The sequence below is a fragment of the Nocardia vulneris genome (genome assembly GCF_001613425.1).
Taxonomy (GTDB): domain Bacteria; phylum Actinomycetota; class Actinomycetes; order Mycobacteriales; family Mycobacteriaceae; genus Nocardia; species Nocardia vulneris.
Genome location: NZ_BDCI01000035.1, coordinates 226,800 through 283,714, shown reverse-complemented (window position 1 = coordinate 283,714; position 56,915 = coordinate 226,800). Strand labels below are relative to the sequence as shown.

At 68.6% G+C, this 56,915-nt stretch carries 51 protein-coding genes (2 of these 51 cut by a window edge); 19 read left to right on the top strand and 32 right to left on the bottom strand.

From position 1 onward, the window contains the following. Window positions 1–300 carry the start of a TIGR01777 family oxidoreductase gene (locus NVU01S_RS31060; protein WP_043676170.1) on the bottom strand. It extends 609 nt beyond the left edge of the window, so 300 of the gene's 909 nt are visible here — the first part of the coding sequence; its start codon is at window positions 298–300; its stop codon lies off the left edge, out of view. 33 nt (window positions 301–333) lie between these two features. Next, complete coding sequence (gene sucB / locus NVU01S_RS31055; protein ID WP_043676168.1) at window positions 334–2,100, bottom strand: 2-oxoglutarate dehydrogenase, E2 component, dihydrolipoamide succinyltransferase; 1,767 nt, start codon at window positions 2,098–2,100, stop codon at window positions 334–336. A 260-nt stretch (window positions 2,101–2,360) separates the two neighbouring features. On the opposite strand from sucB, the gene NVU01S_RS31050 reads away from it, so the two are divergent. Next, window positions 2,361–2,723 (top strand): hypothetical protein, encoded by a 363-nt coding sequence (locus NVU01S_RS31050; protein WP_014983079.1) that lies wholly within the window; start codon window positions 2,361–2,363, stop codon window positions 2,721–2,723. 478 nt (window positions 2,724–3,201) lie between these two features. Here NVU01S_RS31050 and NVU01S_RS31045 read toward each other — a convergent pair whose 3' ends face one another. Further along, complete coding sequence (locus NVU01S_RS31045) at window positions 3,202–4,713, bottom strand: leucyl aminopeptidase (RefSeq protein ID WP_043676166.1); 1,512 nt, start codon at window positions 4,711–4,713, stop codon at window positions 3,202–3,204. Then, entirely contained in the window at window positions 4,710–5,507 is a 798-nt protein-coding gene (locus NVU01S_RS31040) for a TetR/AcrR family transcriptional regulator (protein ID WP_043676164.1), read from the bottom strand. Before NVU01S_RS31040 ends, NVU01S_RS31045 begins: the two co-directional genes overlap by 4 nt. A 111-nt stretch (window positions 5,508–5,618) precedes the next feature. On the opposite strand from NVU01S_RS31040, the gene NVU01S_RS31035 reads away from it, so the two are divergent. From NVU01S_RS31035 to NVU01S_RS31025, 3 genes are all read left to right on the top strand, one after another. Next, a complete protein-coding gene (locus NVU01S_RS31035) occupies window positions 5,619–6,224 on the top strand; it encodes a GNAT family N-acetyltransferase (RefSeq protein ID WP_043676161.1) in 606 nt (201 codons plus the stop codon). Between the two features lie 686 nt (window positions 6,225–6,910). Then, window positions 6,911–8,011: a glycine cleavage system aminomethyltransferase GcvT gene (gcvT, locus tag NVU01S_RS31030; RefSeq protein ID WP_043676157.1), complete on the top strand. Its 1,101-nt coding sequence runs from the start codon at window positions 6,911–6,913 to the stop codon at window positions 8,009–8,011. A gap of 767 nt (window positions 8,012–8,778) precedes the next feature. Further along, complete coding sequence (locus NVU01S_RS31025) at window positions 8,779–9,876, top strand: branched-chain amino acid aminotransferase (protein ID WP_043676154.1); 1,098 nt, start codon at window positions 8,779–8,781, stop codon at window positions 9,874–9,876. 44 nt (window positions 9,877–9,920) lie between these two features. On the opposite strand, the gene NVU01S_RS31020 is transcribed toward NVU01S_RS31025, so the two are convergent. From NVU01S_RS31020 to NVU01S_RS31000, 5 genes are all read right to left on the bottom strand, one after another. Then, complete coding sequence (locus tag NVU01S_RS31020) at window positions 9,921–10,634, bottom strand: MBL fold metallo-hydrolase (protein WP_043676151.1); 714 nt, start codon at window positions 10,632–10,634, stop codon at window positions 9,921–9,923. Between the two features lie 929 nt (window positions 10,635–11,563). Further along, window positions 11,564–12,313, bottom strand: a complete 750-nt coding sequence (locus NVU01S_RS31015) for an adenosylcobinamide-GDP ribazoletransferase (protein WP_043676148.1) — start codon at window positions 12,311–12,313, stop codon at window positions 11,564–11,566. A 67-nt stretch (window positions 12,314–12,380) separates the two neighbouring features. Next, entirely contained in the window at window positions 12,381–13,484 is a 1,104-nt protein-coding gene (gene cobT / locus NVU01S_RS31010) for a nicotinate-nucleotide--dimethylbenzimidazole phosphoribosyltransferase (RefSeq protein WP_043676145.1), read from the bottom strand. Between the two features lie 250 nt (window positions 13,485–13,734). Further along, the gene (locus NVU01S_RS31005; protein ID WP_052280961.1) at window positions 13,735–14,262 is read right to left on the bottom strand and encodes a bifunctional adenosylcobinamide kinase/adenosylcobinamide-phosphate guanylyltransferase; all 528 of its coding nucleotides are present in this window, start codon (window positions 14,260–14,262) and stop codon (window positions 13,735–13,737) included. Window positions 14,263–14,543: 281 nt separating this feature from the next. Further along, on the bottom strand, window positions 14,544–15,521 hold the full coding sequence (locus tag NVU01S_RS31000) for a helix-turn-helix domain-containing protein (RefSeq protein ID WP_043676139.1): 978 nt from the start codon (window positions 15,519–15,521) through the stop codon (window positions 14,544–14,546). A gap of 85 nt (window positions 15,522–15,606) precedes the next feature. On the opposite strand from NVU01S_RS31000, the gene NVU01S_RS43670 reads away from it, so the two are divergent. Continuing rightward, the gene (locus NVU01S_RS43670) at window positions 15,607–15,765 is read left to right on the top strand and encodes a hypothetical protein (protein WP_156161754.1); all 159 of its coding nucleotides are present in this window, start codon (window positions 15,607–15,609) and stop codon (window positions 15,763–15,765) included. A gap of 75 nt (window positions 15,766–15,840) precedes the next feature. Here NVU01S_RS43670 and NVU01S_RS30995 read toward each other — a convergent pair whose 3' ends face one another. Further along, window positions 15,841–16,512 carry a DUF3043 domain-containing protein gene (locus NVU01S_RS30995; RefSeq protein ID WP_043676136.1) on the bottom strand — a complete coding sequence of 224 codons (672 nt, stop codon included), beginning with the start codon at window positions 16,510–16,512 and terminating at the stop codon, window positions 15,841–15,843. A 195-nt stretch (window positions 16,513–16,707) separates the two neighbouring features. On the opposite strand from NVU01S_RS30995, the gene NVU01S_RS30990 reads away from it, so the two are divergent. Both NVU01S_RS30990 and NVU01S_RS30985 read left to right on the top strand, forming a co-directional pair. After that, window positions 16,708–17,064, top strand: a complete 357-nt coding sequence (locus NVU01S_RS30990; protein WP_014983091.1) for a HesB/IscA family protein — start codon at window positions 16,708–16,710, stop codon at window positions 17,062–17,064. 255 nt (window positions 17,065–17,319) lie between these two features. Next, the gene (locus NVU01S_RS30985) at window positions 17,320–18,288 is read left to right on the top strand and encodes a carbohydrate kinase family protein (protein WP_043676135.1); all 969 of its coding nucleotides are present in this window, start codon (window positions 17,320–17,322) and stop codon (window positions 18,286–18,288) included. Between the two features lie 367 nt (window positions 18,289–18,655). Here NVU01S_RS30985 and asnB read toward each other — a convergent pair whose 3' ends face one another. Next, the gene (gene asnB / locus NVU01S_RS30980) at window positions 18,656–20,599 is read right to left on the bottom strand and encodes an asparagine synthase (glutamine-hydrolyzing) (protein ID WP_043676133.1); all 1,944 of its coding nucleotides are present in this window, start codon (window positions 20,597–20,599) and stop codon (window positions 18,656–18,658) included. A 468-nt stretch (window positions 20,600–21,067) separates the two neighbouring features. Between asnB and ctaC the strand changes: the two genes are divergently transcribed. The 3 genes from ctaC (at window position 21,068) to NVU01S_RS30965 (ending at window position 23,175) form a co-directional block, all read left to right on the top strand. Further along, the gene (gene ctaC / locus NVU01S_RS30975) at window positions 21,068–22,144 is read left to right on the top strand and encodes an aa3-type cytochrome oxidase subunit II (RefSeq protein WP_052280965.1); all 1,077 of its coding nucleotides are present in this window, start codon (window positions 21,068–21,070) and stop codon (window positions 22,142–22,144) included. A gap of 14 nt (window positions 22,145–22,158) precedes the next feature. Then, window positions 22,159–22,575, top strand: coding sequence for a cytochrome c oxidase subunit 4 (locus NVU01S_RS30970; RefSeq protein WP_014983095.1), 417 nt, complete (start codon window positions 22,159–22,161; stop codon window positions 22,573–22,575). A gap of 75 nt (window positions 22,576–22,650) precedes the next feature. Next, window positions 22,651–23,175: a hypothetical protein gene (locus NVU01S_RS30965; protein ID WP_043676131.1), complete on the top strand. Its 525-nt coding sequence runs from the start codon at window positions 22,651–22,653 to the stop codon at window positions 23,173–23,175. A gap of 459 nt (window positions 23,176–23,634) precedes the next feature. Here NVU01S_RS30965 and NVU01S_RS43665 read toward each other — a convergent pair whose 3' ends face one another. The 14 genes from NVU01S_RS43665 to NVU01S_RS30900 form a co-directional block, all read right to left on the bottom strand. Beyond that, the gene (locus NVU01S_RS43665) at window positions 23,635–23,772 is read right to left on the bottom strand and encodes a hypothetical protein (protein ID WP_156161753.1); all 138 of its coding nucleotides are present in this window, start codon (window positions 23,770–23,772) and stop codon (window positions 23,635–23,637) included. A gap of 376 nt (window positions 23,773–24,148) precedes the next feature. Beyond that, window positions 24,149–24,934 (bottom strand): SDR family NAD(P)-dependent oxidoreductase, encoded by a 786-nt coding sequence (locus NVU01S_RS30960; RefSeq protein ID WP_052280960.1) that lies wholly within the window; start codon window positions 24,932–24,934, stop codon window positions 24,149–24,151. 1,595 nt (window positions 24,935–26,529) lie between these two features. Then, window positions 26,530–27,807 (bottom strand): FAD-binding oxidoreductase, encoded by a 1,278-nt coding sequence (locus NVU01S_RS30955; RefSeq protein WP_042255738.1) that lies wholly within the window; start codon window positions 27,805–27,807, stop codon window positions 26,530–26,532. Window positions 27,808–27,858: 51 nt separating this feature from the next. Beyond that, window positions 27,859–29,424, bottom strand: a complete 1,566-nt coding sequence (locus NVU01S_RS30950) for an alkaline phosphatase D family protein (protein WP_043683408.1) — start codon at window positions 29,422–29,424, stop codon at window positions 27,859–27,861. A 772-nt stretch (window positions 29,425–30,196) separates the two neighbouring features. Then, on the bottom strand, window positions 30,197–30,922 hold the full coding sequence (locus NVU01S_RS30945) for a lysophospholipid acyltransferase family protein (RefSeq protein ID WP_029893699.1): 726 nt from the start codon (window positions 30,920–30,922) through the stop codon (window positions 30,197–30,199). 334 nt (window positions 30,923–31,256) lie between these two features. Next, window positions 31,257–32,264, bottom strand: coding sequence for an ROK family glucokinase (locus NVU01S_RS30940; RefSeq protein WP_029893697.1), 1,008 nt, complete (start codon window positions 32,262–32,264; stop codon window positions 31,257–31,259). Next, window positions 32,261–33,229 carry a hypothetical protein gene (locus NVU01S_RS45045; RefSeq protein WP_244467194.1) on the bottom strand — a complete coding sequence of 323 codons (969 nt, stop codon included), beginning with the start codon at window positions 33,227–33,229 and terminating at the stop codon, window positions 32,261–32,263. The genes NVU01S_RS30940 and NVU01S_RS45045 overlap by 4 nt, the downstream gene beginning before the upstream one ends. Continuing rightward, entirely contained in the window at window positions 33,219–34,472 is a 1,254-nt protein-coding gene (locus tag NVU01S_RS30930) for an ArsA family ATPase (protein WP_043668064.1), read from the bottom strand. Before NVU01S_RS30930 ends, NVU01S_RS45045 begins: the two co-directional genes overlap by 11 nt. Window positions 34,473–34,495: 23 nt before the next feature. Next, on the bottom strand, window positions 34,496–34,933 hold the full coding sequence (locus NVU01S_RS30925) for an SRPBCC family protein (RefSeq protein WP_043668060.1): 438 nt from the start codon (window positions 34,931–34,933) through the stop codon (window positions 34,496–34,498). A 41-nt stretch (window positions 34,934–34,974) separates the two neighbouring features. Then, window positions 34,975–35,358, bottom strand: a complete 384-nt coding sequence (locus NVU01S_RS30920; protein ID WP_029893690.1) for a hypothetical protein — start codon at window positions 35,356–35,358, stop codon at window positions 34,975–34,977. Window positions 35,359–35,493: 135 nt separating this feature from the next. Next, window positions 35,494–36,621: a glycosyltransferase family 4 protein gene (locus NVU01S_RS30915; RefSeq protein WP_043668057.1), complete on the bottom strand. Its 1,128-nt coding sequence runs from the start codon at window positions 36,619–36,621 to the stop codon at window positions 35,494–35,496. A gap of 127 nt (window positions 36,622–36,748) precedes the next feature. Further along, window positions 36,749–37,744 carry a hypothetical protein gene (locus NVU01S_RS30910; RefSeq protein WP_043668054.1) on the bottom strand — a complete coding sequence of 332 codons (996 nt, stop codon included), beginning with the start codon at window positions 37,742–37,744 and terminating at the stop codon, window positions 36,749–36,751. Between the two features lie 687 nt (window positions 37,745–38,431). Further along, a complete protein-coding gene (locus NVU01S_RS30905) occupies window positions 38,432–39,460 on the bottom strand; it encodes an NlpC/P60 family protein (RefSeq protein WP_043668051.1) in 1,029 nt (342 codons plus the stop codon). Window positions 39,461–39,718: 258 nt separating this feature from the next. After that, window positions 39,719–40,288, bottom strand: coding sequence for a C40 family peptidase (locus NVU01S_RS30900; protein ID WP_042255732.1), 570 nt, complete (start codon window positions 40,286–40,288; stop codon window positions 39,719–39,721). Between the two features lie 620 nt (window positions 40,289–40,908). On the opposite strand from NVU01S_RS30900, the gene NVU01S_RS30895 reads away from it, so the two are divergent. After that, window positions 40,909–42,762, top strand: coding sequence for a DEDD exonuclease domain-containing protein (locus NVU01S_RS30895; RefSeq protein ID WP_052280427.1), 1,854 nt, complete (start codon window positions 40,909–40,911; stop codon window positions 42,760–42,762). Between the two features lie 105 nt (window positions 42,763–42,867). Continuing rightward, window positions 42,868–43,143, top strand: coding sequence for an Lrp/AsnC family transcriptional regulator (locus tag NVU01S_RS30890; RefSeq protein WP_014983111.1), 276 nt, complete (start codon window positions 42,868–42,870; stop codon window positions 43,141–43,143). Window positions 43,144–43,147: 4 nt separating this feature from the next. On the opposite strand, the gene NVU01S_RS30885 is transcribed toward NVU01S_RS30890, so the two are convergent. The 3 genes from NVU01S_RS30885 to NVU01S_RS30875 form a co-directional block, all read right to left on the bottom strand. Beyond that, on the bottom strand, window positions 43,148–43,438 hold the full coding sequence (locus NVU01S_RS30885) for a hypothetical protein (protein ID WP_043668048.1): 291 nt from the start codon (window positions 43,436–43,438) through the stop codon (window positions 43,148–43,150). Window positions 43,439–43,691: 253 nt separating this feature from the next. Beyond that, window positions 43,692–44,747, bottom strand: coding sequence for an anthranilate phosphoribosyltransferase (gene trpD / locus NVU01S_RS30880; protein WP_043668044.1), 1,056 nt, complete (start codon window positions 44,745–44,747; stop codon window positions 43,692–43,694). A gap of 84 nt (window positions 44,748–44,831) precedes the next feature. Continuing rightward, window positions 44,832–45,248, bottom strand: coding sequence for a hypothetical protein (locus tag NVU01S_RS30875; RefSeq protein WP_043668042.1), 417 nt, complete (start codon window positions 45,246–45,248; stop codon window positions 44,832–44,834). A gap of 215 nt (window positions 45,249–45,463) precedes the next feature. Between NVU01S_RS30875 and ctaE the strand changes: the two genes are divergently transcribed. From ctaE to qcrB, 4 genes are all read left to right on the top strand, one after another. After that, window positions 45,464–46,075 (top strand): aa3-type cytochrome oxidase subunit III, encoded by a 612-nt coding sequence (ctaE, locus tag NVU01S_RS30870; RefSeq protein WP_043668039.1) that lies wholly within the window; start codon window positions 45,464–45,466, stop codon window positions 46,073–46,075. Window positions 46,076–46,134: 59 nt separating this feature from the next. Next, window positions 46,135–46,998, top strand: coding sequence for a cytochrome bc1 complex diheme cytochrome c subunit (qcrC, locus tag NVU01S_RS30865; protein ID WP_167829360.1), 864 nt, complete (start codon window positions 46,135–46,137; stop codon window positions 46,996–46,998). 82 nt (window positions 46,999–47,080) lie between these two features. Continuing rightward, on the top strand, window positions 47,081–48,289 hold the full coding sequence (gene qcrA / locus NVU01S_RS30860) for a cytochrome bc1 complex Rieske iron-sulfur subunit (RefSeq protein ID WP_014983117.1): 1,209 nt from the start codon (window positions 47,081–47,083) through the stop codon (window positions 48,287–48,289). Then, entirely contained in the window at window positions 48,286–49,908 is a 1,623-nt protein-coding gene (gene qcrB / locus NVU01S_RS30855) for a cytochrome bc1 complex cytochrome b subunit (protein ID WP_042255726.1), read from the top strand. Before qcrA ends, qcrB begins: the two co-directional genes overlap by 4 nt. Before the next feature lie 57 nt (window positions 49,909–49,965). On the opposite strand, the gene NVU01S_RS30850 is transcribed toward qcrB, so the two are convergent. Beyond that, entirely contained in the window at window positions 49,966–50,460 is a 495-nt protein-coding gene (locus tag NVU01S_RS30850; protein WP_042255759.1) for a polyadenylate-specific 3'-exoribonuclease AS, read from the bottom strand. A gap of 156 nt (window positions 50,461–50,616) precedes the next feature. Between NVU01S_RS30850 and NVU01S_RS30845 the strand changes: the two genes are divergently transcribed. Beyond that, entirely contained in the window at window positions 50,617–52,002 is a 1,386-nt protein-coding gene (locus NVU01S_RS30845) for a class II 3-deoxy-7-phosphoheptulonate synthase (RefSeq protein WP_014983120.1), read from the top strand. Between the two features lie 48 nt (window positions 52,003–52,050). Here the strand turns inward: NVU01S_RS30845 and NVU01S_RS30840 are convergent, their stop codons facing one another. Beyond that, a complete protein-coding gene (locus tag NVU01S_RS30840; RefSeq protein WP_043668035.1) occupies window positions 52,051–52,518 on the bottom strand; it encodes a MarR family winged helix-turn-helix transcriptional regulator in 468 nt (155 codons plus the stop codon). 183 nt (window positions 52,519–52,701) lie between these two features. On the opposite strand from NVU01S_RS30840, the gene NVU01S_RS30835 reads away from it, so the two are divergent. Next, window positions 52,702–53,634, top strand: coding sequence for an undecaprenyl-diphosphate phosphatase (locus NVU01S_RS30835; protein WP_043668168.1), 933 nt, complete (start codon window positions 52,702–52,704; stop codon window positions 53,632–53,634). A gap of 56 nt (window positions 53,635–53,690) precedes the next feature. On the opposite strand, the gene pknB is transcribed toward NVU01S_RS30835, so the two are convergent. Further along, complete coding sequence (gene pknB, locus NVU01S_RS30830; protein ID WP_052280426.1) at window positions 53,691–55,631, bottom strand: Stk1 family PASTA domain-containing Ser/Thr kinase; 1,941 nt, start codon at window positions 55,629–55,631, stop codon at window positions 53,691–53,693. Window positions 55,632–55,792: 161 nt separating this feature from the next. On the opposite strand from pknB, the gene NVU01S_RS30825 reads away from it, so the two are divergent. Beyond that, window positions 55,793–56,161, top strand: a complete 369-nt coding sequence (locus tag NVU01S_RS30825; protein WP_029893656.1) for an Rv2175c family DNA-binding protein — start codon at window positions 55,793–55,795, stop codon at window positions 56,159–56,161. Window positions 56,162–56,196: 35 nt separating this feature from the next. Here the strand turns inward: NVU01S_RS30825 and NVU01S_RS30820 are convergent, their stop codons facing one another. Then, a protein-coding gene (locus NVU01S_RS30820) for a phytoene/squalene synthase family protein (RefSeq protein ID WP_043668032.1) crosses the window boundary here: on the bottom strand, window positions 56,197–56,915 show its 3' portion. The gene runs 304 nt beyond the window's last position; 719 of the gene's 1,023 nt are visible here — the last part of the coding sequence; its start codon lies beyond the right edge, outside the window — the gene reads right to left on this strand; its stop codon occupies window positions 56,197–56,199.

The following is a 56,915-nucleotide window of genomic DNA, read 5'->3' as shown; positions in this document are numbered from 1 at the left end:
GGCGGCGACGACCGCCGCGGCGAGCACGTCGGTGGGGGTGATCCGGCTGTCGCGCAGCTCCTGTTTGAAGCTGCCGTTCCAGCGGCGACGGCCGATGCTCGCACCGCACAGATTCACCACCGCGTCCGCGCCGCGCAGGGCTCGGTCGTCCACTTCGGCGCGGACCGGATCCCAGGTGAACTCGTCCGGTCCCGCCGCCCGCCTGCGTACCAGGCGGGCGACGTCGTGCCCGTCGCGGCGCAGGGCCGCGACGAGCGCTGTCCCGATCAGCCCGGACGAGCCGGCGATCACGACCTTCATGCGCGCACGATGACCTTCCTGTGGCGACCCGTCTTACAGACCGAGGTCGGCCTCGAACGCCGCCTCCTCGAGCCGGTGCCGGATCGTGGTCAGGAAGCGACCCGCGTCGGCACCGTCGATCAGGCGGTGGTCGTAGGTGAGCGGCAGATAGCACATCGAACGGACGCCGATGGACTCGCTGCCCGTGTCGTCCTTCACCACGACCGGGCGCTTGACGATCGCGCCGGTGCCGAGCATGGCCGCCTGCGGCGGAACCAGGATCGGGGTGTCGAACAGCGCGCCCTGGCTGCCGATATTGGTGATGGTGAAGGTGCCGCCCGAGAGCTCGTCCGGCTTCAGGCCGCCGTTGCGCGCGCGGTTGGCGATATCGGCGATGGCGCGGGCCAGGCCGGCCAGCGACAGGTCGCTCGCGTTGTGGATCACCGGGGAGAGCAGGCCCTGCTCGGTGTCCACGGCGATGCCGAGATGCACGGCCGCGTGGTAGGTGAGCTCTTTGGTGCTGTCGTTGTAGCTGGCGTTGACGTTCGGGTGCACGCCGAGCGCCTCGACGACGGCCTTGGCGAAGAACGGCAGGAACGTCAGGTTGACGCCCTCACGCTCTTTGAACGCGGCCTTGGCCTGCGCCCGCAGCTGCGCGATCTTGGTGACGTCGGCCTCGTGCACCTGGGTCAGCTGCGCGGTGGTGCGCAGCGATTCCAGGGTCTTGGTCGCGGTGATCTGCCGGATCCGGTTCGCCTTCTGCACGGTGCCGCGCAGGTGCGCCAGCTGTGCGCTCGGCGCGGGCGCGGCCTTGGCGGCCGGGGCCTTCGCGGCGGGTGCGGCGGCGGCCGGCGCGGGCGCCTTCTTGGCTTCCGCGGCCGCGAGCACGTCCTGCTTGCGGATGCGGCCGCCGACACCGGAACCGGTGAGCGCGGACAGGTCGACGCCGTTCTCGTCGGCCAGCTTGCGCACCAGCGGGGTGACGTACGGGGTGGCGCCGTTACCGGAGGAATCCGACTCGGTCGCGGTGGCGGCCGGTGCCTTGGCCGGGGCCGGTGCCGGTGCCTTGGGCGCGGGTGCCGGGGCGGCGGCCGCGGGCTTGGGCTCGGGCTTCGGTTCCGGCTTGGGCTCGGGCTTGGGTTCCGGCTTCGGCTCGGGGGCCGGGGCCGGGGGCGCGGCGGCCGCGGGGGCGCCGCTGCCGATCACGCCGAGCTGTCCACCCACAGCGACGACATCGTCTTCCTGCGCGGTGATCTCGAGCAGCGTGCCCGCGACCGGCGAGGGGATCTCGGTGTCGACCTTGTCGGTGGAGACCTCGAGCAGCGGTTCGTCCACGGCGACCTCGTCGCCGACGGCCTTCAGCCACCGGGTGACGGTGCCTTCGGTGACCGACTCGCCCAGCTCGGGCATCTTGACCGGGGTGCCGTCACCGGCGGACGCGCTCGCGGCGGGCGCGGCTTCCCGAGCGGGGGCTTCCTGCGCGGGCTCCGGCTCGGCGGCGACGGCTTCCTCGGCGGGCGCTTCCTGCGCGGGCGCGGCAGCGGCCTCGGGTTCGGGGGCCGAGCTCGGGGCGGGCGCCTCACCGGCCTCGCTGATCACGCCGAGCTCACCGCCGACCTCGACCACATCATCTTCTTGGGCGACGATCTTCGACAGCACGCCCGCCGTGGGGGACGGGATTTCGGTGTCGACCTTGTCGGTGGAGACCTCGAGCAGCGGCTCGTCGACCTCGACCGTGTCTCCTTCCTGCTTCAGCCACCGGGTGACCGTTCCCTCGGTGACGCTCTCACCAAGAGCTGGCATCTGGACGGAGAAGGCCATGTCCTCTGACTCCTCTGACTGCTCGACGGGTTTCTACAACAGTTGATCTCGCTGCGGACCCCCGTCGCGGGTTGCGGCGCGAGTCCGAACGCCACTGATCATTGTGCGTGGCACCGGAGATCCTTGTGGTTCTTGTACCGCGAACCATCCTTGCACTTGGCGGTGCGGCGTGTAGCACAGGGCAGCGAACTCGCTCGAGCTGGCAAGATGGAAACACCGGTGGGCGAGATGCTCCGGGGTGTGAAAGGAGGTGCGCGTCGTTGGGTTTGCTGGATCGTTTCCGAGGCGGCGCGACCAGGGGTGGTGGCGCGATACGAGCGGGTTCGGGGGGTACGGCCGACGCCCGCTATCTGGCCGACTGGGTGCGCACCCACGTCGGCGTCGAAGGCTATGTGGAGCCGAAAACGACCGTGACGGATGTCACTGTCGTGCTGGTCGCGGCCGACGGCGAATGGACCCGGCGGATCGTCGGAGAGCGCGGGGCGCAACGGCTTGCCAAGGATTTGCGGATTCCCGTTTACGACGTCGGCAAGACCGGATATCCACAACGGATGCGCGACTACGACGCCCGCAAACGGATCGAGCGTCAGCGCGCGTTCGAGGCGGATCTGCGCGATCTATAGCCGTCGGCTACGGGCTGCCATAGCCGCTGGCTACCGTCTGGCGACGGGGGTTTGCGTGCTTCGGATCGTCCGCCGGTGAGTGGCTGCCGCGGCGCGTCAATTGTGCCCGCGCGCACGAACTTCTGTGCCACGCGCGTGCAGCTGGTGCTCGGTAGGAGTCGTGCGCCCCGCGCATGCGAGGTCCGGGTAGATACATGGGAGCGGTGCCTCGGCGCGCGCGTGCGATACGGCGCAGATGGGGTAGGTCCCGCGGACGAGGTCTGGGGACGCTAGTGCCTGCACCGGGAAGTCGGATGCCCGGGCGTACGACGCACGAGTTCTGGGCTGCATGGGAGTCTGCGATAGCTCAGGAAATCTGCGCCTGCCAGGAGGCCCGTGCTTGTGCGGTGGTCTGCGCGCCCGTCCGGAATCCGCGGCCGGGTGCCCGCGCGCACGAGGTCGTCGACGTTCGTGCGCGCGGGCGACAGGCCTGCGCTTTCTACTCCGTACCGATTTCCTCGAGCACGGTGATGAGGGTGCGGACGGGGACGCCGGTGCCGCCCTTGCCGATGTAGCCGAACGGGCCGCCGGTGTTGTAGGCCGGTCCTGCGACGTCGAGGTGGGCCCACTGCACGCCCTCCGGGACGAACTCCTTCAGGAACAAGCCGGCCGAGAGCATGCCGCCCCAGCGGTGCGGTGCGACATTGGCCAGGTCGGCGATCTTGGAGTTGATGTCCGCGCGTAACTCCGCGGGCAGCGGCATCGCCCAGCCGTTTTCGCCGACCGCGCGGGAGACGGCGGCGACGCGGTCGCGGAACTCGTCGGTGCCCATCACGCCGGGCGTGCGGGTGCCGAGCGCGACCATCTGGGCGCCGGTCAGGGTGGCGACGTCGATGAGGTAATCCGGGTCGTCCTCGCTCGCGCGCACGATCGCGTCGGCCAGGATCAGGCGGCCCTCGGCGTCGGTGTTGAGCACCTCGACGGTGATGCCGCCGTACTGGGTGAGCACGTCACCGGGACGTTGCGCGGTCGCCGACGGCATGTTCTCGGCCATCGGCACGGTCGCGGTGACGGTGACCGGCAGGCTCAGCCGCGCCGCCAGCAGCGTGGTGGCGATGACCGCGGCGGCGCCCGCCATGTCCGAGGTCATGTTGTCCATGTTCTGCGCGGGCTTGATCGAGATGCCGCCGGTGTCGAACGTGATGCCCTTGCCGACCAGCGCCACCTTCTTCGGACCGCCCGCATAGGTGATCCGGACCAGCCGCGGCGGCCGGGACGAGCCCTTGCCGACACCCAGCACGCCGCCGTAACCGCCTGCCTCCAAAGCCTTTTCGTCGAGCACCTCGACCTGCAACCCGGCGGCCTCGGCCAGTTCCTGGGCGCGCGAAGCGAATTCGGCCGGGTAGAGGTGGCTCGGCGGGGTGTTGACGAAATCCCGTGCGGTGGCGACAGCTTCGGCGATCAGCTGCGCGCGGAACAACTCCTGCTCGCCGAATTCCGGCTCGGGCACCAGCAATTCGACCCGGGCCACCGGGCGCTCGTCCGGCTTGGGTGCGGACTTGTCCGACTTGAACGGCGTGAAGGTGTACGCGCCCAAGTAGAAACCCTCCGCGGCGGCGCCGATATCCAGGCCGGACAGTGTGGTCACCACGAGCTCGGTGCCGGACAGCGCGCGGGCGGCGACCCCGGCCGAGCGGCGGATCTGCTCGGCGTCGATCTTCTCGGCGGCGCCGAGGCCGACCGCGAGCACGCTGGTCACCCCGTCGAGCCCGGCCGGTGCGGGCACCCTGGTCAGTTCCTCGGTCTTGCCCTTCGCGCCGACCGCGCCGAGCTGGTCGAGCAGTTCGGCCCGGACCTCCGCGGTGAGCACGTCGCCGAACAGGTCCTCGGGCACGATGGCGGGGCCGTTCTCCGACGACGTCAAGCCGAGCACGAGCACGTCGGTATCCGTGCTGATGGTCTGGGTGCGGGCGAGTTCCGGTCCTAGTGAGCGATCTGCAACAGCGGTCATGGGCTCAGGCTACTGGGCAGTCTGAGGGCGATCCCGTCGAGGAGCAGTGCGAGCCCGGCCTCCAGGATGTGGTCCAAGTCCAGGTCGGGGCCGGGCGGGCCGGCGGAGAAGAGCCGGTGCAGCACCGGACGGGCGGCCGGGTCGAGCAGCTCGGCGAGGTCGGGCGGCGGCTCCAGCGCCTGACCCCGCAACCGCTCGGTGCGCTCGGAGTTGGTGAGCAGCGCCAGACCCTGGACCAGGCCGGAGAACGACAGATAGATCGCGAGCATCGCGTCCCGGGTGAGACCGCGGTGATCGAGTGCGGCGAACGACCGTTCGAGGATGTCGGCGAGCGCGGGACCGACCGGCGGACGGGTGCGCGCGAGGATCGGCAGCATCCAGGGATGACGCTGGTACAGCTGCCATTCCGCACGGGCCTCGTACGCGAGGCGCGCCCGCCAGTCGGTGAGTTCGGTTGCGGGCGGCCGGATCTCGGCGAGCACCAGTTCGGCCATGCCCTCGAGCAGCGCTTCCCGGTCCGGGAAGTGGCGGTATAGGCCCGCGGTCGCCGCGCCGAGGGCGCTGGCGATGCGGCGCATGGAAAGGCCGTCGATGCCGTCGCGATCGGCCAGTTCGACGGCGGCGCGCAGGATGCCGACAGTGGTCAATTTGGCCGGCCGGGGCGCGCGCGGGGCCGTAGTCACCTCGTCGCGCCGGGCCCGGTACGCGCGGGCCTGGCAGGCGCGCGAACAGTAGCGGCGTTTGCGGCCGCGCGTGGGCTGCGCGAGCGTCTCGCCGCAGATTCCACAGGCCATAGCGGCTCCATTTCGACACACGAACAGTTGTGACGAAATTCTAGCTAATGTCGTTTGACCTGCCTACCTTGGCGAGAGCACACAGTGTTCACAGGCGAAAGGAACGAGTCGATGGAGATCACGGTTCGACAGGCAGTCCGACAGGATCGCGACGCGGTCATCGAGGCGTTCACCCTCGCCAGCCCCGACGAGGAGGTGACCGCCTGGGTGCTCGCGGGCCATGCGTTCGAACAGTTCAGCGGGCAGTACGTGCCCGGACTGATCGACCGCGCACTGGCCGACGACGAAATCTGGCTCGCGGGCTCGGGCTCGCAGATCTGGGCGGTCTCGATCTGGCAGCACGTGGAATCCGCGGCTCGGCTCGAACACGATGCGGTCGAGGCGCGGGAACTGGCCGCGACCGCACCGGACATCCGTCCGCTGCAACGCGCGGCGTACGTCTCCGACCTGCTGGCCCGCACCCACCCCCGCGAATTCCCGCACCGATACCTGCAGGTGATCGTCACCGTGCCGGAGCATCGCGGCAAAGGCGCGGGCGGCGCGATCCTCGGGGGCCAGACCAAAGCGGCGTCCTCGGCCGGTGTCCCCGCCTACCTCGAAGCCAGCACGGAACGTTCCGCCCGGCTCTACGCCCGTAACGGGTTCGCCCGCACCAACATCGACCACGACCTGCCCGAAGGTGGGCCGACGCTGCGTCCGATGTGGTTCCGGGGATAGTCACGGGGGCGCGGGGGTGTGTGCGGCTCTGGTGGCGCTCGGGGTGGGGTGTGAGGTGGTGGTGAGGAGTGGGGGTTTCGGGCGGGTGCCGTGTTGAGTGCGCGACCGGGGAGGGCGGTGGCGGTGCCGGGGGCGTGGCGTTGCGTGCGGTTCTGGGTGGTGCTCGGGGTCGGATGCGAGGTGGTGATGAATGCCGGTATCGGGCGGGTGCTGTGTCGAGGTGCGTCGAGATCACCAGGAAATGGTGGCGGCTGTTCGGACGATGTCGACACTTGCCCGGTGGTCGGGTGCCGGGTGTGGTGTGCGGTGGCGGACAGTCGGTGGTGGGTGGGTGCCGGGCGTGTGGATGGCGCGCGAGCGGCGACGGGGTGGGCGGGTACGTCGTGGGTGTGCGCATGGTGCCGGGTGCCTGGGTGCCGGCTGTGAGGGTGCCTGGGCGCTGCTGGGTATCGGGGTGCCGGGTGTGGGCTGGCGGTGTCCGGTGTGCGGAGCGGTGTCGGTGTGCGGGTAGCGATGTGGGGTGCCGGGATGCTGTGCTGGGTGCTGGGTGCTGGGTGCTGGGTGCTGGCGGTGTCGGTGTGCGGGGTGTGGGGTGGTGGCCGGTGCGGGTGGTGGCGTCTGGGTGGTCAGACGGTGGGGGTGAGGGAGTGGGTTCGAGACGGGGGCTTGGCGGATAAGCTCGCCGGGTGACCGACTCGAACCTGCTGCAAGGCCCTATCCATGAGGTACACGTCGAACTCGGGGCGACGTTCGCTCCGTTCGGCGGGTGGGAAATGCCCGTCTCCTATGCGGGGACGGTCGCCGAACATCAGTCGGTCCGCACCACGGTCGGCCTGTTCGACGTGAGCCACCTCGGCAAGGCGACGGTGCGCGGTGCGGGCGCGGCGGATTTCGTGAACTCGGCGCTCACCAACGACCTCGGCCGCATCCGGCCGGGTAAGGCGCAGTACACGCTGTGCTGCACGCCCGAAGGCGGCGTGATCGACGACCTGATCGCCTACTACGTCAGTGACGACGAGATCTTCCTCGTGCCCAATGCCGCCAACACCGCAGCGGTGGTCGCGGAACTGCAGAAGGTGGCGCCCGAAGGCATCACGGTGACCGACGAGCACCGCGAATACGGCGTGTTCGCGGTGCAGGGCCCGCGGTCCACCGACGTGCTGAGCGCGCTCGGCCTGCCCACCGACATGGAGTACATGGCCTACGCCGACGCCGAATGGGACGGCCGTCCGGTCCGCGTGTGCCGCACCGGCTACACCGGTGAACACGGCTACGAACTGCTGCCCCGCTGGGCCGACGCCGAACCGCTGTTCCGCGCGCTCGTCGAGCAGGTGCGCGCCGCCGACGGTCAGGCCGCCGGTCTCGGCGCCCGCGACACCCTGCGCACCGAAATGGGTTACCCGTTGCACGGGCACGAACTCTCCCTCGAGATCTCGCCGGTGCAGGCCCGCACGGGCTGGGCGGTCGGCTGGAAGAAGCCGGAATTCTGGGGCAAAGCCGCACTGGAACAGGAGAAGTCGGCGGGCCCGCGCCGCACCCTGCTCGGCCTCAAAGCCCTCGACCGCGGTGTCCTGCGGCAGGGGCAGACGGTGTTGCGCGACGGCGAGCCGGTCGGCGAAACAACCTCCGGCACCTTCTCGCCGACCCTCAAGATCGGCATCGCCCTCGCCCTGCTCGACACCGAAGCGGGCCTCGAACCCGGCACCGAGGTCGAGGTAGATGTCCGCGGCCGCGCGCTGCGCTGCGAGGTAGTGCGCCCGCCGTTCGTGGAGACCAACACGAAGTAAGACCCGGGTCAAGGTGTGCGGCCGCGGATTCCCTGCAGCCGCACACCTTTTCGCGTTTTCGGTGAGGTGCGCCGGGCCACGATTACCGACACGTGGGCAGAACACCCTCCCGCCGCCGGTGGTGCCGTCTGCGGTAATCACGCCATCCGCAGCAGATCGCTGTCTGCGGTGGCTGGCGCCGTCGGCACAGGTCGTCCCAAGGGGGGCGCGCATTCCCGCACCCTTTCTAGGTTGAGGTGCGGTGTGTCGTGCGGCAAGTCGGGGTGCGTCTCCCTAGAAAGGGTGCGGATGTCGGCCTTGGGTGGCGGCGATCAACGGGCGGCAGAACGAAACCCGGTATTCGGCGTGGCGTTGGCTGTCGTCGTGCCGTCTGCGGTTGCCCGCGCTGTCCGTGGTGGTTCGCGTCGTCCGCGATGACTCGCATCGTCTCGGCGATGACGCAGGCCCCGACGAGAGCGTGCACTTCCGCACCCTTTTTGGGTTGAGGCGCGGAGTGTCGTGCGGCAAGTCGGGGTGCGTCTCCCTAGAAAGGGTGCGGATGTCGGCCTGTGCCGGCGCCGGGCGGGCGACGCTTATCGGCGTGTCGCGCGGCATGGCGCGGCGGCGTCGGCGGTGCGCAGGGTGCGAACTGAGCGGTGTGGTTTCCTGGGGCGATTTGGGGCGCACGGTGCAAAGTGGTGCGTGGGAGGTTGCGGTGGCGGGAACTTTTACGGTCACAGGGGTGATCGGCCGCGAACCCGTGAACCGACCCGGATAGGATCACCGGCATGACCGTTGCTGCACAGTTTGCCCGTGTTCCGCATCCCGCGCCCGCCCCGGCGCAGCGGCGACAAGAGGTACTGGCGGCGCCCGGGTTCGGGCGGTTCTTCACCGACCACATGGTCTCGATCGACTACGTCGACGGCGAATGGATCAATGCGCGCGTCGAGCCGTACGGTCCGCTCTCGCTCGACCCGGCCACCATGGTCTTCCATTACGGCCAGGCCATTTTCGAAGGGTTGAAGGCGTACCGGCAGAACGACGACAGCGTCTCCTGCTTCCGCATCGACGCGAACGCCGCCCGATTCCGCAGGTCCGCCCGCCGGATGGCGATGGCCGAGCTGCCCGAAGAACTGTTCATCGAATCCGTGCGTCAGCTGCTCGAAGTCGACCGCGACTGGGTGCCCGCCGCGGGCGGCGAAGATTCGCTGTACCTGCGTCCGTTCATGTTCTCCACCGAGGCCAGCCTGGGCGTGAAGCCCGCGTCCGGCTACAAGTATCTGCTGATGGCGTCCCCGGCCGGCGCGTACTTCCCGCGCGGCGTGAAGCCGGTGCGGGTGTGGCTGTCCACCGAGTACGTGCGCGCCGCGCCCGGCGGCACCGGCGAGGCGAAGGTCGCGGGTAACTACGCGGCGTCGCTGCTCGCGCAGGCGGAGGCGACGGAGAAGGGCTGCGATCAGGTCGTCTGGCTGGACGCGTGCGAGCGCCGCTACGTCGAGGAAATGGGTACCAACAACCTGTTCTTCGTCTTCGGCTCCGGCTCCGAGGCGCGCCTGGTCACTCCGGAATTGTCCGGCTCGCTGCTGCCCGGCATCACCCGCGACTCGTTGCTCACCCTGGCCGCCGACTCCGGTTTTCCGGTGGAGGAGCGCAAGGTCTCGGTCGAGGAGTGGCGTAAGGGCGCCGAATCCGGTGCCATCACTGAGACTTTCGCGTGCGGCACCGCCGCGGTGATCACCCCGGTCGGCTGGGTCCGCTCCGGTGACGGGGAGTTCACCATCGGCGGCGGCGAGCCCGGCGAGGTCACCATGGCGTTGCGCGACACCCTCACCGGTATCCAGCGCGGCACCTTCGCCGACATCCACGGGTGGATGCGCGGAATGTAGTCCTGGTGGAGGCTTCCTTGCGGAGGCCTCCACCCCACGGTCTGTCAGCCCGGCATGAGCATGTGCCACTGTTCCAGGGTCTGCGGGCGCAGGACATAGTTGTTGTCCCGGACAGTGGACAGCGGAGCGAACGGGTCCTGCGAATACCAGTGCCCCGGATAGACGACCGGATCACCGGATAAACCGGCCAAATAGCGCAGGCTGCGGAACATCTCGTCGGAATCCCCGCCGGGGAAGTCGGTGCGGCCGCAACCGTCCACGAACAACGTGTCACCCGCGATGAGCCGGCCGTCGAAAAGGAAGCATTGGCTGCCGGGAGTGTGGCCCGGCGTGTGCAGCAGTTCGATCTCGAAGGCGCCGACGCTGACCTTGTCGCCGTGCTCATGGCCGGTCAGCTCACCGGGCGCGATGCCGGTGACGTTGGCCACCCAGGACAACTCGTTCGCGTTGACATGTACTGGGACGCTTGTCTTTTCGAGCAGCTCGCGCACACCGCCCAGGGTGAACCCGAGCATCGTGCCGCCCACGTGGTCCGGGTGGTGGTGGGTGGCGAGCACTCCGGTCACGCGTAGTCCGTCGCCCTCGGCGATATCGACCAGATCGGCCGCCGCGTACGCCGGATCGACGACCACCGCCTCCCCGCTCTCCCGATCGCCGATCAAATACGCGAAATTGCGCATCTGTGTCGCAATCGGATCGCCGACGGCGTAGTCCCTCCCCGACAACAGCTGGCGAAAATACAGGCGCTCAGAAGACATACAGCACACCTTATTGCCCGACCCAGACGCTTCGCGCGCCGCAGCCGTAAATACCCGGCGACCGTCTCCCGCCACCTGGACATTCGCGTACCCAAGTCCGGACCAAGATCAAGAGGGTGGGGTGCGGTGTTCTGTTGGTGTCCTGTTGTGGACAGCGTTTAGGCGGGCACGGATGCTGTTGCGAGGGCGCCAGATCTCGCTTGGTGGTTACGGCGTCGACAGCGACGGGCCCGGTGTGCGACGACAGGAATACGCGAGGGCGGTGATGTGTAGCGACGCAGGCCGTAGTTCCCCAACTTGCCGCCTGCGGCTCGCGGCCCGGCGGCCTCGTGCCTCTGCGCCCGGTGGCTCTGCCCCCGCGCCCCGCGCCTCGCGGGTCCAGGGGCCTCTTCTTCCGCTCTGCGCCCTTGCACTTGGTGGTCCTGTCCGCGCCTCGCGGTTCCCGTGCCCGGTGGTCCTGCTCTTCCAATCTGCGTCCCTGCGCTCGGTGGTCCTGCCCTCGCGGCTCGCGGCTCGCGGCTCGTGCCCGTGCCCTGGCCCTGCAGTTCGCCCTGTGGCGCGCGCCCCTGCGACGCGCGGTTCGCGGCCCGCCGTTGGCAGCCCCGTGTAGCTCGCGGCGTCCGGGCCAGTTCCTCCGCGAAGCCCTGGCCGTGCCTCAGCCACCGAGCCCGCCAAAAGGCTTCGGTAACAAAGGCTCCGTGAAGAAGGTCTCCGCCATCACGGCAGCAAGTTCACCCCGGCAGACCGGGCGAAGCCAAAGCTCGCCGCCGAACGCCTGTCTCGCAGCCGGGGACCAGTTCGGCGTATCGGGCCTCACCGCGTATCTGCGGCGCGCAACGCAGTGAGTAGGCGTCTTGCGTTCGATTCCACGGCCAGAACGGGCACAGCAGCCGTGTCGTGGAATGCGTTGTCGGCGTGGGTGATCTGGGTCAGGGGTGGAGGGAGACGATGGCGGCGGTGAGGGCGACGGTGAGTTCGACTGTGGCTCCGAGGGTGTCGCCGGAGAGGCCGGCGAAGCGACGGACCGTGTGGCGGACCAGGAGGACGGTTGCGGCGAGGGCGATCAGGACGGCGAGGGGGCCCAGCCAGCGGTGGTCGGGAGTGGCGAAGGGCGCTGCCGCCAACGCGGCGACGGACCACGCGGCGACGGTGAGTGGACGCTGCGTGCCCGCGACCAGCGCGCCGAAACCGGTGTCCGGCGCAGCCTCGATACCCTTGCGACAGGCGAGAACTACGGCGACCCGACCGACCGCGACCGCGAGCACGACGGCCGACCAGCGCTCGGCCTCGGCCAGGGCGGCAAACGAAAACGCCTGCACACCAATGGAAAACACGAGGGCGGCAACGCCGAAAGGTCCGGCCCCACCGCTTTTCATGATCTGCCGCGCTCGCTCGGGCGAGCCGTAACTGCCGAGTCCGTCCATTGTGTCCGCGAGCCCGTCGAGATGCATGCCGCGCGTGATCAACGCCAGCGCCCCGACCACCACCAACCCCGCCAGCCCCGAACCGGCGCCCACCCGATCCAATACCCACAGCAGCCCCGCCACGCCAGCCCCCAGCAGCACACCGACCAACGGGGCCAACGCAATTGCCCGCCCCGCCACCACTCGATCCACCGTCTCCGGCCCGCGCACCGGCAACACGGTCAACCAGGAAACCGCCAACCGCATCCCCTTCATCCGCGCACCCGCCGGGCTGTCGGCGCCGCACTCGTCGGCGTTCGGGTCGCGGCCGAGGGGCGGTGGGTCACTTGCGGAGGTTCGGGGTGTCGGCGGGGACGGAAAGGGCGGTGTTGTCGGCGGTTTCGGTGTCGGCGGTGCTGACGCCTGCCTCGGCGAAGGTGGACATGTCGGCGAGTGCGGCGACGGCGGCACGGAGCAGGGGGAGCGCGGTGAGAGCGCCGGAACCTTCGCCGAGGCGCATGCCGAAATCGAGGAGGGGCTCGAGGCGGAGACGTTGCAGGGCGAGTTGATGGGCGGGTTCGGTGGAACGGTGACCCGCCAGCCACCAGGCCGCCGAGCCCGCCGCCAGATCTTCTGCGACCAATGCCGCGGCCGTCACGACTACGCCGTCGAGCAGCACGGGTGTCCGGCGCGCGGCGGCTTGGGCGAGGAACGCGGCCATCGCGGCGAAGTCGGCGCCGGCGGCGACGCGGAGCAGTTCGACCGGGTCTTTGACCACGGGACGGGCTCGGCGCATGGCATCCCGGATCGCCGCGACCTTCCGTGCCCAGCCCGCGTCGTCGACCCCGGTGCCGCGGCCGACCGCGGCGACCGGCTCGGTGTCGGTGAGGGTGGCGATCAGCACGGTGGCGGGGGTGGTGTTGCCGATGCCCATATCGCCCGCGATGAGCAGGTCGGCGCCCGCGTCGATCTCCTCGTCGGCGATCGCTTTGCCTGCCGCGAGGGCGGCGCGCACCTCGTCTTCGGTCAGGGCGTCCTCGCGGTCGATCGCGCCGCTGGACCGGCGCACCTTGTGCTTGGTGACCACCGGGTCAGTGTCGGCGTCGACGGAAATATCGGCGACCCGGACGGTGGCGTTCGCGACGGCGGCGAGCGCGTTCACCGCCGCACCTCCGGCGAGGAAGTTCGCGACCATCTGTGCCGTGACCTCGCTCGGATATGCCGAAACCCCGTGCCGCGCAACGCCGTGATCGCCCGCGAACACCACGACCCTGGCGCGCTCGAACTGCTTCGGCGGGCACACGCCCTGACAGGCTGCGACCCAGTTGCCCAGTTCCTCCAACCGGCCCAGCGCTCCACCGGGTTTGGTCAGCTGTGCCTGCCGCTGCTCGGCCGCCGCCCGAACCTGTGCGTCGGGCGGTGTCACCGCCCCGAATCCGTCTGTCACTATCCACCCTTCCGGTCGGAGCGGCCCAGACCACCGCACTCTCCCGCCCAATCTTGCCCGCTCCCCACCCACCCCACCGCACCCACCCACATCCCCAGTACTGGACGGATGATCACCAGGTAATTGTGGCGGGGGCCTCTCGGGCGATGCCGCCACCATTACCTGGTGATCAGTCGACCAGGTCAGAGACTGACGCTGACGGGCCCAGCGTCGGCGCGTCCGTACGCGCGGGTGACGTCTGCCCTCGGTGCTATTTGAGGCGGAGGGGGAGGCCGGCTACGACGAGGAAGGCTTCGTCGCAGGTGTGGGCGAGGCGCTGGTTGAGGGTGCCGATTTCGTCGCGGAACAGGCGGCCGGAGCGGGTGGCGGGGACTATGCCCATGCCGACCTCGGGGGTGACGATGATGAGCCGGCGCGGGTATGCGGCAACGGCGGCGACCAATGCGTCGGTGTCGGGGGTGACGGTGCCGCGAGGAGATGCCCAGGCGTCGCGGGCGTCGATGCGGGCGGTGAGCCAGGTGCCGATGTCGTCGACGAGGGTCGCGCCGTCGAAGGCGGGACCGCGCAGAACCGTTGCCGGGTCGGCACTTTCGACCACCGTCCAGCAGGCGGGCCGACGGTCGCGATGCTTGGCGATCCGCTCGGCGAAATCGAGATCGGCCGGATCGGGCACCGAGGTCGCCAGATACCGCACCGCACCACCCGCAGCGAGTTCCTCGGCATAAGCCGACTTACCCGACCGCGCCCCACCCAACACGAGGGTCCGAAGCGGCTCCACGGCCGAAACACTGTGCGACACGCCCGCACGCTACCAACTGCTCCAGCAGCGCGGTGCGGACTGCCCGGTAGTGCCGTGTGATGGCCTCAGCGGTCTCGGGCCGACTATCCCGAGCAGTGCCGTGCTGATCGCGAGAGCACGGCACGGAGTGTCCTGGCAGTGTGACTGAGCAGTCCCGCGCCGATCGCGAGCGCCGACTGCCGCAGCGCTACCGCCATCCCATCTGCCCCGATTCACCTGGACTTGCGGTCGCTGACCCGCCGCGCCCCGAGCCGGAAACCTCAGGCGGGTGTTTCGACAACTTCGGGGAGGGCGCCGAAGCGGCGGCGGTATTCGGTGGGGGCGATGCCGACCAGGCGTTGGAAGTGGTGGCGTAGGAGGGCGCCGGAGCCGAAGCCGGCCCGGGCGGCGATCTGTTCGAGGCCGAGGTCGGTTTCCTCGAGGAGTTGTTTGGTGAGCAGGATGCGTTGGTTGGTCAGCCATTTCACCGGGGTGGTGCCGGTTTCGGCGGCGAATCGGCGGGCGAAGGTGCGGGTGGACATGGTGGAGCGGGCGGCCAGGTCCTCGATGGTGTGGGCGAGGTCGAGGTGGTCGTTCATCCATTCCAGGGTGGGGATGAGGCTGTCGGAGGTGCAGGTGGCGACGGGGCGTTCGATGAATTGGCGCTGCCCGCCGTCGCGTTGCGGCGGCACCACCATGCGGCGGGCGATCGCGTTGGCGACGGCGCTGCCGAGTTCGCGGCGCACCAGGTGCAGGCAGGCGTCGATGCCGGCGGCGGTGCCCGCGCTGGTGATCAGATTGCCTTCGTCGACGAAGAGTACGTCGGGGTCGACGGTCGCGTCGGGGTACAGGGCGGCGAGTTCGTCGACGTAACCCCAGTGCGTGGTGCATTTTCGTCCGTTGAGCAGGCCTGCGGCACCGGCCAGGAACGCGCCGGAGCAGACGGTCAGGACGGTCGCGCCCGCGGCGGCCGCGTCCCGGACGGCGTCGACGACGCGGGGGTCGAAGTCCTTCTTCGCGGAGGCGGCGGGGATGGCGACGAGGTCGGCGTCCGCGAGTTCTTCGAGACCGTATTCGGGGGTGAGGGTGATGCCGGGCGAGGTGGAGCGCAGCGTTTTACCCGGTTCGGCGCCGCACACCCGGAAGTCGAAGGTGGGCAGCCCGTAGGAGCTGCGGTCGAGCCCGAAAACCTCGCAGAGGACCCCGAACTCGAACATGGCCATGCGATCGGACAGCACCACGGCGACCTTGGACAGCATGCACCAAGGATACTGGCTGAATCTTTGCGAAGTGTGTCAGTACCGCCACTTTCGGCGGTAACTCAATGGGCGCAAAATTACTGCCATGGTTACTTTCTTCCTCACCCTGGCAGTCATCGTCGCGTTCGCCGCCTTCGTTCGGACCTTCGCCAGCCCGGTCGGATCGACCAACGTCACCGATCGCGACGCCCAGCGCATGCATGCCGAACTGACGGCCATGCTCGGCCGCACCGCCAACCACTGATCCCCATGTGTCCGCCCCGAGCGGCCCGGTTCGTGCCCACGAACCGGGCCGCACTCATGTTCGGGGGGCGACCCGCTAAACCGCGGTACCGGGGGAAACCTGTGGCTTCGGGGCCCGCATCTTGCGGATCTGGGAAGCACGGACGAACGCGTACCAGCCGAGTTTGAATCCGGTGTCGGTGGTGTCGGGGAAACGCTCCCGGACCCGGTTGTTGACGATCCGGCCGAGCATGAAGCCCTCGGCGATCATGAAGAACATCATGACCAGCATCGCCAGCGTGACGATGGTCTGCAGCGCGGGCGCCACGAACATCGACAGGATCAGCACCAGCGCCATCGGCATGAACAGGCCGACCAGGTTGCGCCGGGCGTCGACGAGATCGCGGACGAACCCGCGCACCGGCCCTTGATCGCGCGGCAGCAGGTACTTGTCCTCGCCGGCGAGCATGCGGTTGCGCCGGTCGGCGACCGCGGCCTTGCGTTCGGCGGCGGCCGCTTTGCGCTCCTCTTTGGTGCCGCGGGTGGCCTTGCGCCGGGCGCGGGCCTCCTTCGCGGTCAGGGGTGCAGGAGCTACCGGACCGCGGCGCTTGCCTTGTGCGTCACGGCGTTTCGGAGTGGGACGGCCCTTGCCCGCAGTGGTGGTAACCGCTGTTCGGGTGGAGCCCGCGGTCGAGTTGCCGTCCGCGGTCGCCGTCTCATCGGCGGCCGCGTCGGTGCTGCTGGACTCGCCGCGACGGAACAATTTCACACCGACCAGGCTATTCGATGGAATACGCGGCGGGAAATGCGGTCCGATTCGCGCAGGTGCGTGGGGGCACGGAGGTGACGTGTTCCTCCGCGCACGATGGTGGCAAGATGGGGAATAGCAGCCCGCCGAGTGGTGTTGACCGACACGACCCGTGCGCTGTTCACGGGTCGACGACAGGTTCCTCGAGGAGAGTTCATGACTGTGCAGAACGAGACCGCCACCGAAACCCACGGTGTGGTGCTGACCGACGCTGCCGCCAGCAAGGCGAAGGCGCTGCTGGACCAGGAGGGTCGCGACGACCTGGCGCTGCGGATCGCCGTGCAGCCGGGTGGTTGTGCCGGCCTGCGGTACCAGCTCTTCTTCGACGACCGCTCGCTCGACGGTGACCTGACCGTCGATTTCGACGGCGTCAAGCTGGCTGTCGACCGGATGAGCGCCCCGTACGTGCAGGGTGCGTCCATCGACTTCGTCGACACCATCGAGAAGCAGGGCTTCACGATCGACAACCCGAACGCCACCGGCTCCTGCGCCTGCGGCGATTCCTTCAACTGAGACCACGCGTCGTCCGCGGGTCCACCGCGTAACAGCCCACCCCACGTGAGAACTCACGTGGGGTTGCGTGTTTCCGGCCCGCGTCGTTTCAGACCACGTCAGGGCCGAACCATCGCTTGCCGCCGTAGATCTCGCGGCACAGATATGCCCCGATCGGGGTATCGGAGCGGCGGCGCGGGATTGGTACGGTGATGCAGGGGAAGTTGTTTTCCCGGTCTTCACCGCCTGTCGCCTACCGTTGAAGGGCTCAGCCTCGTGTCCATCGCCGTTTCCGCGTCCATTGCCACCGACCACCTCATGCGTTTTCCCGGACGGTTCGCCGACGCACTGCTGGCCGATCAGCTCGACCACGTGTCGCTGAGCTTCCTCGTCGACGATCTGCAGATCCGCCGCGGTGGTGTCGCGGGCAACATCGTGTACGCGATGGGCCTGCTCAACCGTAAGCCGCTGCTCGTCGGTGCCGTGGGCGCCGACTTCGCCGAATACCGGCAGTGGCTGGAATCGCACGGCGTCGACTGCTCCGGCGTGCTGATCTCCGAGAAGGCGCACACCGCGCGGTTCGTCTGCACCACCGATGACGACATGGCCCAGATCGCGTCGTTCTACCCGGGCGCGATGAGCGAGGCCCGCGACATCTCGATCGGCGATCTCGCCCAGAAGCACGCGCTGGACTTGGTGCTGGTCGGCGCCAACGATCCCGAGGCGATGCTGAAGCACACCGCCGAATGCCGCGCGCTGGGCATCCCGTTCGCCGCGGACCCGTCCCAGCAGCTGGCCCGCCTCGACGGCGACCAGGCCGTGCAGCTGATCGACGGCGCCGCATACCTTTTCACCAACAAGTACGAGTGGGCGCTGCTGTTGCAGAAGACCGGGCTCACCGAGGCCGAGGTCGCGCAGAAGGTCGGCGTCCGGGTGACCACGCTCAGCGAGCACGGCGTGCAGATCGTCGATCGGGACGGTACCGAGCTCACCGTCGGCGTGGTCCCGGAAACCACCAAGGTCGAGCCGACCGGCGTCGGTGACGCGTTCCGCGCCGGTTTCCTCACCGGCCACACCGCGGGCCTCAGTCTGGAACGTTCCGCTCAGCTCGGTTCCCTGATCGCCGTGCTCGTCCTGGAGACCATGGGCACCCAGGAGTGGACCCTGAACAAGGAAACCGCCCTGGACCGCCTCGCCGAGGCCTACGGCGCCGACGCCGCCGCGGAAATCAAGCCCCTGCTCTGAGCGTATCCGCGCAACCCTGTTGCGCCGCATACGAAGTCGTACGCGGCTGACGTCGGCAAAGCAGCGATGGGCTCGTTGAATGCCGGCTGATGCGCGGTACCGAGTACGTGATGTGGCGCACGTGCACTGACGAGCGCCACCTGCGTCGCACGGATGCGCCGACTCCGGCCGGCCCGAGCGCGGTAGGCCGCGCCGTGAGTGACACTCCCGCGCACGTTTTGTCGGGCTGCGCGCGTGTTCGCTGACGGACACGCGCGCGGCGGGCGAATTGGGGCGCGGGAGCTGCGTCGGTCGCGCTGTTCGCGCCGTTGTCGGGCTGCGCTGAACGACGAAGTGCCCCTCGGTGGAGGGGCACTTCGCGTGTCGGCTACAGGGAGACCGGGTAGACCGGCTCTTGGATGTCGGGCTTGATGCGGTCTTCGACGAAGATGCCGTGCCAGACCATGAAGACGAGCAGGGTCCAGAGGCGGCGGCTGTGGTCGACGCCGCCGGCCCGGTGCGCGACGAGCATGTCGCTGATCGCGGCCTTGTTCAGCAGGTGGTCGGTGTGCGATTCGAGGATCTGCTGCTGGGCCCAGTCGTAGAGTTCGGTGCCACGCAACCAATGCCGCAGCGGCACCGGGAAACCGAGCTTGGCACGGTGCAGCACATGCGGCGGGACGATGCCCTCGAGCGCCTGGCGCAGCGCGTATTTCGTGGTTTCCTTGGTGATCTTCTGCTCGAACGGCAGCCCCTCGGCGACCCGCAGCACCTCGGAATCCAGGAACGGCACCCGCAATTCGAGCGAGTTGGCCATGGTCATCTTGTCGGCCTTGACCAGGATGTCGCCGCGCAACCAGGTGAAAAGGTCCAGATGTTGCATGCGCGCCACCGGATCCCAGCCGCGCGACTGCGCGTAGATCGGCGCGGTGACGTCCTGATGCGTCCATTCGGGCCGGAATTCGCGTAGCACGGAACGCAATTGGGCGTCGTTGAAGCTGCGCGCGTTGCCGTAGTAGCGCTGCTCCAGGGTGAGCGAACCGCGGTGCAGCAGGCTCTTGCCCCTGGTGCCGTCCGGGATGCGGTCGGACAGCTTGCCCGCCAGCCGGCGCAGCGCGCCGGGCAGGTACTCGAACGGCTTGAGCGACAACGGCTCCCGGTAGATCGTGTACCCGCCGAACAGCTCGTCGGCGCCCTCGCCGGAGAGCACGACCTTGACGTGCTTGCGCGCCTCCTTGGCCACGAAGTACAGCGGCACCAGCGCCGGGTCGGCCACCGGATCGTCGAGGTACCAGACGATTTCGGGGATGGCGGCGGCGAATTCGCTGGGGGAGACCACCTTCACGATGTGCCGGGCGCCGATCGCCTCGGCGCTCTCCGCGGCCACATCCACCTCGGAGTAGCCCTCGCGCTCGAATCCGGTGGTGAAGGTGATCAGCTTCGGGTTGTGCCGCATGGCCAGCGCCGCGACGGCGGTGGAGTCGATGCCGCCGGACAGGAAGGAACCGACGGTGACGTCGGCGCGCATGTGCTTGGCGACCGAGTCCTCGAGCGCTTCGGCGATCTCGCGGTAGCGCGCGGCCGCCGCGCCTTCGGCGAAGGGGCGCACGGTGAACTGCGGGTGGAAGTACCGGGTGATCCGCGGCGCGGCCCCGGGACGCACGGTCGCGTAACTGCCGGATTCGAGCCGCCGGATGTCCTGGTGCAGGGTCTCGGCCTCGGGCACGTATTGCAGCACCGTGTAGTGCTCCAGCGCGCGCGGGTCCAGCGCGTCGGTCAGCTGCAGCGGGGCCAGCAGCTCGAGCAGGCTCTTCTTCTCGCTGCCGAACGCGGTCCCGCCGGGACCGGTGGCCAGGAACAAGGGCTTGATGCCGAACGGGTCGCGGGCCAGGAACAGCGCGTTGGTCTCGGTGTCCCAGATCGCGAACGCGAACATGCCGCGCAGCTTGCGCACCGCCTCCGGGCCCCAGTAGTGGAATGCCGCGACGACGGCCTCACCGTCGCCCTCGGTGCGGAAGATCGAATCCTCGGCGTACTCCGCGCCGTGCGCCTCGGCCAGCTCCTTGCGCAGCTCGATGTAGTTGTAGATCTCGCCGTTGAAGGTCAGCGCGTAGCGTTCCCGGTTCTCCGGCGGACCCCAGCGCAGCGGCTGGTGCGAGTGCTCGATATCGATGATCGACAGGCGGTTGAACCCGAAGATCATGTGGTCGTCGTGCCAGGTGCCGCGCTCGTCGGGACCGCGGTGCCGGACGCAGTGCAGGGCGTCGTACACCTGCTCGACCACGCCAGGTGCTGCTTCGTCAGATGTCAGAAACCCGAGCAGTCCACACACGGCGTCGGCAACCTCGTTTCTCGTGCAGGGGCGCGGCCCGGACGGGGCGCCCGAATGTCTTGCGGGGGCGGCGCGCAGTGTCTGCCGCGAGCGGTCGTGCCGGGACGTGCCGGGGCCTGCCCTCGCGGTGAGCACAGCGGCCGAAATGTTGTGTCCGAGTATGCCGCACGCCGTCCCTCCGCGCGTCGTGCGCACCCTGTCCAGGGCTTTTGCCGGGGTGCGCGGGGACGGACGGGCAGGTGAGCGCGACCGGTACCCTGGCCCGCGCGCGATCGGCGGAGTGTCGAATGCGACCCGACGACAAACGGGGCGCTCGTTTGGTCTACGCTGCGTAGTACTCAGGCCATTCTCAGGCGGCGCACGCGCTCGACCGGGGAGGCCTGACATGTGCTTAGAACGTATCGCCGGGGCGGTCGCAGCCCCGGCGGTGCAAATGTCGGAATGTGTGGCGACCAGGAAGGCGTGAGCGTGGCGCACAAGGCGAGCGAAGAGATCGGGGCACGACCCTCGCGGGGCCGGATCCTTCGGCGGGCCGGGCTGGCGGTGTCCCTCGGGATCACCGCGCTGCTCGTCTCGGGCTGCTCGATCGACAATGTTTGGCTGCGGTTCGGCTGGCCCTCGGGTGTCACGCCGCAGGCCACCCGGATGCGGGAACTGTGGACCTGGTCGATCATCGCCGCCCTGGTGATGGGTGTGATCGTGTGGGGACTGACGTTCTGGACCGTCGTCTTCCACCGCAAGAAGCCCGACTCCCCGGAGTTCCCGCGGCAGACCGGTTACAACGTGCCGCTGGAGCTGACCTACACGGCCGTGCCGTTCGTCATCATCGCGGTGCTGTTCTACTTCACCGTGGTCGTGCAGAACTACGTGCACGAGAAGGTCGCCGACCCGGATGTCACCGTCGACGTGACCGCCTTCCAGTGGAACTGGAAGTTCGGCTACCGCGACGTGAGCTTCAAGGACGGCTACCGCTTCGAGGGCATCGATACCACGCGTGAGGCCGCGAACCAGGAGCAGCTCGAGGAGTACAAGGAGCGGACCAAGGACGGTCACCCGCAGCCGGGCCCGGTGCACGGCAAGCCGGAGAACGACATCCTGTCCTACCTGCACTACGACAAGGTCGAGACCTACGGCTCCAGCACCGAGGTCCCGGTGCTCGTGCTGCCGACCAACAAGATCATCGAGTTCCAGCTGGCCGCCGCCGACGTGGTGCACGCGTTCTGGGTGCCCGAGTTCCTGTTCAAGCGCGACGTGATGCCGAACCCGAAGGAAAACCACTCGGACAACGTCTTCCAGATCACCAAGATCGAGAAGGAAGGCGCGTTCGTCGGCCGCTGCGCCGAGATGTGCGGCACCTTCCACTCGATGATGAACTTCGAGGTCCGCGCGGTCTCGCCGGAGAAGTTCACCAAGTACCTGGATGCGCGCCGGGCGGGCAAGACCAACGCCGAAGCGTTGGAGTCCATCGGTGAATCGCCGGTCGCCACGTCGACCCGGCCGTTCAACACCGAGCGCACGACCAAGACCGCGGCCGAGGCAAAGTAAGGGACTGATCTGACATGAAGATCGAAGCGCGCATATTCGAGTTGCTGACGCTGTTCTTCGCGATCACCGCGGTGATCTACGGCTACTTCACCGGCCAGTCCCGTACCGGTGTGGAGTGGGCGGGCACCACCGCGATCGTGTTGACCGCGGGCCTGTCGCTGATCATCGGCACCTACTTCCGTTTCGTCGCGCGTCGCCTCGACCTGCGTCCGGAAGACTACGAGGATGCCGAGATCGTGGACGGCGCAGGCGATCTGGGCTTCTTCTCGCCCGGTAGCTTCTGGCCCATCCTGCTCGCCGGCGCGGGCTCCATCACCGCCCTCGGCCTGGCCTTCTTCCAGTTCTGGCTGATCGGCCTCGGCGTGGTCTGCGTCCTCGCCGCCGCCGCGGGTCTGGTGTTCGAGTACTACCTGGGCCCCGAAAAGCACTGAGCCCGTTCGACGAAAGCCCCCTCGGTTCGCCGAGGGGGCTTTCGCCGTTTCCGGTGCGCGCTTTATTTTGGGCGCGTGGACATCATCGGCGTGATCGTCACGTTCGCGAAAACCGGACAGGTCGGGGCGCTGCGGTTGGGTCTGCGCGGAGACGAGCTGGTGGCGGCGCTGCGCGAAGTGGGTGTGCCGTTCCGGGCCTCCGACGATTTCGCGGACTTTCTGCAGCGAGAGGAAAGTGTCGAGGTGCACATTGAAGACGGTGAGTTGCGCATGCTGGGGTTGGACCACACCGGTTGGCGTGAACCGGAATTCCGGCTGCCCGCGCGAATGAACACCCCGGGCGGGATCGGGGCCGGGTCCGTGCAGGGCACCGTTGGCGTAGATGTGGTCGGGTTGCCGATGGACCGGACATTGGCGTTGCTCGACGAGCACGACTGCCCATGGCATCAATATCCACCCCTCACCTTCGACACCCAGACCACCATCGAGACCTCGTGCGGGGTGCAGTTGACCTTCGCACTGGGCGAAACCCCAGGCGAATATCTGCTGCACTGCATGTACGCGTCGATGCGGGACGCGGGACCGCAGCTGGACAATTGATCACCAGGTAATGGTGGTGGAGGTCTCTCGGCCGATGCCGCAACCATTACCTGGTGATCAGCTGACCAGGAGTGGTACTCGTCGAGAGATGCTCAGGTGGGGCTTCTTTCGGGTGGATCGTGGTCGACGGATTGGTGCTGAGGGCGGCCGCCATATCGGGGAATCGCGACGACGCTTGATTTCGGTAACGCCCGCCCCGTCTCCGCGAAACGTCGTCGAGCACGGTGTCTTTCTCACCACAGCCTCGGCGGCCAGGCGCCACCTTGTGGCCCGCCGCGACGTAGCCCTCACCGTCGGCCATCAAGGTCGAAACCCGCGCTCAGGACGCCGTCATAATGCTGGGCAGGTGGCTCTTGAAGTCCAATACTCCCGCCTATGTCAGGCGCAGCGCCATCCGTGTTCGAGGGTGTGTCGCGTAGGCGGCCCCGCCTATGTGCCCGAGAAAACAGCAGGCGGCTCCTACCGCTCCGGCACGATCCCGTCGACTTCGGTGATCGTGCGCATGCCGCGCATCGACAGCACTTCGGGCGGCTGTGGTTGGCTGGCGACGTGCGGGTCGACGCGCAGGGCGGTCAACCGCCGAGCCGACTGCACCATGCGTTGGGGTTGGGGGTGTTCGACTCGTGGTGTGCGCGTGGGCAGTGGACGAACGTCGACATGACGAGCTCCTCGCCTGCCCAGACGTGCCATGTGGGCACTGTCGTCGGTGGCGGTGTAGGCCAGTCGCGTGGGGTGTTGATCGCCGCGGTCAGCCAGTGGTCGCTGCTCCAGCTGACCACCGCGCCGACCACCACCGTGGGATCGCCGAGCGAAGCAGACGTTGCGCGGTGTCGAGTTCGTGACCAGCGTCCGCACCACACGCTGTCGAATTCCGCGATCAGCAGTGTCCCAGTTCGCGATCGGAGCGACGTGCGATGTCGGCCTAGGCGGCGAGGGTCGATGCGCGTTGGCCGTTGAGGTTGTGTGTAAGGGGTCAGATGCCGAAGGCGTGCATCAGGCGGGCGGTGGAGCGGGGGGCGACGCCGGCGAGGGCGTAGAGGGTGCGGGTGAAGCGGGGCTCTACGCGCGGGGCTCTGGTGCGGATGGCGGTTTCGATGCGGTGGGCCGCCTGCTCGGGGTCATCGAGTTGTCCTGGGGTGTAGTGGACGGTGGTGACTTGGATGCCCTGCGGGGAGAGTTCGGCGTCGGCGCAGTCGCCGAACGTGGTCCAGGCCGCTTGGGCGCTGGCGTAGGACGCGAAATTCGGTGCGGCACCGATATCGGGGCTCCACGGTCCGACATTGAGGACATGTCCGGAGCCGGAACGCAGCATCGCCGGAAGCAGGCCCAAGGTGAGGCGGAGCGGGCCGAAATAGTTCGCGGCCATCATCTGCTGATAGTCGCGGAAGCGGTGCAGCGACTGGGTGACCGGGCGCCGCACGGGTCGTCCCGCGTTGTTGATCAGCACGTCGACGGTGCCGAATTCGCTGAGCACCCAGGTGACGAGCTGGTCGACGTCGCCGAGTGCCGCGATATCGCAGCGACACCAGTGCGCCTCCCCGCCGTCGCCGCGGATCTCCTCGCAGGCAGCGATCAACTGGTCCCCGCGCCGAGCCACCAGAAGTAGTTGCGCCCCTTGGGCGGCCAGTAGCTGCGCGGTGGCGCGGCCGATATCGGAACACGCGTCGGTGACCAGAACCCGGCGTCCCGCCAGCGATTCCGGCGGATGGGCACGCTTGCGATCGATGAATCGGACCGGGGCAGTACGGAATTCGGGCATCGGCACAGCAACCTTCACATGCGAACGACTGAACACACGCACGGCACCCCGCCGACAGTGCCGAAGCCGCCCGCCCCCGCAACCTCCCGGCGACATATGCGACCGGTCACAGTATAAGGTTGCCAGCCGTTTGATGGACTTGATCGAGCGAATGCTTCCCCCGCCCCGCCCCGCCCCGCCCCGCCCCGCCCCGCCCCGCCCCGCCCCAGCCCAGCCCAGCCCAGCCCGGCCCCGCCAGTCCAGTCCACAGATCTCCCGCACCGAGCCTCGGTGCACCGCACGGTATGTCGCTGTGTGAGGTGTCGACCACCTCTGTGGGTGGCTACCCGACCGGTAGTCCGCTCGAGCGGGCGCATCTGGCGGACCCAGCACCTGGGTGAGTGCTGGTGAGCAGGATGGGTTGCGGCCGAGGCCGAGGACAGACCTCCCGCACCGAGCCTCGGTGCGCCGCACGGTATGTCGCTGTGTGAGGCGTCGGCCAGCTCTGTGGGTGGCTACCCGACCGGTAGTCCGCTCGAGCGGGCGCATCTGGCGGACCCAGCACCTGGGTGAGTGCTGGTGAGCAGGATGGGTTGCGGCCGAGGCCGAGGATCGGTGTGGGCGCGCCCCGGCTGCGGGTGAGGTGTCGGTCGTTGTGCGGGCAGCTCGCTCAGAAGAGTGCGGCTGCGCAGACACTTCGTACTGAGTCTCGGCGCGTCGCATAGGAACTCGCGGTGGGGGCCTTCGTCGGCCATCCCGGACCGAGTCCTCGGTACAAGATCAGGGGGAATTGGTGGCGGCATCGCGCGAGAGCACACCGCCACCAATTCCCCCTGATCTTGGTTTGCCCCTCGCTTTCGTGTGCAGTCGAGGGCCGGCTCATCGCGGCAGGCCGGTGTGCGGCCGGACGGAAGCTGCTGGTCAGCACGTCGGCCGCTGTCGTATGGGTGCCGGAGCCGCAGCGCCGGACCACGGGGCGTTGTTGCCGTCGGCAGCGAATTCGTGTGGGAGACCAAGGGCCCGCCGCATTGGAACGCCTGGCCACGGGCGTGTACCTTGCCGTGCGCACCGGCGCCTGACTTCACAGCTCTCCCGCACCGAGCTTCGGCGTGCCACACGGCGAGTCGCTATCTGAGGTGTCGACAACCTCTGTGGGAGTGCAGATCCGGCCCGTCGGCTGTTCGGTCGGGTGTGTCTGGCGCGCCTCACCGGGGTTAGTGCGGGTGTGGGAGAACTTGGGTGCGGCCGAGGGCAAGGGTGGCCGCCTTGGCTGCGGGCGGGTCTTGCCGCGCGCACGGTTCACCGGAGCCCGCCTTCACAGACCTCCCGTACCGGCCCGCGGCGCGCCGCACGGCGAGTCGCTGTGTGAGGTGTCGACCACCTCTGTGGGGGCGCATCTGGCGTGCTTCACAGACCTTCCACGTCCAACCCCGGCGCGCCGCGCGGCAAGTCGCTGCGCGCGGTGTCGACCACCTCAGAGAGGCGGGCGCATCTGGTGTGCTCGCAGCACTCCCGTGCCGGGTTCGGCGTGGTGCGCGTCGATGGTGTCCTGGTTTTCGTGGACAGGTTCTCGGCGGGGTGGGCGGAGCCATTGGTTGGTTCCGCCCGTGGCGGGTCTACTCCGGGGACTCGTAGCGTAGGGCGTTTTCGGAGCGGCAGATTTCGTCTATGCCGGAGACGATGTCGCGGAGGAGTTCGGAGGGGAGGGCGGCGGGGCGCAGGCGGCTGGTGAAGGTGATGAGGCCGTGGTCTTCGGGGGAGAGGCCGCGGGTGGCGGCTTCGGAGCGCAGGTAGCGGGAGCGGACGCCGTAGGTCATCGCGGAGATGACGGTGAAGCAGCCGGTGCGCTCGCGGTGTCCGGCGAACAGATCGTGCAGGCGGTAGAACACCGACGTGTAGCTCGATAGCGGCGCGAAAACGCCCACCCGGTAGGCGGGACCACGCTCGGACGAACTGAGCGCCGTATCGGCGAGATATTCGGCGTCGCGCAGGGTCTGCACCTTCGGGGCGAAGAGCACCGCGCCCGCGGCCGCGTTGCGCAGCGGCATGCCCGCGGGACCGCTCGCGGCGGAAGCGATGACGCCCAAGGACTTTCGGGCCCGCGAACCGACCTCGCGACGCGCCCGCACCGAACGGGTCGGCGTGGTGGGATGCAGGGTGGACCACTGCCCGAATCGCACCGTGCCCAACTGCAGCTGACCGACGCCACCCGGGCGGGTCACCTTCAGCGGCGCGGTGTCGACCCAGCGGCCCACCTGCAACGCCGCGTTGCCGGGCCGGGTGATCTCGGCGTAGGCGTGTTCCACGAAGGAGTCGAAGTCGAGGAAACGGTCCGCGTTGGTGGTGAGCCAGGTGCGGTCCTTGTCGATGTCGATCACGTCGAGGGTGAGCGCGGTGATGATGCCCGCGCGCCCGCCCGCACCGAGGATGCGATGGAACCGTTCGGTGTGGTGGGTGCGCCCGCAGGTGCCGATCCGCCCGTCGTTGTCGACGTACTCCAGATCGACGACCTGGTCGATGAACATGCCGTACTTGTGCGAGGCCGCGCTCACCCCGCCGACGGACGCGAAACCGCCGGCGGTGATGTCGCGGTGGTCGCCGACGATCGGCAGGCCGAGCCCGTGCGCGCCGAGCCGCCGATCGATATCGGACAGCTTGGCGCCTGCCTGCACGCGCACGGTCCGCCGGCCGAGGTTGATGTCGAGCACCTGGTTCATCCGGCGCAGCGACACCACGGTCGGCTGGGCGGGCAGTGCCAGTCCGTCGTCCAGTTGCTCCCCGCCGCGCACGGTCAGCCGTTCCGCGCGGCCGCGTGAATCCCGAACCGTGCGAACGACATCCGCGGTATCGCGGGGTAGATACTCCTCGGCGGAGACAAACTGCGGCGTGCTCATGGCACGAAAGCTACTACAGCGCGGCCGCCGCCGCTCGTCCGATCTCGGGTGCTATCCGGTGGTTGGTGCGAGTTGCTTGCTGAACAGTACCGATCCCGTCGCGTCGCACAAATTGACCGTCAGCTCCCTTGACTTGCCGTCGATCAGGACCTCGCCGAAATGTTGGTACTCGTCGAGCGGGGAACTGTTCTGCACCGGCGGCGCGTGCACGAAAACGGCCTCCGGCCCGAAGGTTCCGTCCAGCGGGTTGGGGCCGAACGCGCCGGCGTTGAGCGGTCCGGAGACGAACTCCCAGAACTCGTCGAAGTCGGTGAACGCCGCGCGCTCGGGGGCGTAGTGGTGCGCGGCGGTGTAGTGCACGTCGGCGGTCAGCCACACCACGTCGGTCACCTTGTTCGCCTTGATCGCCGAGAGCACCTGGGCGATCTCGGTTTCGCGGCCCGACGGGGCGCCCGGATCGCCGTTGGCGGGGCCTTCGAACGCGGTGGTGTTCGGTTGTTCACCGTCCTTGACGACGAGGCCGAGCGGGAGATCGTTCGCCACGATCTTCCAGACCGCCGTCGAGTCGCGCAGGCCCTCGATCAACCACTTCGTCTGAGCCGCACCGAAAATGCGGCCCTCGGGGCCGTTGTTCGCGTCGTTGGTGTCCTTGTAGGTGCGCATGTCGAGCACGAAGACGTCCAGCAGCGGACCGTAGGAGATCTTGCGGTAGAGGCGGCCGTCCACGGCTTCCTTGGGCTCCACCGGCATCCACTCGTGGAACGCCTGCCAGGCCCGGGTCGCCAGGGTGTCCATGCTGCGCTCGTTGTAGTTCTTGGCCGCCGGGACGAGGCCGCCCGGATACCAGTTGTTGACGGTCTCGTGGTCGTCCCACTGCACCACCTGCGCGACCGAGGAGTTGAAACGCAGGTAGTTCTGGTCGGTCAGGTTGTAGGCGTAGTTGCCACGGAACTGCTGCAACGTCTGGGCGGGGGCGCTCTTCGCCTCGGACACCGTGTTGCGCCAGATTCGCCCGTCGGGCAGCGTGACCGACTCCTTGACCGGATTGTCCGCGTAGATGGAGTCGCCGGAGTGGATGAACAGGTGCGGGTCGCGGGCGGCCATCGCGGAGAAGATCTTCATGCCGCCGAGATCCGGGTTGATGCCGTACCCCTGGCCGACCACGTCACCGGACCACTGCAACCGGATGTCCGACTCGCCGGTCGGCACCGTGCGGAACACACCGGTGACGGGTTCGGAGACGGCGCCGCTCTCGTTCTCCAGCGTCACCCGGTAGTGCACCTGCCGGCCCGCGGGCAAACCGTTGACGCGCACCCGGCCGGTGCCGTCACTGTCCGGGGTGAGCAGGGGACCGGCGAACCTCTTTGCGTTGCTGAACGATTCGGTGGAGGCGGTCTCCACGATCAGCTTCGCGGGCTGGTCGGAGCGGGCCCAGATCAGCGCACCGTCGGTGCGCGGGTCACCCACCGCGACCCCGTGGGTCAGCACCGGCCGCTGCCGCACCAGGCCGGGCCCGTCGTTGGCGGCGCACGCGGCCAACGACGGGGCGGCCACCAGACCGAGCGCGGAGGTGCGCAACAGGGTGCGCCGGGAGAAACCGAAGGTCGAACCAGTCATGGGAGCACCCTGTCCCAGCTATCCCAACGCAATATGAACTCCGGGGTAACGAGTCGGCGCGAGCAAACTGGTGGCGAGTGGCGCACCCGCCACTCCCTCTCGACCATCAAGCGAAATCCCTCCCAGCCACCGACCCGACCCCCGACTGTAGAGGTGGGATCGCCACAGCCGCACCCTTTCTCGGGATCCGCACGCGTTCTGGACGGCCGCGAAGAGTGCGAATCCCGAGAAAGGGTGCGGGGAACGCAACGGGAACGCAGCGAGGAACGCAACAGGAACCGCAGCGGGGAACGCAACAGGAACCGCAGCGGGAACGCAACGGGAACGCAGCGGGGAACGCAACAGGAACCGCAGCGGGGAACGCAAAGGGGAACGCAGCGAGGAACCGCAGCGGGTATCGCGAGGGCGGCGCAGTCCGCGATGTGGGTTACGAGCTTCAGGTCTGTGCGGGGGCCCGCACAACGAGAACGTCGTCAGCCGAGAAAACGGCTGACGACGATCGAGCTCGAGGGTTCCGGTGCTGAAGGGCGATCACTCGCACCGCGCTAACTGATTGCCGCGGAAGGGCACAACCGCTTGCTGGGCCGGCTGCCGTGATGGAGCTGCTCGGTACCAGCTGGCGATCGTGACGAAAACTGACCCTGCGCCTGAACTGAACAGGTTGCCGAGAGCTGGCCCGCGCCAACTGGTAGCGGGAGGGCACACCCTTCGCTGGGCCGGTTGCCGGGACCAGGGCTGCGCTGGAACGAACCTGCCGGCCAGGGCGATGTCCCTAGCTGGCTGCGGTGTCCGGGATTCGGGTGGTTTCGCGGGCGCTGCCGTTGGGGACGTTCTTCTTCAGGCTGGCGGCGTAGACGTCGACGTATTCCTGGCCGCTGAGCTGCATGAGCTCGTACATGACCTCGTCGGTGACGGCGCGCTCGACGAAGCGGTTGCCGCCCATCCCGTCGTAGCGGGAGAAGTCGATGGGGGCGCCGAACTTGACGGTCACCTTGCGGCGGCGCCAGCGGAACGGTCCGGGCGGGCTCACGTCGTCGGTGCCGATGACGGCGACCGGGATGACGGGGACGCCGGTCTCCAGCGCGAGGCGGGCCAGGCCGGTCTTGCCCTTGTACAGGCGACCGTCGGGGGAGCGGGTGCCCTCGGGGTAGAGGCCCACCAGGCGGCCCTGATCGAGCAACTTCCGGGCGGCGTTGAGCGCGTCCTCGGCGGCGTCGGCGCCGGTGCGGTCGATCGGGAACTGGCCGGTGGTGGTGAAGAACCACTTCTGGAACGCGCCCTTGACGCCGGGCGTGTTGAAGTATTCGGCCTTCGCCAGATAGTTGATGCGGCGCGGCGAGAGCAGCGGCGCGAACAACCAGTCCGCGAAGGAGAGGTGGTTACCCGCCATGATTGCCGGACCATCGGCCGGAATGTTCTCCACACCTTCGACCGTGGGCCGATTGTAGAGATGCATGAACGGTCCCAGCAGCAAGTACTTCAGCAGCCAGTAGAACATGACGTCCTTCCCCCGGGACCGGGATCGAAGCGGGCACACCTGCGTCAGTTGCCGACTTTACCGCTGGTTGCAGATCACATCCAAGCGCAGCGGCGAATCTCACCACACTCTGCCATGCGCGAGCGGGTGCGCTGTAATCGAAGCCCGATAGCGGGACTGCCGGCCACCGGAATCGTGGTCATCGGTGACCGAGCAGATCTTCTGTCCTTCGAATACCACTGGCGCGCGCCATGAAACGTGGGATGTGCGCCGCAGGCAGGTCGCTTCAAGATCACCAGGTAATGGTGGCGGTGGGCTCTCGGCCGATGCCGCCAGGATTACCTGGTGATCTTGGTCAGCGGCTGCGCGCGACCCTGGAGTTCTTGTGCTCGCTCTCGATGAGCGCCGCGCGGGCCAGGTCGGCGGCGCCGATCATGCCCGCGGCCTCGCCGAGCTGGGTGGTGCGGATACGCGCGAGCGGGCGGTGGCCCGCGCCGGTGACGGCGCGCGCGTACTCCTCGCGTGCCTCGTCCAGGAACAGCGGGGCCGAACTGCTCACGCCGCCGGCGATGACGACCAGATCGGGGTCGAAGATATCGCTGACGAAGGCGAGCCCGAGGCCGAGCCAGCGCGCGAAATCGGCCATCACCCGGACCGCGAGCGGGTCGCCGTCCTGGGCCGCGCCCGCGACCCGGCGCCCGGTCAGCGAACCGGGATCACGGTAGACGTCCTTCGCGAGGACCGAGCGCACCGGATCGGTGGCCAGCATCTCGATCGCGGTATCGGCGAGAGCTGTTCCGCTGCAATACCGTTCCCAGCAGCCGCGTTTACCGCACGGGCAGGCCCGGCCCTCCGGCACGACCTGCAGATGCCCGAGTTCCGGTGCGACACCGTGCGTTCCGCGATAGAGCCGGCCGTCGATCAGCAGCGCGGCGCCGATCCCGGTGCCGATCGCGACGAGCACCACATTGTGCCCGCCCGCCGCCGCGCCGAACCGATATTCGGCCCACATCGCGGCATTCGCGTCGTGTTCGAGAATGACCGGCAGCTCGAGGCGTTCGGTGAGCCGCTGCGCGACCGGCGTGTCCTGCCACGGCAGGTGCGGGGCGAACCGGACGGTGGTGCGGTCGGCGGTGATGAACCCGGCGACCGCGAGGCCGACCGCGCCGATCGGATGGCGATTGCACAGTTCCCGCACGGAGCGGGCGAGGGCGTCCTCGAGTGCCCGGGCCGAATGCGGGGTCGGCGCCTGCACGGTGTCGAGCACCTCGCCGCTGTTGTCGATCACCGATGCGCGAATGTTGGTGCCGCCGACGTCGATTCCGACAGTCAGCGGTCGCGCACCTGACAGCCGGTGCGTCATGCCTTGATCGTCACTGGGATGGCGACGTAACGGGGTCGCGAAGGGCGTTGTCCCGCGCGGCCTTCCGTACGCCCGGCGGTGGCATCATGCGGCGATGCGGTGGAATCACGGTGCGGCGCAGCGTGATCGTGCTCCGGCATCACCGGGTCGACCGGCACACCGGCGAGCGCCTCGCGCAGCACGGTGACGATGGCGGTGCCGTGATCGGCCACGCTCTGCAACACCTCGTGATGTTCGCCGCGCACCAGCGCGGCCGCGGCGCAGACCGGGCACCAGTCGCAGCTCGACCACTCCACCTGGCCGTCGGCCGCGCGGCGCAGCACCGGCTCCACCCGCTCGAGCACGGCTTCGGCGAGCAGCTTGAGCTCCGCGGCGAACTCACCCAGCCCGTCGCCCGGATCACCTTGGTAGGGGCCACTTTTCGGCTGCGCGCCGGAGTGAGCCGCGCCTTGGTCACGGGTTCGGGTGTCGTTGCCCGCGTTGCCCGCGTTGCCCGCGTTGCCCGCGTTGCCCGCGTTGCCCGCGTTGCGCGGGTTGCCCGCACTGCTCGCGCTGCGGGAGTCGCTCGCACTACGCGGGTTGCCCGCACTGCCCGCGCTGTGGAAGTCGCTCGCACTGCGTGGATTGCCCGCGTCGCCGTGATTGCCCGCGTCGCTGTGATCGCTCGCGTCGGCGGTTGCGCGGTCGCGATCCGCCTCTCGTCGAGTGTCGCGGCGATGGCGGCCGGTACCGAGGTCGGCGGGATCTGTGTCGTCGCCGGGGGAGGGTAAGGGCGAGTGCGCGTCGGGACGGTCGGTGCGCCCGAACTCGGCATCCGATCGAGGTTCGTTCGCGCCGCGTTGTCCGCGACCGCCTGCCGATTCGTCCGGGCCGCCCTGCTCTCGGGCGTCGGCGGATTCGTGCGCGCGACCAGCGCCTCGGCCGGTGACCCGGCCGAAGAAGCCGGTGCTCCGATCACCGTTCATCGCCGCTGCTTTCCGGCCACAACTGCGGGTCGGGGCGGAATCGCACCACGAGTTGCCCGCCGTCGAGTTCGGCACCGTCGACCGTGCACCGCCGCAATACCGGCGCCAGACGGACTCGCCGCCGGACACCGTCCGCTCCCACGATCAAATCGTCCTCCACTCGGCCAAGTCGCAGCGTTGTCGCGTCGACCACGGGCAGTGGCATCCGCAATGTGTATATCGCGTGCAGGCCGCTGCCCGATTCACATCGAACCACCGGTTCGCCGGAACTCCCGTCAACCTCCGCCGGACTGTCGCTCAGCATAAGGGCAGCGTCCCCGTCCGAGCCCACCGCGTGCGAGAGCGCCGTGAGGGAGGTCAGGCCGATCGGCTCGGGTCCGGTGTGCTGCGCGATCAGCACCGGGATACCCGGCATCGCACGCCGTAACTCGGTGATCGCGGTGAGTTGCTCGGCCCGGCGATCCGCGTACCAGCGCGCCGCCGGATGATCCGCCGCGACGCCGTCGAGGGCGGGGAGCACCTTGTTCACCACGACGGTGTCGAGGCGCAGGCCGAGCAGCGCGGCGGCGGAACGGACGCGTTCGGATTCGGCGAGGGTCACCCGTTCGGCGACGGTGATCAGGCGGGCTCCGGTACGGCGATGGTCGGCGAGCAGGTCACGGACCTCGGTGACCGCCTCGACGATCCGTTCGACGGTCGCCGCGAGCACCGCGCGGCGCAGGTCCGTGCCGACCGAACTCATCGCGCGGGCGTGCGCCGGCCACACTCGATCCAGATAGCCCAGCAGCGTGTCCGGCGCGGTGACGATGCGCAGCATGTCCGCTGAGGGCGGGCAGTCGACGACCACCACGTCCCAGTCGTCCTCGTGCACGAACTGGGTGATCTCCACCAGCATCAGCAGTTCCTGCACGCCCGGCAGGCCGGTCAGCTCGGCCGGGTCGAGCGCGGCCAGGTCGACGCCGTGCTCGTGGCCGGTGCCGGGGGACAGCATCCGCACCACCTCGCGGAACCGATCCTCCAGCAGCGCAAGCGAATCCACTTCGATCACGTCGAGCCCCGGCAGCACTGTGGCGATCCCAGCGACGGTGCCGGGATCGTGCGGAAAACGGAACCCGAGCGCATCGCCCAGCGAATGTGCCTGATCGAGCGACGCGATCAGCACCCGCCGGCCCGCCTTGGCGTAGGACATGGCGGTGGCACATGCCAGCGTCGTCTTGCCTACCCCGCCTTTGCCGATGAACAGCTCGACCCGGGTCGTGTGTGTCGTCAGCCTTCGACCCGTTTCTTCAGTTCTTTCAACGCGGTATCGGTGATCACCTTCTCGGCCTTGCGCTTGAACATGCCGATCATCGGGATGTTCAGATCGACCGTGAGGGTGTAGACGACCTCGGTGTGGCCGCCGGGCTGATCGATGAGTTCATAGGTGCCGTTCTGCGCCTTCTGCAGCTCGCCGCTCACCAGCTGCCAGCTCACCGACTTGTTGTCCGGAGCCCAGGTGTAGGCGAGCACGTAGCTGTCCTTGACCACGCCCGCGTCGAGCACGAACCGCGCGGTGCGGGCCCGGCCGTCCGGGCCCTTCTCCTGTACCTCGACCGACTGTGCCGCCGAGACCCACTCCGGGTAGGACTCCAGGTCGGCGATGACGGACATCACCTGCTGCGACGGGGCCTCGATGATGATCGACCTCTGGGTCCTGTCGGCCATGGCGGACAGCGGTTCCTTTCAGCGTCGGTGCCGGGTGAGCGTCAAGAGGCGTGGGCGGGCGCGACGCCCGCCGGGCGACCGGCCTCCAGTCGCGACTTCAGTTCGAAGGACATGTGCTTGCCCGCCACCCGGCGCGCGCGATTGGCGGCGGCCAGCTTGTTCGGCGCCAGTGCGGGCTGCGGTTCGGCGTGCAGGAAGTAGTGCAGGATCACCCCGTCCAGCGCGGGCTGCAACCAGACCTCCATGGTTCCGGTCAGCGCGCCGGTCACGGTCCAGCGAATTCCCTTGTCGCCCCGGTCTTCCCGGACGACCAAGGTCAGATCCGGCCACCAGCGGCGCCAATTGTTCGACGCGGCCAGCAGATCCGCGACGGCGACGCCCGGTGCGGCGATGAACGTCTGGTCGGCGACCTGGATAGCGCTCATGCCCGCACCTCGCCGCGTGCGCCCTTCGGCGCGGTTCCTTCGCTCACAACCGTGAGCGTATCCGATTCGGGCAGCCGCGCCGCAGTAGCGCTCATCCGCGCACCTCGCCAGGGCCCCGGGCGCCGGCCCACCCGCTCATCGCAGCAGTTGGCGCAGCCGGGCGCCGTGGCTGTCCCAGCGCCAGCGTTCCTCGACGAAGGCCCGGCCGGCGGCGCCCATGCGGGCGGCGGAATCAGGGTCGGACAGGATGTCGACCAGGGCATCGGTGATCTGCTGCACCGAACGCCCGTCCACCACCCGCCCGGTTTCGCCCTCGACCACCGTTTCCGGCGCACCGCCGGAACGGCCCGCGACCACCGGCACCCCCGACGCCGAGGCCTCCAGATAGACGATGCCCAGACCCTCCACGTCCAAGCCCGCACCCCGGGTGCGGCACGGCATCGCGAAAACGTCCGCGAGCGTGTGGTGGGCGGCGAGTTCACCGGAGGGCACCCGCCCGGTGAACACCACGTCCTCGGCGACGCCGAGGGCGATGGCGAAGTGCCGCAACTTCTCCTCGTACGGTCCGCCGCCCGCGATCACGAGCATCGCGCCCGGCACCCGATCACGGATCTCGCGCATGGCCATGATCAGCATGTCCTGACCCTTGCGGGGGACCAGGCGGGACAGGCACAGGATGGTCGGGCGATCGTCGAGGCCGTAGCGGGCGCGCAATTCGGCGCGGGCGGCCGGATCGGGCCGGAAGGTGTCGGTGTCCACACCCGGCGGCAGATACTCCAGCGCGGCATTCGGGCCGAACGCCGACGCGAACCGGCGCCGCGTGTACTTGCTGACGTAGGTGATCACGTCGGTGTGCTCGCCGATCTGGCGCAGCGCCTGCCGGGCGCCCGGCAGCATCGACCAGCCGACCTCGTGCCCGTGCGTGCTCGCCAGAATCCGTTCCGCGCCCGCCCGGCGCAGCACCGGCGACATCAAGGCCAGCGGGGCGGCCGCGCCGAACCACACCGTGTCGCACTGTTCGCTGCGCAGCAGCCGCGCGGCCCGGCGCAGCACCAGCGGGGTCGGCAACATCAGCGTGGTGGGATGGCGTACCACCTGGAATTTCTGCTTGGCATCGAATTTCAGATGACTGTCCCCGCGCCAGCGCGGCGCGTAGACCACCAGATCATCGGGTGGCAGCTCCCCGGCCAGGGCATGCAGATAGGACTGGATACCGCCCGGCCGCGGCGGGAAATCGTTGGTCACCAGCAGAGTTCGGGCCATGCGAACAACCTACTGGGTTGGATTCGACTCGCTTGCGCGCGCCGTCGCGATTGGTCGGCCGATCAGGAGGAAATGGTGGCGGCGTCGGGCGAGAGGCGAACGCCACCAGTTCCTCCTGATCGCCTGATCAGTTGACTTGGGTGGCGAGCCAGGCTCGCCAGGCCGCGACGAAGTCGGGGCGAGAGGTGCCCAGGATGGCGCGGAGGATGTCGTCTTCGGTGGCCGGGGTCTGCGGGGCGGCGGCCAAGCGGCGGTAGAGCTCGACGAGGCGGGGTTGGTCGTAGCTGTCGGCGACGAAGGCGCAGACGGACCACGCCTGCTCGTAGGCCGCGGCGGCTTTGGGGCCGGTGAAGTCGGCGTCGGCTGGAAGATCGGACGGTAGGGCTTTCAAGCGGACGCGGGCGGTGAGGCTCGGGGCGACGTCGGTGAAGGGATGGCCCTGGTTGCGGTGGGCGACGTAGTCGGCGAAGCCCTCCAGCAGCCACAACGGTGCGCCGTCCCGGGTTTCGGCGCGGGTGGCGATATGGGTGAGTTCGTGGCGGAGCAGGGTGCGCAGGCCCTCGGGATCCAGGCGACGGCCCGCGTCCGGGCTGAAGACGATGCGCTGACCGGTAGGCGGGGTGCCGGGGATGTACGGGTCGGCCACTGAAGCGGCGGCGACCTCCGCGGACATGGTGGCGCCCGCGTGCACCAGCCCGGCGAACTCGGAGGGGGAGGAGGCGACGACGACCACGGTCGACTGCGGCCAGCCCGGACCCCACACCGCGGTGACCGCGGTGGTCGCCGCGCCGAGTGCCTGCTCCAGAACGTCCATTTCGATGCGCTGTGCCGGATGACCGACGACCAGGGACTGCTGCCCGTCGCCGGTCGGCACCTGATGCGCGACGATCGTGCCGAAAGGTTCGATGCTGCGCCTGATTTCGGCCAGACGCGGGTCGGTCGCGGTGGCCTGACCGACCGCCTCGTGCTGTTGCGCACTCTGCGGTCTGGGCAGCGCGGTGTTCGGCAACAGCACCAACGCGCCACAGAATCCGGTCAGCGCTACCACCATCGCCACGGTGAGCACGAACTCGAAGCGCCGCCGCGCCGACCACCATGCGCGCAACCGTCGCGCGCCACTCATGACCGCACCTCGTCTGACTTCACCATGCCCGGGGCGCGACGGCCCATGATTCGCGCCCGGGTGTCAATCACCGGCCGACCTCGATACCACCACGCGCGAGGCGTGCGTGATCTGCGCATCGCGTTTGCTCATGGTCCACCTCGCCGTTGTTCGGTTCCACCAGGCACGGCTGGTGCATGGTTCGCGCATCGGGTTCGTTCATGGTGCCACCGGGTCGGTGCTCGGTTGTACTGGGCGCGAGGTGCGTTGGCACATGGTTCGCGTACTGGGTTCGTTCATGGGGCCACCGCGTCGGTGCTCGGCTTCACCGGGCGCGAGATGCGCTGGCGCATGGTTCGCGTACTTGGGTTTGTTCATGGTGTCACCGGGTCGGTGCTCGGTTGCACTGGGCGCGAGGTGCGTTGGCGCATGGTTCGCGTATTGGGTTCGTTCATGGGGCCACCGTGCGGTGCTCGACTTCATCAGCCGCGAGGTGCGTCGGCGCATGATGTGCGCTCGAGGTTCGACCCCGTCGGCGCTCGACGCCACATACGGCGGCATCTGCGCGGCCCAGCTGAACTCGGTGAGGGTCTGTGCGCGAGGCGTGCACGAGTTGCGTACCGGGTCTGCTCATCGCACCGCCTCGGATGGGGTCGCGCTCGGGGGATCGGCGGTGGGAGACGGGGAGGCGTTCCCACTCATGGTTGTTCAGTATCGCCGAGCGGAGTGGTACGGCGTGGTGCTGATGGGGGCTACCGCGACCGGGACGCCGAAGGTGGAGGCATGCACCATGAGTCCGTTGCCCGCGTAGATGCCGACATGGGAGATGTCGTTGTAGAAGAACACGACATCGCCGGGCTGCAAATCGTTCTGCGCGACGGGCGTGCCGTAGGACGCCTGCTGCGAACTGGTGCGCGGCACGTCCTTGCCGACCTGTTTGAACGCCCACTGCACCAGACCGGAGCAGTCGAACTGGTGCGGTCCGGTCGCGCCCCACACGTACGGGTCGCCGATGCGGGTGAGGCTCGCGGCCAGCGCGCTGGTGCCGCTGCCGGGCACCAGGCCCTGCAGCAGGGTGTCGCGGTCGAAGCCGGGCGGGAACGCCGGGCCGGCCAGCGCGGACTTGTCCTTGGTGGACAACCCGGTCCACGCCTGCACCACCTGGACGATGGCGCCGCTGAGATCGCTGCGTTTGCGTTCCAGCTCGCCGCGCACCGTTTCGGCCTTGTCGGCGGCGGCGCGGGCCTCGTCGGAGGCACGGCGGGCGTCGGCTTCCGCGCTCTCGGCGGCGTCGGTGGCCTTCTTGTAGAGCGCGAGCTGATCGGAGGTCTGCGCGGCGAGCACGTCCAGCGTGGACATCTGGTCGAGCAGTTGCTGGGGGGAATCACTGACCAGGACGGCGAACAACCGGTTGGTGCGCGCGCCCTGATAGGCGGCGATCGCGGTGCGGTCGATGATCGGCTGGTACTTGCGCACTTCGTCGCGGGCCAGGTTCACCTGATCGGTGCTGGCGGCCAGTTTGGCATCGGCCTCGCGCTGCAACCCGAGTTTGGTGTCCAGGTCGGATTGGGCGTTGAGCGCCTGCTCGTTGAGCTGTTCCGACTGGCGGGACAGGTCGATCATCCGCTGCACGGCGTCGGCGGCGGTCGCGGGTAGGGCGACCGGATCGGCGCCGACCGGGCCCGCGCCGTAGACGGTGGTGGTGGCCAATACTCCGGCCGCCAACGCGCCACCCACCAGACGTTTCGTGTCGAGTCTCAGCGTGCCCTGTCTCCGGTGTGCTGCCACAGGCTGCCGTGCCCCTGTTCTCTCGATCTGGTTGAACCGACGCAACGCCTTCCGGGAACCGAGGTTTGCGCAGTGCGTGCCTCGGGTAAATCCAGAAGGTCTCGATTAGGTTACGGAACGGCCAGGGTCCGTGTCCAGTAGAGAACGAAACGATCACGGCCGCCATCCGGTGGTCGGGCCGCAACGTACGGCCCGACCAGCGGTTTCTCAGAAGCGTCGGGCTCCGGCGATGGGCATCGAGGAGATCGGCGCCACCTGCACGGGCGTACCGGAGGTGGACGCGTGCACGACATTGCCGTCACCGGCGTACAGGCCGGAGTGGCCGCCGCCGTAGAACGACACCAGGTCGCCGGGCTGCAGGTCGTCCATCGAGACCGGGCTGCCGGCGGACAGCTGGGCGCCGCTGGTGCGCGGCAGCTCCAGGCCGGCCTGCGCGTAGGCCCACTTCACGAGGCCGGAGCAGTCGAAGGCGTTCGGGCCCGCGGCGCCGTACACGTACGGGGCGCCGAGCTTGGTCATGGCGGCGTCGAGAGCCTCTTCGCCGATGGTCTTCTTCGGGGCGACGAAGGGCAGCGGCTGCGCGGGCAGCTCGACGCCGGGGATGCCCTGCGGGATCTGGATCTCGTTCGGCACCTCGAAGGTTCCGACGCCGGGAATGGTCACCGGCTGAGCCGATGCGGGGGCGGCCGGAAGCAGGAAAGCGCCGATGGTGGCAGCGCCGACGGCCCCGGCGGCGATGGCGCGCTGCGCCTGTCGCTTGACGGATTCGGTCGTCATGATGCGGTACTCCCAATCTGCCCCACGACGCCGCACCCTGACTGGTGCCGCGGACTTCGTGTCGTTCGCACCGGGTTCGATGCGGCGGACTCCGTGAGGTCTCGAAAAGGTTACGAACACATCACGGTGGTTTGTAAAGTCGGACTTCGGCGAATTGTGTGCGCGTGTGTGAATTTCCGCTTAATCAATGTGAGATATGTCCCAGCAATCACAAAAAGATAACGGCGTGCTGCCTCCATCGAGCGTCTGGGTCGCTACCGCGGTCCGCTTCGGCGCGTCCACGGGTCGCCGGAGTGTGTACGAACTGGACATTTCCCCAGGTCGTTGCGTTCATATCGCGGACATCTCCAGCTTCGAGACTGGTCGGTCGGCAGTCTCGCTGTGATCGGTCACAGCACGCCGCCGACGGCGCGCCCGAGCGGTTGGACACGCCAGACCTGTTGATACGTTTTATGCAACAATGTGATCTACGCCACTTTTCGGCTTTCTAGATCGTTTCATGGGTAACACAACGAAATCCCCACAGAGTAATTCGGACATTCTCTGCGGCTTTCGTGTGCGCGGAAGCGGGCGGCTGCGCGGACCCGTCCTTGTCGGACCCACCGCCTACGCTCCAGCCCGTGTCCGTCCCCGCTCCGCGCAAGGCCGCAGCTCAGCAGTTGGTCTTCGACGACCTCGACACGCCCCTCTACGACACCACCTTCGTGGTGGTCGACCTGGAGACCACGGGTACCAGTCCCGGCGCCGACGCGATCACCGAGATCGGCGCGGTCAAGGTGCGCGGCGGCGAAGTGCTCGGCGAGTTCGCGACCCTGGTCAACCCGGGGCGGGCGGTGCCGCCCGCGATCGTCCAGGTCACCGGCATCACCACCGCGATGGTGTACGCGGCTCCGAAGATCGACGCCGTGCTGCCCGGATTCCTGGAGTTCGCCGCGGGCGCGGTACTGGTCGCGCACAACGCGCGGTTCGACATGGCGTTCCTGCGGGCCGCCGCGGCCCAGTGCGAGACGGTGTGGCCGTCCGCGACGGTGCTGTGCACGGTGAAGCTGGCCCGGCGCGTGCTCGGCCGGGACGAAGCGCCCTCGGTCCGGTTGAGTGCACTCGCCCAGTTGCTCGGCGCGAGTACACAACCGACGCACCGCGCTCTCGACGACGCGCGCGCGACCGTCGACGTGTTGCACGCGCTCATCGGCCGGGTCGGCAACCAGGGCGTGCACAGCCTCACCGAGTTGGTCGACTACCTGCCCGACGTCACCCCGCGCCAGCGCGCCAAGCGTTTCCTGGCCGCGGACCTGCCCACCGCGCCCGGCGTCTACCTGTTCCGCGGGCCGTCCGACGAAGTCCTCTACATCGGCACGGCGGTGAATCTGCGCCGCCGCGTGCGCAACTACTTCACCGGATCGGAAACCCGGGGGCGGATGAAAGAAATGGTCGCCCTCGCCACCCGGGTCGACCATGTGGTCTGCGCGCACGCCCTCGAAGCGGGTGTGCGGGAACTGCGACTGCTCGTCGTGCACACCCCGCCCTACAACCGGCGGTCCAAGTTTCCCAAGCGGGCGTGGTGGCTCACGCTCACCGACGAACCCTTCCCGCGGTTCGCCGTCGTTCGCACGCCGAACCGAGACGCGCTGGGGCCCTTCAACTCTCGGATGGACGCCGCCGATCTCGCGCTGATCATCGCCGAATTCACCGGCCTGCGGACCTGCAGTACCCGTCTGCCCCGGCGCGGGACTCACGAGTGCCCGCCCGCGGTCGTCGGCGGCTGTCCCGCCGCCGTGACAGGGACTCCTATTAATACAGAGGAATACGCGCCCGCTCCCGCGCTCGTGCGCGCCCTGTTCGCCGGACGCTCCGACGCGCCCGTCCGCGCCATGCTCGACCGCATCGAAACCCACTCCCGAGCCCAGCATTTCGAGGCCGCCGCGCGCCTGCGGGACCGCGCCGTCGCCGTGATCCGCGCCCTGCACCGCACCCAGCGTCTCGCGGCCGTCGCCCGCATCGCCGAACTCGTCACCGCCCACCCCGACGGTGCGGGCGGCTGGGAATTCTCCGTCATCCGCTACGGCCGGCTCGCCGCCGCAGGTACCGCCCCCCGCGGCGTCCCGCCCATGCCCGTGGTGGAACACCTCGTCGCCGCCGCCGAAACCGTGATCCCAGAAGGGGGAGTGCACCCCGAATCACCCACTCCTGACGTGGCCCCACCCGCCCCGGAAACCCAGAAGCCCCCGGCCCAGCCGAGATCCGACGTTGCGGGGGAGCGGGTTTCGATCAATGTGCCGCCGTTGCGGGGGGCTTCGCCGGAGGAGGCGGCGTTGGTGGCGCGGTGGTTGGCGCGGGCGGGGGTGCGGATTGTGCGGAGTACGGAGGGGTATCGGGAACCGATGTACGGGGCGGGGCGCTGGTTGGGGTGGGCGGAGGTGGCGGATGTCGCGGCTCGGAGCCGTTCGGTGGAGGAGGAGTACAAGCAGCGGTGAAAGGATCGCCTCGTTCCGTGCCTTCTGGGCGCGGGTCCCGCAGGGTCGGCAGAAGGGCCACGTGGCGGGGTGGGGGCGGGGGGTGGCGCGCATTACGCTGATCCCATGATTACCGCGATCGTGCTTATCGACGCCGACAACGGGCGTATTCCGGAGACCGCGCAGGCGGTGGCGGATACCGAAGGGGTCGCCGAGGTGTATTCGTGCGCAGGCGATGTGGATCTGATCGCGATCGTGCGGGTGCGCGACCACGAGCAGATCGCCGACGTGGTCACCGGACGGATCGACAAGACGCCCGGCGTCGCGCGGACCATCACGCATATCGCGTTCAAGTCGTATTCGAGCGCCGATGTGGAGGCCGGGTTCTCGCTGGGGGAGTAGCGCCTCAGCCCACCACGACGGATTTGCCGGGGTAGGTACCGCTTTCACCCGCCCCGAGCACCGCGGTGACGTCGCCTTCGTCGCAGTCGGCGCGGGTGTACACGGTCACCGTGCCCGCGGTGTCGTTCTCGATGGACATCGGTGCGCCGTCGCCGACCATCATGCAACCGGACGGATCGGCATACGGCGTACCGTTGATGTACAGATTTCCCGGGATGGCCGACGCGGTCGGCGCGACGGCGACGAATCCCGCTGTCGCCAGTACGCCCAGTAGTACGGAACAGCTGCGCTGCATGCCGTGCTCCTTACTTTCCGGAGTGAGACGCCTGCCCTTCATCTAGTTGATGACCGGGGACCGTCGCGCGCCAGGCTTGCCGTGCCCGCCGACGTCACCACGTCGCCCCCGCTCGCAACTCTAGTCCGCTGAACAGCATTTATGTCCGTCAGCTACCAAATCGCACCCCTGGACGAGCGATCACCAGGTAATGGTGGCGGCATCGGCCGAGAGCCGTCCGCCACCATTGCCTGGTGATCAAGTGACCAATAAGTCAGTGGTCGCCGAGGGTGACCGTGAGCTTGGTCCACCGCTCGAGCAGCGCGGCCCCGTTACCGGTATCGATGGCGTCGGCGGCGCGGGCCAGGCCGGTGGCCAGCGCGTCGTGCACGTCGGTGTCGAAATCGACTGTGCCCTGGGACAAGTCGTAGGCGACGATGGCCGCCGCGGAATTCACCAGGACCGCGTCGCGGACCGGACCGGTGCGGCCGGCCAGGACATCGCGCGCCACCCCGGCGTTGACCTCGGCGTCCCCGCCGCGCAACGCGGCGAGATCGACCCGCGGGATGCCGAGCCGGGTCGGGTCGATGGTCGTCTCGCGACGACGTCCACCCGAGACCACCCAGGCGGCGGTGGTGTCGGAGGTGGTGATCTCGTCCAGCCCGTCGTTGCCGCGCACCACCAGCGCGCTGCCGCCGCGCTCGGTGAACACGCCCGCGATCACGGGCAGCAGGTCGGGGAAGGCGCAGCCGATGAGGCCGGCCCGCGGCTGGGCCGGGTTCGTCAGCGGTCCGAGCACATTGAAGACGGTGGGAATGCCGATCTCCTTGCGGGCCGCGCCCGCGAACCGCAGCGCGGGATGGAAGGCCGGCGCGAAGCAGAAACCGATGCCGACCTCACGAATACACCGTGCGACGGACTCCGGCCCGAGGGCGAGCTTCACCCCGAGCGCCTCGAGCACGTCGGCGCCGCCGCTCTTGGAGGAGGCCGCGCGGTTGCCGTGTTTGACCACCGGCACCCCGGCCGCGGCAACCACGATCGAGGACATGGTGGAGATGTTCACCGACCCGGAACGGTCCCCGCCGGTGCCGACGATGTCGACCGCGTCCCCGTCGATGTGCACCAGTCGCGCGTGATCGAGCATGCCGGTGGCGAGGCCGGCCAGTTCGGCGGGCGTGGGGCCCTTGATCTTCATCGCGACACCGAACGCGGCGATCTGGGCCGAGGTGGCGTTGTCTGACATGATCTCGTCCATCGCCCATGCCGTGTCGGCCGCCGCCAGGTCGCCGCCGTCGGCGAGGGTTCCGAGTACCTGTGGCCAGCTACGCATGTTCTCTTACTCCCGTTCACACTGGTTCAGGCACCAGTTCGTCGCGAAGAAGCTTACTGTGCCGCCCTGCCGGGAAGCCCGCGCTTAAACCGGCCGCGGCTGCAGCGCGTCCCATCCATCGGCGGTGCCCTCGTGCCGCTGCGCCAAACCGGCCATCCGGGAACGTTCCTGCGAGCAGTGCAGCGCGTCGAGCACCTGGACCCGCTGCAAGATCAGGTTTTCCAGCGGGTCGGTGCCCGGGCCGCCGACCCGGGGCGCGGGCGCATAGCCGTCCTGCGCGGCGATGGCGCAGACCGTCTCGACCTGTTCGGCCGGGATCCGCAGGTGATGGCGCAGCACCGCGGGCGCGTCGGCGGTCCAGCCGTCCGCGCGGGCCAGCGCCGCCGAACAGGCCTCGGCGTCATCGAAACTCGCGGTGACCACCACGAGATCGGCCCGGCTCGGGTCCAGTGTCGCCGTGCCGCGGCGCCCGAACCATCGACGCCATATCCCCGCTGCCACATCGCCTCCATCTCAGCTTTTACTCAGTACTGCCTGTCATGCTGTGCGGGCGTCACCCGGCGACATCCGGTGCTCACCCCGGTCGTCCGGCGAAACGATCTCCAACACGCCGAGCCCAGGTCGAGAGCCTGTCTGTCCGTGGGTTTTCCGACACGGAGACACAAGTTTCGCACCCGGGTACTTGTGTCGTACTACGACGAGTCATACTTACCCCCGTGACGACCGCAGTAGGGACCCCCGGATCGGCCATAACCCAGCGTGTGCACTCGCTGAATCGGCCCAACATGGTCAGCGTCGGTACCATCATCTGGCTGTCCAGCGAGTTGATGTTCTTCGCCGGCCTCTTCGCGATGTATTTCGTCGCGCGCGCCCAGGCCCACGGCAACTGGCCGCCGGAGCCGACCGAGCTGAACCTGAAGCTCGCCGTGCCGGTCACCGCCGTGCTGGTCGCCTCGTCGTTCACCTGCCAGATGGGTGTCTTCGCGGCGGAGCGTGGCGACGTGTTCGGCCTGCGCCGCTGGTACGTCATCACGCTGTTGATGGGCGCGTTCTTCGTCGGCGGCCAGGGCTACGAGTACATGCACCTGGTCCACGAGGGCACCTCGATCTCGAGCAGCTCGTACGGCTCGGTGTTCTACATCACCACCGGTTTCCACGGTCTGCACGTCATCGGCGGTCTGATCGCCTTCGTGTTCCTGCTGATCCGCACCAAGGTCAGTAAGTTCACCCCGGCGCAGGCCACCGCCGCGATCGTCGTCTCGTACTACTGGCACTTCGTCGACATCGTCTGGATCGGGTTGTTCGCCACGATCTACTTCGTCCGCTGACCCGGGCGATACCCCAGTCTTTTGCACACGTCGGTTCCGTCTACTCCAAAGGGACACAGATGAGTTCATCTCCCCCGTCAGCGCCAGCGCCCGAAAGCAAAGGGAACGGCGAGGCCAGCAAGACGCGCAGGCAGCGCCGCGTTCGCCGTCGCATCGCGGGCGGCCTCGCGCTGTTGGTGGGCCTCGTCGGAGCAGGCTTCCTCGCGGCGGCCCTGACGCCGAACCCGCAGCTCGCAACCGCGAACGACGACAAGTCCGCGCTGATCCGCGAGGGCAACCAGCTGTACGACACGTCCTGCATCACCTGCCACGGGGCGAACCTGCAGGGTGTCCAGGACCGCGGCCCGAGCCTGATCGGCGTCGGTGAAGCCGCCGTCTACTTCCAGGTCTCCTCCGGCCGGATGCCGATGGCCCGCAACGAGGCCCAGGCGCAGCGCAAGCCCGCCAAGTTCGACGAGCACCAGACCGACGCGCTGATGGCGTATGTCGCGGCCAACGGCGGCGGCCCCAGCGTGGTCCGGGACGCGAACGGCGAGATCGCCCAGGAGTCCCTGCGTGGCGACGATATCGCTCGCGGCTCCGAGCTGTTCCGGATGAACTGCGCGTCCTGCCACAACTTCACCGGCCGCGGCGGTGCGCTGTCCTCCGGTAAGTTCGCGCCGCCGCTGGAGCCCGCCAGCGAGCAGCAGATCTACGACGCGATGATCTCCGGCCCGCAGAACATGCCGAAGTTCTCCGATCGGCAGCTGACCCCGGAAGAGAAGCGCGACATCATCGCCTACGTGATGAACGCGAAGGAAGAGCGCGCCCCCGGCGGCTGGGACCTCGGTGGGTTCGGTCCCGCGACCGAGGGTCTGGTCATCTGGGTGGTCGGCATCACGCTGGTCGTGGGTGCCGCGATTTGGATCGGGTCCCGGTCATGAGCACGTCGGAAGCGCAGCGTAACCACGCAGGGACCGGGCTCATGACCCGAAGGATGCAGCCATGACTGAGAAGGAGCCTAACGTGGGTCGGCCGGATGAGGGCCACGACGGCGTCGAGCCGTCGAACGAGCAGGTCACAGGGGCCGGCGCCCATGTGGCCAAGACTGACGGCCATGCGCTGACGGAGCCGACCGAGGCCGAACTCGACGCGATGAGCCGCGACGAGCTGGTCAAGCTCGGCACCGAGCGCGACGGCGTCGACGTCGCCTACCGGCGCGAGCGGTTCCCGGTGCCGGGCACCCGCGCCGAGAAGCGGGCCGAGCGCGCGGTCGCGTTCTGGTTCGCCGTGTCCGGGATCGCCGCGGCGGCGCTGGTCGGTGTGTTCCTGTTCTGGCCGTGGGAGTTCAAGGCCAACAAAGAGGACGGCCACGCCGCCTACTCGCTGTTCACGCCGCTGGTCGGTATCACCTTCGGTGTCTCGGTGCTGGTCATCGGCATCGCGGTGGTGTTGATCCGCAAGCTGTTCATCCCGGCCGAGCTGTCCATCCAGGACCGGCACGACGGCCCGTCGCCCGAGGTCGAGCGCCGCACGCTGGTCGCCGAACTGAGCGACGCGCTGGAGACCTCCACGCTCGCCCGCCGCAAGCTGATCACCCGCACCGCCGGTGCCGGTGTCGGTGTGCTCGGCATCGGCGCGCTGCTGGTGTTCGTCGGCGGCATGGTGAAGAACCCGTGGGCCAAGGGCGACAAGTCGCCGCTGTGGGTGTCCGGTTGGACCCCCGACTACGAGGGCGAGACCATCTACATCCGGCGCGACACCGGTCGCCCGGAGGACATCGTGCTGGTGCGTCCGGAGGATCTGGACGCGGGCGCCATGGAGACGGTGTTCCCCTGGAAAGAGAAGTGGCGCGGCGACGAGCACGCCACCCTGCAGTCGTTGCGCGGTATCCGCAACCCGGTCATGTTGATTCGCCTGCGCACCGAAGACGCGCAGAAGGCGATCAAGCGCAAGGGTCAGGAGAGCTTCAACTACGGCGACTACTTCGCCTACTCGAAGATCTGCACCCACCTCGGTTGCCCGACATCGCTGTTCGAGCAGCAGACCAACAAGATCCTGTGCCCCTGCCACCAGTCGCAGTTCCTGGCGACCGAGTGGGGTAAGCCGGTCTTCGGTCCTGCCGCCCGCGCGCTGCCGCAGCTGCCGATCACCGTCAACTCCGAGGGCTTCCTGGTCGCCAACGGCGACTACATCGAGCCGCTCGGACCGGCCTTCTGGGAGCGTCGTTCATGAGCCCTTCTGCTGCAGCTCAGGCGAACGAGGCGGACGAGCGCTATCGCGCCGCCGCGTTCATGAAGCGGTCGATCAACAAGGTCTTCCCGACCCACTGGTCGTTCCTGCTCGGTGAGATCGCGCTGTACAGCTTCATCATTCTGCTGCTGTCGGGCGTCTACCTGACCCTGTTCTTCGATCCGTCGATGACCGAGGTCGTCTACAACGGCGCGTACCAGCCGCTGCGTGGTGTCACCATGTCGCGGGCCTATGAGTCCTCGCTGAACATCACCTTCGAGGTGCGCGGCGGTCTGTTCGTGCGCCAGGTGCACCACTGGGCGGCGCTGCTGTTCGCGGCGTCGATCATCATCCACCTGTTCCGCATCTTCTTCACCGGCGCGTTCCGCAAGCCGCGTGAGGCGAACTGGGTGATCGGCTGCCTGCTGCTGATCCTGGCGATGTTCGAGGGCTTCTTCGGCTACTCGCTGCCCGACGACCTGCTGTCCGGCACCGGCCTGCGCGCCGCGTTCGGCGGTATCACGATGAGCGTGCCGATCGCGGGCACCTGGTTGCACTGGCTGATCTTCGGCGGTGACTTCCCGGGCGACATCATCATCCCGCGCCTCTACATCGCGCACGTGCTGCTGTTCCCCGGCATCATCCTGGCCTTGATCGCCGCGCACGTCGCGTTGGTCTGGTACCAGAAGCACACCCAGTTCCCCGGCCCGGGCCGGACCGAGAACAACGTGGTCGGCGCGCGCATCGTGCCGGTGTTCGCCGCGGACCAGGGCGCGTTCTTCGCGTTCACCCTCGGCATCGTCGGCATCATGGGCGGCGTCTTCCAGATCAACCCGATCTGGAACCTGGGCCCGTACAACCCGTCTCAGGTGTCGGCGGGTTCGCAGCCGGACTTCTACATGATGTGGACCGACGGCCTGGCCCGGCTCATGCCGCCGTGGGAGCTGTACCTGGGTCGCTACACCGTGCCCGCGGTGTTCTGGGTCGCGTTGATCATGGGCCTGGTGTTCACCGTCCTGATCGCCTACCCGTGGATCGAGAAGCGGCTCACCGGCGACGCGGGTTCGCATCACAACCTGCTGCAGCGTCCGCGCGATGTGCCGGTCCGTACCGCGATCGGCGCCATGGCGATCGGTTTCTACGTGGTCCTGACGCTGTCCTGCGTCAACGACATCCTGGCCCTCAAGTTCGACATCTCGTTGAACGCGACCACCTGGATGGGCCGCATCGGCCTGCTCGTGGTGCCGCCGGTGGCGTACTTCGTCGCCTACCGGTTCTGCATCGGCCTGCAGCGCAGCGACCGCGCGGTGCTCGAGCACGGCATCGAGACCGGTGTGATCAAGCGCCTGCCGCACGGTGAGTACATCGAGGTGCACCAGCCGCTCGGCCCGGTCGACGACCACGGCCACCCGCTGCCGCTGGAGTACCAGGGCGCCCCGGTCCCGAAGAAGATGAACAAGCTGGGTTCGGCGGGTAAGCCGGGCACCGGTAGCTTCCTGCGGGCCGACCCGTGGCAGGAGAGCGAGAAGCACTTCGAGATCGAGCACGCCGAGGAGCACCGCCAGCTCGCGGTGCTGCAGAAGCGCCAGGAGCTCGAAAACGGTGGCAAGCACAGCCACTGACAGCTGAACGACGAAGGCCCCGAGTCGAATCCGACTCGGGGCCTTCGTCGTTCGCGGTCAGCGCCGGCGCGCCGCTTCGATGGCTTCGAACTTGGCCAGGTTGTGCCGGGCGTCGGCCAGGGCGTCGTGCGCGTCCGGCGGGACCGGGGGCAGTTCGGGACGGCCGTGCGCGTCCCAGTGCTGGCGCAGTTCGTTGGTGTAGCGGGGGAGTGCGCTGGGCAGGTCGACCATCGAGCCCCACAGCTGGCACAGCGCCACGTGGTCGTAGGCGCCGACCCAGGCCCACAGTTCGGGCACCACCGACGAGCGCGGCACCAGGAACTTGTACAGCTCGTCGCGGATCTGTTTGCGACTGCGGTACAGCGGCGAGGACGGTGAGGGCAGCTGCGGCAGCACATGCCTGCGCACCCACGGCCCGGCCCGCTCCGGGTCGAATTCGGTTGACACCGCGTAATATTCGCGGCCGTCCTCGCAGACCACACCGATGGAGACCAGGTCGATGACCACCCCGTCCTCGATGAATTCGCAGTCGTAAAAATATCGAAGCGAGATCGCTCTACTCCTCCGCAGTTCGGTGTTGCCCCCGGATATGTCTCGGTCAATCACCCTAGGCGGGGTGGGGGCGCGATTCGCATCGGGGCAGGGTGGTGGTGGTCACCACCCTACGGTGGGTACCACGGCCGTCCGAAGGGTCCGTATTCTGAACGAGTGAACTGGACCGTCGACGTACCCATCGATCGCCTGCCGGAACTGCCGCCGCTGCCCACGGAGCTGCGCAGGCGGTTGGACGAAGCGCTGGCCCGCCCTGCGCTACAGCAGCCGTCGTGGGATCCGGAGCAGGCGGCGGTGATGCGCACCGTGCTGGAGAGCGTGCCGCCGATCTGTGTGCCCGCCGAGGTGGAGGAGCTGCGCGAACAGCTCGCCGAGGTGGCCCGCGGCGAGGCGTTCCTCATGCAGGGCGGCGACTGCGCGGAGACGTTCGCCGACAACACCGAGCCGCATATCCGCGGCAACATCCGCACTCTGCTGCAGATGGCGGTCGTGCTCACCTACGGCGCGAGCATGCCGGTGGTCAAGGTGGCCCGGATCGCGGGGCAGTACGCCAAGCCGCGCTCCTCCGACACCGATTCGCTCGGCCTCAAGTCCTACCGCGGTGACATGGTCAACGCGCTCGTCGCCGATGCCGCGATGCGCGAACATGATCCGTCGCGGCTGGTGCGCGCGTACGCCAACGCGAGTGCCGCGATGAACCTGGTGCGCGCGCTGACCGGCGCGGGCATGGCCGACCTGCACAAGGTGCACGACTGGAACCGCGATTTCGTCGCGAAGTCGCCCGCCGGTGCGCGCTACGAGGCGCTGGCCGAGGAGATCGACCGCGGTCTCGCGTTCATGACCGCCTGTCGGGTGAACGACCCGAGCCTGAAGTCGGCGCGGATCTACGCCAGCCACGAGGCGCTCGTCCTCGACTACGAGCGGGCGATGCTGCGGCTGAGCGAGAACGCGGCGGGCGAGCCGGTGCTCTACGACCTGTCCGCGCACTTCCTCTGGATCGGCGAGCGGACCAGGCAGCTCGACGGCGCGCATATCGCGCTCGCCGAACTGCTCGCGAACCCGATCGGCCTGAAGATCGGCCCGTCCACCACGCCCGATCAGGCCGTGGAGTACGTCGAGCGGCTCGATCCGAACAACGAGCCCGGCCGGCTGACCATCGTGTCCCGGATGGGCAACAGCAAGGTCCGGGACGTGCTGCCGCCCATCATCGAGAAGGTGCAGGCCACCGGTCACCAGGTGATCTGGCAGTGCGACCCGATGCACGGCAACACGCACGAGGCGTCCACCGGGTTCAAGACCCGGCACTTCGATCGCATCGTCGACGAGGTGCAGGGCTTCTTCGAGGTGCATCACGCGCTCGGTACCCATCCGGGTGGCCTGCACATCGAGCTGACCGGCGAGGACGTCACCGAATGCCTCGGCGGCGCTCAGGACATCTCCGATCTGGACCTGTCCGGTCGCTACGAAACCGCCTGCGACCCGCGCCTGAACACTCAGCAGTCGCTGGAGCTGGCCTTCCTGGTCGCCGAAATGCTGCGCTGAACAAGGTTTTTCGGAGGGGACGTACCCGGCCGGGTACGTCCCCTCCGGCTATTGTGCGGTGCCGCCGACGTTGCGGATCATCTGCTGGAGCACCTTCAGCGTGGTGACATAGTCGGCGTCGTCGATGCCCCGGTGGATCTGCGCGCGGATCGCGGGCAGGCCCGGTCCCATCGCGGCGCGCGCCTGGTCGCCCGCCTCGGTGATCCACCAGCGTTGCCGCTCGTCGCGGGTGAGCCAGCCGCGTTCGAGCAGTACCGCCGAGTCGGCGTCGAGGTCGTCCTCGGCCCGCAGGTACGAGCTCATCGCCTGGCGCAGTTCGGGAATCGTCATGCCCTGTCCGTCGGGCGAGATGTCGGCCTTGGACAGGTTCCGCAGAATCCAGTACTGCGGCTGCGTCATCCCGAGTTCGGCCAGCCGGGTGCGGGTGAACGCGATCAGCGCCTCGTAGGCGAGTCCGGTCCAGTAGGCGGCGGGCTGTCCGGCCAGCTCCGCGTCCGAGATCTGCTGTGTCGTCATGATTGTTCCTCTGTTCGTTCGTCCTGGTCACCATAAAAGCTCAAGTATGGTTGAGGTCAAATCGGCGATCGCGGCGCTGCGGCCGGTATCCGAAAGTCACTGGGGGATAGGCGATTCGGGCATATCGGTCGAGGGCTGTGGCGGGTGCGGGTAGGCGGCTGTGGCCGTGCGAAACTCTTCGCGATGCTCACTTACTTCGAAGCGACGGTCATCGGTGTGGTGCAGGGCGTCACCGAGCTGTTCCCGATCTCCAGCCTGGGGCATTCGGTGTTGCTCGCGGCGTGGCTCGGCGGGGACTGGCAGCGACTGGTCGATCAGGGCGAATCGGGCACAGGCACACCGTATTTGGCCTTCGTGGTGGCATTGCACGTGGGGACCGCGGTGGCACTGCTCGGCTACTACTGGCGGGACTGGCGGGCCATCGCCGTCGGCATGGTCGGCCTGTTGCGCACCGGCCGGGCCGAGACGGTCGCCCAGCGGTTGGCGTTGTTGATCGTGATCGCGACCTTGCCCATCGCGGCCCTCGGGCCGTTTCTGCAACATCCGCTGCACGTGCTGTTCGCGGCGCCGATCTGTGCCGCGATCTTCTTGGTGCTCAACGGCATCGTGTTGATCGTCGGCGAGGGTCTGCGCCGCCGCAACGAGCCGACGCTCGCACAGTACGGGCGAAGCTTCGCGCTGCACGGCCGGGCGGGTGTGCGCACTGCGGAAGCCCGTAAGCGCCAATCGGATCGGCGGCTGGCGGCGCTGGAGCCGGAGGACGCGCTCGCCATCGGATTCGCTCAGGTCGGTGCTCTGCTGACCGGATTCAGCAGAGCGGGACTGACCATGGTCGGTGGACTGTGGCGTGGACTGCAGCACGAGCAGGCGGCGAAATTCGCTTTCCTGCTGGCCACTCCGGCGATCCTGGGTGCGGGCCTGATGGAGATCCCGGAGCTGGCCGGGCCGGACACCGCCGGTATCCGCGGGCCCGTGCTGGTCGGTGCGGTCGTCTCCGGAATGTCGTCGTGGTTGGCGGTGCGCTTCCTGGAGCGCTACTTCCAGACCCGCACCCTGCTCCCGTTCGCGGTCTACTGCCTGGTCGTGGGAACCGTATCGATCGTCCGATTCCTCTGATGCCGTGCGTCATTCGAGCAATGCAGTGATCCGCGACAGCCGAAGCTGTTGTCGCGCTATGGCAGCGCGGTCAGCTGGACGGTGGATCCCGGCTCGACGTTCGCGCTGATCCCCGGCACCTGGCCGATCACCACCGAGCCGTCGGTGGGCGTGAGCTGTTTGACCTCGACCTGCAGGCCGAGGCTTTCCAGCTTCGACCTGGCATTGCCGACACTCGACCCGATCAGGTTGGGCATCTTGAGCGCATTGGAGACGAAAAGCGTGACACCGCTGCCGGATTGGACGGTGGTCCCGGCGACCGGATCGGTGCCGATCACCTTGTCCGCCTCGACGGACTTGTCGAATTTGGTCTGCCGGTCGCGGACCTTGATACCCGCGTCGGTGAGCAGTTTCACCGCTTCGTCGGCTGTCTTGCCGCGCACGTCGGGCACCTTGATCGGCTTCGCGCCGTTGCTGCGGTACACCTTGACCTGCGCGCCGGTCGGCAGCACGGTGCCGGGGCCGGGCTCGACCCGGGCGAGGGTGCCCTTGGGCGCGGGGTTGCCTTCTTCGCCGGAGTCCACCGGCTGCAGGCCCGCGTCGCGGATCAGCTGATTGACCTTCGAGATGTCGTCACCGGGATTGAGGTCCGGCACCTTCGGTTTGCCGCTGGAAACCAGCACCGCGACCGTCGACCCCTTGGTGATCCGCGACCCGGCGGACGGGTCGCTGCCGACCACGCCGCCGACCGGGATGGTGTCGGAGGCCTTCTGCCGCAGCTCCGTCTCGAATCCGGCGTCCCGCAAGGTCGCGACCGCTCGATCGGTGTCGAGTCCGGCGATCGCGGGCACCGGCGAGAACCGCCCGAACCCGAGCCACCAGCCACCGACGCCGACCACCAGCGTGAGAATCGCCACGACGGCGATCCAGATCCACGCCGTGCGCCGCGACCTGCTGGGATCCGGCGCGTAGGACTGGTACGGGGCCGACGCGTGCTGCTGGCGTACCGGCTGCTCGTCGTAGTCGTCGGGTCCGTAGTCCGCGCGCGGGCGCGGCGCGGTGACCACCCGCGTGTGCTGCACCGTCGGCGGCGTATACGGCGGCGCGGGAGTCGCCGCGGGCTGGTGTGCGGCCGGGGTGGCCACCTTGTAACTGGCACTCAGGTGTTCGGCCGACTCTTGCGGCGCGGGCACCCGGTAGGGCGGCAGGTTCAGCTTCGCGCCGATCTGCCGCAGCGCCGCCGCCATCTCGTTCGCGTCGGCGAACCGGTGCGCCGGCTCGCGCGCGGTGGCCTTCGCGACCAGCTCGTCGAACTCCGGCGGCACGCCGGAGATGAACCGGCTCGGGCTCGGCACATCGTTCTCGATCCGCTGATAGGCGATCGAGATCGAGGTATCGCCGGTGAACGGGACACGCCCGGTCAGCAGCTCGAAGATCAGCACGCCGAAGGAGTAGACGTCGCTGCGCGCGTCGGCCGTGCCGCTGGTCACCTGTTCGGGGGAGAGGTACGCGGCCGTGCCGAGAATCACGCTGGCCGAGGTGGTGTTGGCCGCCGCCACCGCGCGGACGAGGCCGAAATCGGCGATCTTGACCTCGCCGGCGTCGGAGATCAGCACGTTCTCCGGCTTCACGTCGCGGTGCACCAGCCCCGCGCTGTGCGCCACGCCGATCGCCGCGAGCACCGGCTCGGCCACCGCGCGCACCGCGTGCGGCGGCATCGGGCCGCGCTCGCGCAGCAGCTCGCGCAGCGTGCCGCCCTCCACCAGCTCCATGATCAGGAACGGGTATTCGCCGTCCACGCCCTGGTCGTAGACCGCGACCAGGGACGGGTGCTTGAGCTTGGCGACCGCGCGGGCCTCGAACTCGAATCGGGTGAGGAACTGCGGGTCACCGGCGAACTTCGGGTCCATCACCTTGATGGCGACGGGGCGATCCAGCCGGGTATCGACCCCCCGGAAGACCATCGACATGCCACCGCGGGCGATCGGCGCATCGATGCGATAGCGCCCTTCCAGCATTTGGCCGATCAATTGATGTCCTCCGGCTTTCACAAAGTTCTCACCCCTCGCGGTTGCGCCCACAAGCGATCGACCGCCCCGTGCGGCCCTCACGATGGTATCGGCGAAACGCGCCCGGGTGTCTCACGACGTGCGGTGGGGGACGGTCTACCGTTACTCGGGTGAGTGCATTTCCCTGCAGCGATGATGTTCTTCCGGAGTCCGTGGCGCTGGTGCCGCTGCCCGAGGTGGCCGACCGGCTCGGGCTCGTGGTGACCCGCGTCCATCAGATGCTGCGCGACCACCAACTGCTCGCCATCCGCCGGGACGGCGTGGCAGGTGTCCCCGAGCGGTTCTTCGACAAGGAGGGCGCGGTGGTCAAGCCGCTGCCGGGCCTGATCACCGTGATGAAGGACGCCAAATACACCGACGAGGAGATCCTGCAGTGGATCTTCACCGACGACGACAGCCTGCCTGGTAAGCCGATCGACGCCCTGCACGGCCCGCTCGCCCGCGAGGTGGTCCGCAGAGCGGCCGCCGATCCGTTCTGACCGGCCGCGCAGCATGCGCACAGCCCGGCCGGGCGTCAGCGTCCGGCCAGGGCAGCGGCGAACTGTGTCGCGGCGACGCGCAGGCGGTGCGGGCGGGGGACGACCGCGCGCTGGGCGAACACGGCGTAGCCCGAGTCCTCGATGCGGTCGAGGATGCCCGCGTACAGCAGCGAGGCGGTGCGGATCGCGGGCCGCACGCGCGGTTCCAGTAGGTCGATGCCCGCGTCCGCGCGCCGGTAGATGTCCCGGTTGACCGCGATCAGGTGGGCGAGCCCGCGGCGCACCCTGGCATCGGTGTGCCCGGTGCGGTGGCAGTGGATGAGCCGATCGTGGTCTACGCCGAAGGGGGCGAGTTCGTCGGCGGGCAGATACATCCGGCCGCGATCGAGATCCTCGGCGACATCGCGCAGGAAGTTGGTGAGCTGGAACGCCTCGCCGAGGGCCGCGGCCGCGGGCTCGGCCTCGGCGCGCGGGACGACGGTGCCGAGCACCGGCAGCACCTGTAGTCCGATGGCGGCGGCCGAGCCGCGCATGTATTCGCGCAGTTCGGTCATCGTGGTGTAGCGGTCGCGGAACTGCGCGGTGCCGGGCACGTCCATCCGCATGGCGTCGAGGAACGTCCAGAAGTGCACTGCCGCAATGTCGTAGCGATCGATGGTGTCGGCCAGCGCGAGCAGCGCCAGACGGTGCGCTTCGAACGTCTTGTGTGACAGGGCCTCCGGTGCGGCGAGGGTGCCGTCCAGCAGCGCGCGCA

What these genes read in the sequence shown, in the direction of transcription:
- NVU01S_RS43665 (WP_156161753.1), bottom strand. Translation starts at nt 23,772, where the DNA reads ATGGTGCAGTCGGCTCGGCGGTTGACCGCCCTGCGCGTCGACCCGCAC.
- NVU01S_RS30945 (WP_029893699.1), bottom strand. Translation starts at nt 30,922, where the DNA reads ATGTTCTACTGGCTGCTGAAGTACTTGCTGCTGGGACCGTTCATGCAT.
- NVU01S_RS31035 (WP_043676161.1), top strand. Translation starts at nt 5,619, where the DNA reads ATGGAGATCACGGTTCGACAGGCAGTCCGACAGGATCGCGACGCGGTC.
- qcrC (WP_167829360.1), top strand. Translation starts at nt 46,135, where the DNA reads ATGAGTTCATCTCCCCCGTCAGCGCCAGCGCCCGAAAGCAAAGGGAAC.
- NVU01S_RS30900 (WP_042255732.1), bottom strand. Translation starts at nt 40,288, where the DNA reads ATGACGACCGAATCCGTCAAGCGACAGGCGCAGCGCGCCATCGCCGCC.
- NVU01S_RS43670 (WP_156161754.1), top strand. Translation starts at nt 15,607, where the DNA reads ATGGTTACTTTCTTCCTCACCCTGGCAGTCATCGTCGCGTTCGCCGCC.
- pknB (WP_052280426.1), bottom strand. Translation starts at nt 55,631, where the DNA reads ATGCTGGAAGGGCGCTATCGCATCGATGCGCCGATCGCCCGCGGTGGC.
- NVU01S_RS30960 (WP_052280960.1), bottom strand. Translation starts at nt 24,934, where the DNA reads ATGCCCGAATTCCGTACTGCCCCGGTCCGATTCATCGATCGCAAGCGT.
- NVU01S_RS30955 (WP_042255738.1), bottom strand. Translation starts at nt 27,807, where the DNA reads ATGAGCACGCCGCAGTTTGTCTCCGCCGAGGAGTATCTACCCCGCGAT.
- NVU01S_RS30925 (WP_043668060.1), bottom strand. Translation starts at nt 34,933, where the DNA reads ATGGCCGACAGGACCCAGAGGTCGATCATCATCGAGGCCCCGTCGCAG.
- NVU01S_RS45045 (WP_244467194.1), bottom strand. Translation starts at nt 33,229, where the DNA reads ATGAACGGTGATCGGAGCACCGGCTTCTTCGGCCGGGTCACCGGCCGA.
- NVU01S_RS31045 (WP_043676166.1), bottom strand. Translation starts at nt 4,713, where the DNA reads ATGACCGCTGTTGCAGATCGCTCACTAGGACCGGAACTCGCCCGCACC.
- NVU01S_RS30950 (WP_043683408.1), bottom strand. Translation starts at nt 29,424, where the DNA reads ATGACTGGTTCGACCTTCGGTTTCTCCCGGCGCACCCTGTTGCGCACC.
- NVU01S_RS30970 (WP_014983095.1), top strand. Translation starts at nt 22,159, where the DNA reads ATGAAGATCGAAGCGCGCATATTCGAGTTGCTGACGCTGTTCTTCGCG.
- NVU01S_RS30990 (WP_014983091.1), top strand. Translation starts at nt 16,708, where the DNA reads ATGACTGTGCAGAACGAGACCGCCACCGAAACCCACGGTGTGGTGCTG.
- NVU01S_RS31020 (WP_043676151.1), bottom strand. Translation starts at nt 10,634, where the DNA reads ATGTCTTCTGAGCGCCTGTATTTTCGCCAGCTGTTGTCGGGGAGGGAC.
- NVU01S_RS30920 (WP_029893690.1), bottom strand. Translation starts at nt 35,358, where the DNA reads ATGAGCGCTATCCAGGTCGCCGACCAGACGTTCATCGCCGCACCGGGC.
- NVU01S_RS31015 (WP_043676148.1), bottom strand. Translation starts at nt 12,313, where the DNA reads ATGAAGGGGATGCGGTTGGCGGTTTCCTGGTTGACCGTGTTGCCGGTG.
- NVU01S_RS30840 (WP_043668035.1), bottom strand. Translation starts at nt 52,518, where the DNA reads ATGACGACACAGCAGATCTCGGACGCGGAGCTGGCCGGACAGCCCGCC.
- qcrB (WP_042255726.1), top strand. Translation starts at nt 48,286, where the DNA reads ATGAGCCCTTCTGCTGCAGCTCAGGCGAACGAGGCGGACGAGCGCTAT.
- NVU01S_RS31000 (WP_043676139.1), bottom strand. Translation starts at nt 15,521, where the DNA reads ATGCTGTCCAAGGTCGCCGTGGTGCTGTCCGATCGCATGGCCATGTTC.
- NVU01S_RS30890 (WP_014983111.1), top strand. Translation starts at nt 42,868, where the DNA reads ATGATTACCGCGATCGTGCTTATCGACGCCGACAACGGGCGTATTCCG.
- NVU01S_RS30940 (WP_029893697.1), bottom strand. Translation starts at nt 32,264, where the DNA reads ATGACGCACCGGCTGTCAGGTGCGCGACCGCTGACTGTCGGAATCGAC.
- NVU01S_RS30915 (WP_043668057.1), bottom strand. Translation starts at nt 36,621, where the DNA reads ATGGCCCGAACTCTGCTGGTGACCAACGATTTCCCGCCGCGGCCGGGC.
- trpD (WP_043668044.1), bottom strand. Translation starts at nt 44,747, where the DNA reads ATGCGTAGCTGGCCACAGGTACTCGGAACCCTCGCCGACGGCGGCGAC.
- NVU01S_RS30835 (WP_043668168.1), top strand. Translation starts at nt 52,702, where the DNA reads ATGCTCACTTACTTCGAAGCGACGGTCATCGGTGTGGTGCAGGGCGTC.
- NVU01S_RS31040 (WP_043676164.1), bottom strand. Translation starts at nt 5,507, where the DNA reads ATGGCCTGTGGAATCTGCGGCGAGACGCTCGCGCAGCCCACGCGCGGC.
- NVU01S_RS30885 (WP_043668048.1), bottom strand. Translation starts at nt 43,438, where the DNA reads ATGCAGCGCAGCTGTTCCGTACTACTGGGCGTACTGGCGACAGCGGGA.
- NVU01S_RS30910 (WP_043668054.1), bottom strand. Translation starts at nt 37,744, where the DNA reads ATGAGTGGCGCGCGACGGTTGCGCGCATGGTGGTCGGCGCGGCGGCGC.
- sucB (WP_043676168.1), bottom strand. Translation starts at nt 2,100, where the DNA reads ATGGCCTTCTCCGTCCAGATGCCAGCTCTTGGTGAGAGCGTCACCGAG.
- NVU01S_RS31025 (WP_043676154.1), top strand. Translation starts at nt 8,779, where the DNA reads ATGACCGTTGCTGCACAGTTTGCCCGTGTTCCGCATCCCGCGCCCGCC.